At 51.3% G+C, this 57,671-nt stretch carries 49 protein-coding genes (2 of these 49 cut by a window edge); 28 read left to right on the top strand and 21 right to left on the bottom strand.

The window, feature by feature from the left end:
* The 5 genes from PY990_RS08910 to prpB all read right to left on the bottom strand — a co-directional run.
* On the bottom strand, window positions 1–1,055 hold the beginning of the coding sequence (locus PY990_RS08910; protein WP_275271309.1) for a phosphoenolpyruvate carboxylase. The gene continues 1,681 nt to the left of window position 1, outside the view; the window shows 1,055 of its 2,736 coding nt (coding positions 1–1,055); the start codon lies at window positions 1,053–1,055; its stop codon lies beyond the left edge, outside the window.
* A 215-nt stretch (window positions 1,056–1,270) separates the two neighbouring features.
* Window positions 1,271–2,470, bottom strand: coding sequence for a 2-methylaconitate cis-trans isomerase PrpF (gene prpF, locus PY990_RS08905; protein WP_275271308.1), 1,200 nt, complete (start codon window positions 2,468–2,470; stop codon window positions 1,271–1,273).
* Window positions 2,467–5,085, bottom strand: a complete 2,619-nt coding sequence (gene acnD, locus PY990_RS08900; protein WP_275271307.1) for a Fe/S-dependent 2-methylisocitrate dehydratase AcnD — start codon at window positions 5,083–5,085, stop codon at window positions 2,467–2,469. The genes prpF and acnD overlap by 4 nt, the downstream gene beginning before the upstream one ends.
* Before the next feature lie 3 nt (window positions 5,086–5,088).
* On the bottom strand, window positions 5,089–6,249 hold the full coding sequence (gene prpC, locus PY990_RS08895; protein ID WP_275271306.1) for a bifunctional 2-methylcitrate synthase/citrate synthase: 1,161 nt from the start codon (window positions 6,247–6,249) through the stop codon (window positions 5,089–5,091).
* A 59-nt stretch (window positions 6,250–6,308) separates the two neighbouring features.
* Window positions 6,309–7,190 (bottom strand): methylisocitrate lyase, encoded by an 882-nt coding sequence (prpB, locus tag PY990_RS08890; protein ID WP_105029899.1) that lies wholly within the window; start codon window positions 7,188–7,190, stop codon window positions 6,309–6,311.
* Between the two features lie 195 nt (window positions 7,191–7,385).
* On the opposite strand from prpB, the gene prpR reads away from it, so the two are divergent.
* From prpR to PY990_RS08870, 4 genes are all read left to right on the top strand, one after another.
* A complete protein-coding gene (prpR, locus tag PY990_RS08885; protein ID WP_275271305.1) occupies window positions 7,386–8,981 on the top strand; it encodes a propionate catabolism operon regulatory protein PrpR in 1,596 nt (531 codons plus the stop codon).
* Between the two features lie 4 nt (window positions 8,982–8,985).
* Complete coding sequence (gene arfB / locus PY990_RS08880) at window positions 8,986–9,393, top strand: alternative ribosome rescue aminoacyl-tRNA hydrolase ArfB (RefSeq protein ID WP_275271304.1); 408 nt, start codon at window positions 8,986–8,988, stop codon at window positions 9,391–9,393.
* Between the two features lie 118 nt (window positions 9,394–9,511).
* The gene (locus PY990_RS08875; RefSeq protein ID WP_171099549.1) at window positions 9,512–9,670 is read left to right on the top strand and encodes a YqaE/Pmp3 family membrane protein; all 159 of its coding nucleotides are present in this window, start codon (window positions 9,512–9,514) and stop codon (window positions 9,668–9,670) included.
* A 121-nt stretch (window positions 9,671–9,791) separates the two neighbouring features.
* Window positions 9,792–10,013 carry a hypothetical protein gene (locus PY990_RS08870; RefSeq protein ID WP_008248518.1) on the top strand — a complete coding sequence of 74 codons (222 nt, stop codon included), beginning with the start codon at window positions 9,792–9,794 and terminating at the stop codon, window positions 10,011–10,013.
* Window positions 10,014–10,029: 16 nt separating this feature from the next.
* Here the strand turns inward: PY990_RS08870 and rlmF are convergent, their stop codons facing one another.
* Window positions 10,030–10,938, bottom strand: a complete 909-nt coding sequence (gene rlmF / locus PY990_RS08865) for a 23S rRNA (adenine(1618)-N(6))-methyltransferase RlmF (RefSeq protein ID WP_275271303.1) — start codon at window positions 10,936–10,938, stop codon at window positions 10,030–10,032.
* Entirely contained in the window at window positions 10,935–12,947 is a 2,013-nt protein-coding gene (locus PY990_RS08860; protein WP_275271302.1) for an AsmA family protein, read from the bottom strand. Before PY990_RS08860 ends, rlmF begins: the two co-directional genes overlap by 4 nt.
* Before the next feature lie 159 nt (window positions 12,948–13,106).
* On the opposite strand from PY990_RS08860, the gene PY990_RS08855 reads away from it, so the two are divergent.
* Both PY990_RS08855 and PY990_RS08850 read left to right on the top strand, forming a co-directional pair.
* A complete protein-coding gene (locus PY990_RS08855; RefSeq protein ID WP_168427000.1) occupies window positions 13,107–13,253 on the top strand; it encodes a hypothetical protein in 147 nt (48 codons plus the stop codon).
* Window positions 13,254–13,268: 15 nt separating this feature from the next.
* Entirely contained in the window at window positions 13,269–13,553 is a 285-nt protein-coding gene (locus PY990_RS08850) for a DUF1330 domain-containing protein (RefSeq protein ID WP_275271301.1), read from the top strand.
* 12 nt (window positions 13,554–13,565) lie between these two features.
* On the opposite strand, the gene PY990_RS08845 is transcribed toward PY990_RS08850, so the two are convergent.
* Together PY990_RS08845 and PY990_RS08840 are read right to left on the bottom strand one after the other, a co-directional pair.
* Window positions 13,566–14,543, bottom strand: a complete 978-nt coding sequence (locus PY990_RS08845; protein WP_105029337.1) for an HpcH/HpaI aldolase/citrate lyase family protein — start codon at window positions 14,541–14,543, stop codon at window positions 13,566–13,568.
* Between the two features lie 87 nt (window positions 14,544–14,630).
* Window positions 14,631–15,617, bottom strand: a complete 987-nt coding sequence (locus PY990_RS08840; RefSeq protein ID WP_171099536.1) for a malate dehydrogenase — start codon at window positions 15,615–15,617, stop codon at window positions 14,631–14,633.
* Between the two features lie 160 nt (window positions 15,618–15,777).
* Between PY990_RS08840 and PY990_RS08835 the strand changes: the two genes are divergently transcribed.
* From PY990_RS08835 to zapE, 11 genes are all read left to right on the top strand, one after another.
* Window positions 15,778–16,506: a GntR family transcriptional regulator gene (locus PY990_RS08835; protein ID WP_171099534.1), complete on the top strand. Its 729-nt coding sequence runs from the start codon at window positions 15,778–15,780 to the stop codon at window positions 16,504–16,506.
* 195 nt (window positions 16,507–16,701) lie between these two features.
* A complete protein-coding gene (gene sdhC, locus PY990_RS08830; RefSeq protein ID WP_105029335.1) occupies window positions 16,702–17,115 on the top strand; it encodes a succinate dehydrogenase, cytochrome b556 subunit in 414 nt (137 codons plus the stop codon).
* On the top strand, window positions 17,115–17,495 hold the full coding sequence (gene sdhD / locus PY990_RS08825; RefSeq protein WP_168427069.1) for a succinate dehydrogenase, hydrophobic membrane anchor protein: 381 nt from the start codon (window positions 17,115–17,117) through the stop codon (window positions 17,493–17,495). The genes sdhC and sdhD overlap by 1 nt, the downstream gene beginning before the upstream one ends.
* A gap of 2 nt (window positions 17,496–17,497) precedes the next feature.
* On the top strand, window positions 17,498–19,279 hold the full coding sequence (gene sdhA / locus PY990_RS08820) for a succinate dehydrogenase flavoprotein subunit (RefSeq protein ID WP_275271300.1): 1,782 nt from the start codon (window positions 17,498–17,500) through the stop codon (window positions 19,277–19,279).
* A gap of 22 nt (window positions 19,280–19,301) precedes the next feature.
* On the top strand, window positions 19,302–20,018 hold the full coding sequence (locus tag PY990_RS08815; RefSeq protein ID WP_105029332.1) for a succinate dehydrogenase iron-sulfur subunit: 717 nt from the start codon (window positions 19,302–19,304) through the stop codon (window positions 20,016–20,018).
* Between the two features lie 72 nt (window positions 20,019–20,090).
* Window positions 20,091–20,363, top strand: coding sequence for an FAD assembly factor SdhE (locus PY990_RS08810; RefSeq protein WP_105029331.1), 273 nt, complete (start codon window positions 20,091–20,093; stop codon window positions 20,361–20,363).
* 26 nt (window positions 20,364–20,389) lie between these two features.
* On the top strand, window positions 20,390–21,697 hold the full coding sequence (locus PY990_RS08805) for a citrate synthase (RefSeq protein WP_275271299.1): 1,308 nt from the start codon (window positions 20,390–20,392) through the stop codon (window positions 21,695–21,697).
* 307 nt (window positions 21,698–22,004) lie between these two features.
* Entirely contained in the window at window positions 22,005–24,863 is a 2,859-nt protein-coding gene (locus tag PY990_RS08800) for a 2-oxoglutarate dehydrogenase E1 component (RefSeq protein WP_105029896.1), read from the top strand.
* Window positions 24,864–24,931: 68 nt separating this feature from the next.
* Window positions 24,932–26,218 carry a 2-oxoglutarate dehydrogenase complex dihydrolipoyllysine-residue succinyltransferase gene (gene odhB / locus PY990_RS08795; protein WP_275271298.1) on the top strand — a complete coding sequence of 429 codons (1,287 nt, stop codon included), beginning with the start codon at window positions 24,932–24,934 and terminating at the stop codon, window positions 26,216–26,218.
* Between the two features lie 11 nt (window positions 26,219–26,229).
* On the top strand, window positions 26,230–27,666 hold the full coding sequence (gene lpdA / locus PY990_RS08790; protein ID WP_275271297.1) for a dihydrolipoyl dehydrogenase: 1,437 nt from the start codon (window positions 26,230–26,232) through the stop codon (window positions 27,664–27,666).
* A gap of 82 nt (window positions 27,667–27,748) precedes the next feature.
* The gene (zapE, locus tag PY990_RS08785) at window positions 27,749–28,840 is read left to right on the top strand and encodes a cell division protein ZapE (protein ID WP_275271329.1); all 1,092 of its coding nucleotides are present in this window, start codon (window positions 27,749–27,751) and stop codon (window positions 28,838–28,840) included.
* Between the two features lie 7 nt (window positions 28,841–28,847).
* Here zapE and PY990_RS08780 read toward each other — a convergent pair whose 3' ends face one another.
* Window positions 28,848–31,223: a Tex family protein gene (locus PY990_RS08780; RefSeq protein ID WP_275271296.1), complete on the bottom strand. Its 2,376-nt coding sequence runs from the start codon at window positions 31,221–31,223 to the stop codon at window positions 28,848–28,850.
* Between the two features lie 12 nt (window positions 31,224–31,235).
* On the opposite strand from PY990_RS08780, the gene PY990_RS08775 reads away from it, so the two are divergent.
* The 3 genes from PY990_RS08775 (at window position 31,236) to PY990_RS08765 (ending at window position 33,957) form a co-directional block, all read left to right on the top strand.
* The gene (locus PY990_RS08775; protein ID WP_275271295.1) at window positions 31,236–31,634 is read left to right on the top strand and encodes a hypothetical protein; all 399 of its coding nucleotides are present in this window, start codon (window positions 31,236–31,238) and stop codon (window positions 31,632–31,634) included.
* 112 nt (window positions 31,635–31,746) lie between these two features.
* Window positions 31,747–31,962 carry a YdcH family protein gene (locus PY990_RS08770; RefSeq protein WP_171099505.1) on the top strand — a complete coding sequence of 72 codons (216 nt, stop codon included), beginning with the start codon at window positions 31,747–31,749 and terminating at the stop codon, window positions 31,960–31,962.
* Between the two features lie 30 nt (window positions 31,963–31,992).
* Window positions 31,993–33,957, top strand: coding sequence for an ATP-dependent DNA helicase (locus PY990_RS08765; RefSeq protein WP_275271294.1), 1,965 nt, complete (start codon window positions 31,993–31,995; stop codon window positions 33,955–33,957).
* A gap of 71 nt (window positions 33,958–34,028) precedes the next feature.
* On the opposite strand, the gene PY990_RS08760 is transcribed toward PY990_RS08765, so the two are convergent.
* Complete coding sequence (locus tag PY990_RS08760; RefSeq protein WP_275271293.1) at window positions 34,029–34,877, bottom strand: outer membrane protein assembly factor BamD; 849 nt, start codon at window positions 34,875–34,877, stop codon at window positions 34,029–34,031.
* 115 nt (window positions 34,878–34,992) lie between these two features.
* Here PY990_RS08760 and PY990_RS08755 point away from each other — a divergent pair, with 115 nt between their 5' ends.
* The 8 genes from PY990_RS08755 to bktB all read left to right on the top strand — a co-directional run bounded on the left by PY990_RS08755 (window position 34,993) and on the right by bktB (window position 44,541).
* Complete coding sequence (locus PY990_RS08755; RefSeq protein ID WP_275271292.1) at window positions 34,993–36,159, top strand: RluA family pseudouridine synthase; 1,167 nt, start codon at window positions 34,993–34,995, stop codon at window positions 36,157–36,159.
* Window positions 36,128–36,961 (top strand): peptidoglycan editing factor PgeF, encoded by an 834-nt coding sequence (gene pgeF, locus PY990_RS08750; RefSeq protein WP_275271291.1) that lies wholly within the window; start codon window positions 36,128–36,130, stop codon window positions 36,959–36,961. Before PY990_RS08755 ends, pgeF begins: the two co-directional genes overlap by 32 nt.
* A 391-nt stretch (window positions 36,962–37,352) precedes the next feature.
* Window positions 37,353–39,128 (top strand): PHA/PHB synthase family protein, encoded by a 1,776-nt coding sequence (locus tag PY990_RS08740; protein ID WP_413789516.1) that lies wholly within the window; start codon window positions 37,353–37,355, stop codon window positions 39,126–39,128.
* Window positions 39,129–39,149: 21 nt separating this feature from the next.
* Complete coding sequence (locus PY990_RS08735; protein ID WP_275271288.1) at window positions 39,150–40,328, top strand: acetyl-CoA C-acetyltransferase; 1,179 nt, start codon at window positions 39,150–39,152, stop codon at window positions 40,326–40,328.
* A 46-nt stretch (window positions 40,329–40,374) separates the two neighbouring features.
* Window positions 40,375–41,118 (top strand): acetoacetyl-CoA reductase, encoded by a 744-nt coding sequence (gene phbB / locus PY990_RS08730; RefSeq protein WP_008248461.1) that lies wholly within the window; start codon window positions 40,375–40,377, stop codon window positions 41,116–41,118.
* A 205-nt stretch (window positions 41,119–41,323) separates the two neighbouring features.
* The gene (gene phaR, locus PY990_RS08725; RefSeq protein WP_275271287.1) at window positions 41,324–41,941 is read left to right on the top strand and encodes a polyhydroxyalkanoate synthesis repressor PhaR; all 618 of its coding nucleotides are present in this window, start codon (window positions 41,324–41,326) and stop codon (window positions 41,939–41,941) included.
* Window positions 41,942–41,950: 9 nt separating this feature from the next.
* Window positions 41,951–43,312, top strand: a complete 1,362-nt coding sequence (gene rimO / locus PY990_RS08720; RefSeq protein WP_275271286.1) for a 30S ribosomal protein S12 methylthiotransferase RimO — start codon at window positions 41,951–41,953, stop codon at window positions 43,310–43,312.
* Between the two features lie 47 nt (window positions 43,313–43,359).
* Window positions 43,360–44,541, top strand: a complete 1,182-nt coding sequence (gene bktB / locus PY990_RS08715; RefSeq protein ID WP_275271285.1) for a beta-ketothiolase BktB — start codon at window positions 43,360–43,362, stop codon at window positions 44,539–44,541.
* Window positions 44,542–44,618: 77 nt separating this feature from the next.
* Here bktB and PY990_RS08710 read toward each other — a convergent pair whose 3' ends face one another.
* The 10 genes from PY990_RS08710 to PY990_RS08665 all read right to left on the bottom strand — a co-directional run.
* Window positions 44,619–49,364, bottom strand: a complete 4,746-nt coding sequence (locus PY990_RS08710) for a calcium-binding protein (RefSeq protein WP_275271284.1) — start codon at window positions 49,362–49,364, stop codon at window positions 44,619–44,621.
* Window positions 49,365–49,660: 296 nt separating this feature from the next.
* On the bottom strand, window positions 49,661–50,230 hold the full coding sequence (locus PY990_RS08705) for a hypothetical protein (RefSeq protein WP_275271283.1): 570 nt from the start codon (window positions 50,228–50,230) through the stop codon (window positions 49,661–49,663).
* Window positions 50,231–50,417: 187 nt separating this feature from the next.
* Window positions 50,418–50,729 carry a hypothetical protein gene (locus tag PY990_RS08700; RefSeq protein ID WP_275271282.1) on the bottom strand — a complete coding sequence of 104 codons (312 nt, stop codon included), beginning with the start codon at window positions 50,727–50,729 and terminating at the stop codon, window positions 50,418–50,420.
* Window positions 50,730–50,732: 3 nt separating this feature from the next.
* The gene (locus PY990_RS08695; RefSeq protein WP_275271281.1) at window positions 50,733–50,957 is read right to left on the bottom strand and encodes a hypothetical protein; all 225 of its coding nucleotides are present in this window, start codon (window positions 50,955–50,957) and stop codon (window positions 50,733–50,735) included.
* Window positions 50,958–51,039: 82 nt separating this feature from the next.
* On the bottom strand, window positions 51,040–51,207 hold the full coding sequence (locus PY990_RS08690; protein WP_275271280.1) for a hypothetical protein: 168 nt from the start codon (window positions 51,205–51,207) through the stop codon (window positions 51,040–51,042).
* A gap of 161 nt (window positions 51,208–51,368) precedes the next feature.
* On the bottom strand, window positions 51,369–52,475 hold the full coding sequence (locus tag PY990_RS08685; RefSeq protein ID WP_275271279.1) for a hypothetical protein: 1,107 nt from the start codon (window positions 52,473–52,475) through the stop codon (window positions 51,369–51,371).
* The gene (locus PY990_RS08680) at window positions 52,468–53,067 is read right to left on the bottom strand and encodes a hypothetical protein (protein ID WP_275271278.1); all 600 of its coding nucleotides are present in this window, start codon (window positions 53,065–53,067) and stop codon (window positions 52,468–52,470) included. The genes PY990_RS08685 and PY990_RS08680 overlap by 8 nt, the downstream gene beginning before the upstream one ends.
* 289 nt (window positions 53,068–53,356) lie before the next feature.
* A complete protein-coding gene (locus PY990_RS08675) occupies window positions 53,357–54,664 on the bottom strand; it encodes a TolC family protein (RefSeq protein ID WP_275271277.1) in 1,308 nt (435 codons plus the stop codon).
* Window positions 54,665–54,689: 25 nt separating this feature from the next.
* Entirely contained in the window at window positions 54,690–55,982 is a 1,293-nt protein-coding gene (locus tag PY990_RS08670) for an HlyD family type I secretion periplasmic adaptor subunit (RefSeq protein WP_275271276.1), read from the bottom strand.
* Window positions 55,975–57,671, bottom strand: partial view of a type I secretion system permease/ATPase gene (locus tag PY990_RS08665; protein WP_275271275.1) — the 3' portion only. It continues 22 nt past the right edge of the window; 1,697 of the gene's 1,719 nt are visible here — the last part of the coding sequence; the start codon falls outside the window, past its right edge — the gene reads right to left on this strand; the stop codon is at window positions 55,975–55,977. Before PY990_RS08665 ends, PY990_RS08670 begins: the two co-directional genes overlap by 8 nt.

Below are 57,671 nucleotides of genomic sequence, written 5' to 3'. Positions count from 1 at the left end.
TTCAGGTACAAATCGCCTTGAATTGGCAATGGGCTGTTGCCCACCAAATGTGTTCGGGTTCGCGCCAGTTTTTCCCGAATCAGACCAAGTGATTCCGAATGCCCAGATTTGCAAAGCAGGTTACACAGGCTGCCTGTTTGGGTATTGTTCTCTTTGCCAATTTCTTGTTCAAAGTACTCAAACGCTGCCGTGCTCAGGGTTTTGACCACGTCCTTTAGCACGGTTGCATCAATATTCGGGTTGCCATCCCGATCACCTCCAACCCAGTTACCCGCTTCAACCAAGGGTTTCGACAGTTTCAAATTATTGGGCAGTCCCGAGAGCTGTTGGTTGATCTGTTCGTGAATGGTGCGGCCAGAACTGTGCAGGTGCCTGATATTGGCAGAGAACTGATTGGCCTCGTCTTGCACGGTAGGTTTCAATTCTCGTACCCCTTGAATTTCCCATAGCTCTTGGCAGACTTTTGCATTGCCTCGGGGGCTAGCAATATTTTCAAGTTGAGAAAGAACAATTTCACTGGCCTGAGGTTTGTTGAAATTGGTAGGGTGGGCAGTAAATACCGGAGAAATTTTGGTATTCGACAGTCTTTGAATAATAGATTCTCCCCGGCTTGCCGAGTTGTCGATCAAGGTTTTCAGCCCTCGCATCAGCGATTGTGTCGTCTGGGCATCTTGGGCCTTCATCTGCCTTTCCGCAGTACTCAATATCATGAGTTGGCTATTCAAATATTTCAGTGCACTGACTATTGCCTCGGGGTCATTCTTGTTACGTTGAACAAATTCCTCTACACGGGCATGAAGTTGGTTGAAATCAGGTTCAGCAGTTTCAATCTGTTCAGCCAATTCGCTGGCCTGTTCAAACTTCAGCGGGGGCAAGCTTTTCTGCAACTGGAGCTTCAAATTCGCATGGGTATTTTGCCGAATGTCTTTGAGCTTGCTGGCCAGGGGGCCAATTATCTTGGTGGATGCTGAGCCTGAGCCGCTTCTTCCCAAGGCATTGCTGCCTGCTGACATGGCGATTTGAGCACTGCTGTGGCTTGCAACTGCGCGAAACATGGTGGGGACTCCGTTCTATTTTTTTGGAGCCACGAGGATAATTTGGGCGGAGTTACGTAATCAGAAAGAGGGGTGGGGGGACGTGAGTACTTGCTCACTCTTTTGCCCATAGCTACAGTTTCAGGGATTGTAAAATTGCACTTCAGATTTTGGCATTGCACCAAAAAAAACTGAAGTGCATGTAGTGGCAAGCTTTATCAGCTTGGTTCCATTACTTAAAACGTATCGTTGGGTATGCGAACCCAACCTTCCATCAATACGCGCGCGCTGCGGCTCATAATTGCCTTTTTCACCGCCCACTGGCCGTTTTCAAGTACTGCCTGTGCACCCACACGCAAGGTACCGCTTGGGTGGCCAAAGCGAACGGCTTCTCTTTCACTGCCACCCGCCGCCAAATTCACCAAGGTGCCCGGCACTGCGGCCGCTGTGCCAATGGCCACGGCAGCAGTACCCATCATCGCATGGTGCAATTTGCCCATGCTCATGGCGCGCACCAGCAGGTCGATGCCCTCGGCTTGAACTACTTTGCCACTTGAACTGGTGTAGGTTTTCGGTGGTGCAACAAAGGCCACTTTGGGTGTGTGTTGGCGTTTGGCCGCCTCATCCACGTGTTTGATCAAGCCCATTTTCACCGCACCGTGGGCACGGATGGTTTCGAACATGGCCAGTGCCTTGGGGTCGCTGTTGATGTCGTCCTGCAGCTCGCAGCCGGTGTAGCCAATGCTGTCGGCATTTACAAAAATGGTTGGAATGCCCGCATTGATCAAAGTGGCTTTCAGTGTGCCGACGCCCGGTACTTCCAGGTCGTCCACCAGGTTGCCAGTGGGGAACATGCTGCCGCCAGCACCATCTTCGCCTTCATCGGCCGGGTCCAGGAACTCCAGTTGAACTTCAGCCGCGGGGAAAGTAACCCCATCCAGTTCAAAGTCGCCAGTTTCCTGAACAAGTCCGTCGGTGATTGGCACATGCGCAATGATGGTTTTACCAATGTTGGCTTGCCAAATGCGCACTACACAAGTGCCGTTTTGTGGAACGCGTGCGGGCTCTACCAGACCGCTGGCCACGGCGAAAGAACCTACCGCGGAGGACAAATTGCCGCAATTGCCGCTCCAGTCCACAAAGGCTTTGTCGATTGAAACCTGTCCAAACAGGTAATCCACATCGTGATCGGGTTTGCTGCTTCTGCTCAGAATCACGGTTTTGCTGGTGCTTGATGTAGCACCACCCATGCCGTCAATTTGCTTGCCATAGGGGTCGGGGCTGCCGATGACACGCATCAGCAGCTTGTCGCGTGCCTCGCCCGGTTTCTGGCAGGCTGCCGGCAAATCCTGCAATCTGAAAAACACACCTTTGCTGGTGCCGCCACGCATGTACGTGGCGGGTACTTTCAGTTGCTGTGAGTTTTTGTTGCTCATGCAGCTGTTCCTTCAAGGAAGTCTTGCGCGAAACGCTGTAAAACTCCGCCAGCCTCGTAAATCGAAACCTCTTCAGCAGTGTCCAAACGGCAAGTCACAGGGAATTCAACGCGTTCACCATTCTTGCGGGTCATCACCACAGTCAGGGTTGCGCGTGGGCTGCGTTCACCCACCACTTCAAACACTTCCGTGCCATCAATGTTGTAGGTGTGGCGTGTGTCGCCTGCCTTGAATTCCAGGGGCAGGGTGCCCATACCAATCAGGTTGGTGCGGTGAATGCGCTCAAAGCCTTCGGCAATAATTGCTTCCACGCCAGCCAGGCGAACTCCTTTGGCAGCCCAGTCACGTGATGACCCTTGACCGTAATCTGCACCTGCAATAATGATCAAAGGTTGGCCACGGTCCATGTAGGTTTCAATCGCTTCCCACATGCGCGTTACCTTGCCTTCAGGTTCGATGCGGGCCAGTGAGCCTTTTTTCACTTTGCCGTCTGCATCGCGAACCATTTCGTTTTGCAGGGTAGGGTTGGCGAAGGTGGCACGTTGCGCGGTCAAATGGTCACCACGGTGCGTGGCATAGCTGTTGAAGTCTTCTTCCGGCAAACCCATTTTGTGCAGGTACTCACCAGCAGCGCTGTTCATCATGATCGCGTTGGATGGGCTCAGGTGGTCGGTCGTAATATTGTCACCGAGCACCGCCAGCGGGCGCATGTTTTTCAAGGTGCGTGGTCTTGCTGCCAATGCACCTTGACCCTCGGTGTCCCAGTAGGGTGGGCGGCGAATGTAGGTGCTTTGTGGGCGCCAGTCGTACAGCGGGCTTTTTGCTTCTTCAATGGCACCCAAGTCGAACATCGGAATGTAGATTTCGCGGAACTGGGAAGGTTTTACGAATTCATTCACAATCGCATCAATTTCTTCGTCGCTTGGCCACAGGTCTTTCAGGCGAATTTCTTTCCCGTTAACCACACCTAGCACATCGCGTTCAATGTCAAAGCGAATGGTGCCAGCAATCGCGTAGGCCACCACCAGCGGTGGGCTGGCCAGGAATGCCTGCTTGGCATACGGGTGAATTCGTCCATCGAAGTTGCGGTTGCCGGAAAGCACGGCCGTGGCGTACAAATCGCGGTCGATGATTTCCTGTTGAATTTTCGGGTCAAGCGCGCCACTCATGCCGTTGCAGGTGGTGCAGGCAAACGCTACGATGCCAAAGCCCAGCTTTTCCAGTTCAGGCAACAGGCCTGAATCTTTCAAATACAACTCGGCCACTTTGGAGCCTGGGGCGAAAGATGACTTTACCCAAGGTTTGCGCACCAAGCCCAACTCATTGGCTTTGCGGGCCAACAAAGCTGCAGCAACGACGTTGCGCGGATTGCTGGTGTTGGTGCAGCTGGTAATGGCAGCAATAATTACAGCGCCATCTGGCATCAGGCCTTCAGCTTCCTGTGCGCGTGCCGCGTCCAGGTTGCCTGCAATGCCTTTGGCTGCCAAATCCGTGGTGGCCACGCGGGCATGCGGGTTCGACGGGCCAGCCATGCTGCGCACAACTTTACTCAAATCGAAGGTCAACACGCGCTCGTATTCGGCACCAGTCATTTTGCTGGCCCACAAGCCAGTGTGCTTGGCGTAGTGTTCAACCAGCTTTACCTGCTCGTCTTCACGGCCGGTCAGCTTCAGGTAGTCGATGGTTTGTTCGTCGATGTAGAACATTGCGGCGGTGGCGCCGTATTCCGGGGTCATGTTGGAAATGGTCGCCCGGTCGCCAATCGTCAGGCTGTTGGCGCCTTCACCGAAGAATTCGATGTACGCACCCACCACGCGCTCTTTGCGCAAAAACGCAGTCAGTTCTAGCACGATGTCGGTTGCGGTAATGCCGGGCTGGCGCTTGCCAGTCAATTCAACACCCACAATGTCGGGCAGGCGCATCATCGATGCACGACCCAGCATCACGGTTTCAGCTTCCAGACCACCCACACCAATCGAGATTACGCCCAGCGCATCCACGTGCGGCGTGTGGCTGTCTGTGCCCACGCAGGTGTCGGGGAAAGCTACGCCGTCGCGAACCTGCACCACTGGCGACATTTTTTCCAGGTTGATCTGGTGCATGATGCCGTTGCCCGCTGGAATGACGTCCACATTCTTGAATGCAGTCTTGGTCCAGTTGATGAAGTGGAAACGGTCTTCGTTGCGGCGTTCTTCAATGTCGCGGTTTTTCTGGAATGCGTCGGGATCAAAGCCGCCACATTCCACAGCCAGTGAATGGTCCACAATCAATTGTGTGGGCACAACCGGGTTCACCAGCGATGGGTCACCACCCTGGTCTGCAATCGCATTGCGAAGGCCTGCCAAATCCACCAAAGCGGTCTGGCCCAGAATGTCGTGGCACACCACGCGCGCTGGGTACCAGGGAAAATCCAGGTCGCGCTTGCGATATATCAGTTGTTTCAAGCTGTCAGTTAGCGAAGAGGGTTCGCAGCGGCGCACCAGCTGCTCGGCCAGCACCTTGCTGGTGTAGGGCAGTTTGTCCCACGCGCCTGGCTCGATTGCATCCACAGCCGCTTGGGTGTCGAAGAAATCAAGCTTGGTGCCGGGCAGGTTCTTTCTAAATTGTGCGTTCATAAATTATTTGCGATCCTTGATGGCTACAAATTTCTGGTCTTCAGGGCCTGTGTAGTTGGCGCTAGGGCGAATAATCTTGCCGTCGATGCGTTGCTCAATCACGTGGGCGCTCCAGCCGGAAGTACGGGCAATCACGAACAGGGGGGTGAACATGGCAGTGGGCACGCCCATCATGTGGTAGCTCACGGCGCTGAACCAGTCCAGGTTCGGGAACATTTTCTTGATTTCCCACATCACGCTTTCAAGTCTTTCCGCGATGTTGTACATCTTCATGTTGTTCTGTTCTTTGGACAAGTCTTCCGCTACTTTCTTGATCACCACGTTGCGGGGGTCGCTGACGGTGTACACGGGGTGGCCGAAACCGATCACCACTTCCTTGCGTTCAACGCGGGCGCGAATATCGGCCTCTGCTTCATCCGGGTTGTCGTAACGCTTTTGAATCTCGAACGCCACTTCATTAGCGCCACCATGCTTGGGACCACGCAAGGCACCAATGCCACCGCAAATGGCGGAATACATGTCGGAACCGGTTCCAGCCACAACGCGGCTGGTGAATGTGGATGCATTGAATTCGTGTTCTGCATACAGAATCAACGAGGTGTGCATGGCACTGACCCAACTGTCACGTGGCTTTTCGCCATGCAGCAAATGCAGGAAGTGGCCACCGATAGAATCATCATCAGTTTCCACTTCAATGCGCTTGCCGTTGTGGCTGTAGTGATACCAGTACAGCAGCATGCTGCCCAGGCTGGCCATCAGTTTGTCCGCGATGTCGCGGGCGCCGGGGTGGTTGTGGTCGTCCTTTTCAGGCTGAAGGCAGCCCAACACGGAAACACCAGTGCGCATCACGTCCATGGGGTGGGCGGATGGGGGCAGGGCTTCCAGCGCTTGCTTCACGCCTGCAGGAATGCCGCGCAAGGCTTTCAGTTTCAGTTTGTAGCCGGCCAGTTCAGCCACGGTGGGCAGCTTGCCGTGTACAAGCAAATAAGCAATTTCTTCGAACTCGGTCGTGGTGGCCAAGTCCAGAATGTCGTAACCACGGTAAGCCAGGTCGTTGCCGGTACGGCCCACTGTACACAATGCTGTGTTGCCAGCGGCGGTGCCTGAAAGGGCTACAGATTTCTTTGGCTTGAAGCCTGGGGTTGTTGTTTGTTGCTCAGACATTGCTGTCTCCTGTCAAAAATAATGTTTTTATAACAAATGTTTATTGTGTTTTCTTGAAGTTATTTCTGCTGAAAAAGGGCATCCAGTTTCTGCTCGAAGTCGTGGTAGCCAATGCTGTCATACAGCTCCATGCGGGTTTGCATGGTGTCCAGCACGTTCTTCTGGGTACCGTCGCGGCGAACAGCTTCATATACGTTTTGCGCGGCCTTGTTCATGGCACGGAAAGCGCTCAGGGGATATAGCACCAGGCCCACGCCAACACCTTTCAGTTCTTCGGTGGTGAACAAGGGCGTTGAGCCAAATTCAGTGATGTTGGCCAACACAGGTACTTTCACCGCGTCTACAAATTGCTGGTACATGCTCAGTTCAGTCATTGCTTCGGGGAAAATCATGTCGGCCCCGGCTTCCACGCAGGCGCAGGCGCGGTCGATTGCAGACTGCAATCCCTCAACGGCCAGCGCATCCGTGCGGGCCATGATTACGAAATCGTCTGAACCACGCGCGTCCACGGCGGCCTTGATGCGGTCTACCATTTCAGCCTGAGTCACAATTGCCTTGCCGGGGCGGTGGCCGCAGCGTTTGGCGCCCACCTGGTCTTCAATGTGCATTGCGGCAGCACCGGCTTTCATCATCGCCTTGGTGGTGCGGGCGATATTGAAGGCTGATGAGCCAAAGCCAGTGTCGACATCCACCAGCAAGGGGGTGTCACATACATCGGTAATTCGACGCACGTCAGTCAGTACGTCATCCAGTCCAGAAATGCCCAGGTCGGGCAAACCCAGCGAACCGGCCGCCACGCCGCCGCCGCTCAGGTAAATGGCTTTGAAGCCGGCACGCTTGGCCAGCAATGCGTGATTGGCATTGATTGCGCCAATCACTTGCAAAGGTTGTTCTTCTTTCACTGCTTGGCGAAAACGGGCGCCTGCGGAATGTTGGGTCATGGTGTTCTCCTTGTTGTATGCTCCATGTAGTGCAGGGTTCGTGCCAGTCAAAAAAAATAATGGAATATTCAAATAAGATCAATAAGTTGTCGCGCTAATATCAAGTAATTGCAAGAATAATTTGATGGTGTTTTGAAACATATTTGTGTAAAATGAAACGGTTTTATGTTTCAAATGAAACTCAAGGTGTTTTGAATGAAACCCAGAATTGTGGTGTTCAGCATCAGTGCATTGGCTGGTACATTGAGGGAGATCGCCCGCGATTACAGTGGTTCAGCCAATATTGAATTGGTGCCCAAGGCCTATGAAGATGCCTTGGCCTACGCACGCAACCGTTACTACACCGACACGGCCGATGTATTCATCGCCGCAGGTTCAAACGGCGCATTCTTGCAGAACCAGCTTGAGGCGCCGCTGGTCATTATTCGTACGGACGGTTTTGATGTAATGCAAGCCTTGGCATCTGCCAGAAAAGCGTCTGCCGCAGTGGGCTTGGTCAGTTACGAACATTCGTTTGATGAGCTCGAGCAGTTTGCCCGAGCGTTTGATGTGCCCTTGAGTACCCGAACCTATCGCACACCGGAGGACGCGCGTCGCGCTGTGCGGGAATTGGCCCAGTTGGGCGTGAAGGTGGTGGTGGGGTCGGGCTTGGTCACTGAAATTGCTCAGGAAATGGGACTGGAAGCCATTCTGATTTATTCCCGGCAAGGTGTTGTAAAAGCTTTTGAGGAAGCCATACGGCTAGCCAGTGCCAAGGCCACTGGCGGAGTGCGCCGAAACAGCCAGGCTTACACGTACCACACCGAACAAGACCTTATCGGCAATAGCCGGGCAGTTGAAAAGCTGCGCAATACGATCCGCCTGTGTGGCAGTATCGATTTTTCCGTGCTAATTCAGGGTGAAACCGGCGTGGGCAAGGAGTTGGTGGCCCAATCCATCCACAGCGCCAGCCCACGTGCGGGCAAACCTTTCGTCGCAATCAATTGTGCATCGCTCACCGAAAGCCTTTTGGAAAGCGAGCTGTTTGGTTATGAAGAGGGTGCATTTTCAGGGGCCGTGAAAGGTGGGCGCGCGGGCATGTTTGAAAGCGCGCAGGGTGGCACAGTGTTTCTCGATGAAATTGGTGACATGCCCTTGGCTTTTCAAACGCGTTTGTTGCGTATTCTGGAGGACAACACAGTGCGCCGAATTGGGTCAGCCTCCTCCCGCAAGGTTGATTTCCGGCTGCTGGCCGCCAGCAACGTGAATTTGCAGCAAGCCGTTGAAGAAGGGCGTTTTCGGGAAGATCTTTATTTTCGCTTGAATGAAATGCTGATTCATATCCCGCCATTGCGAGAGCGTGCCGAAGACATTGGCGAATTGGCCGGGTACTTTTTGAGGACTACGCCAGTGCGTGTCAGCAAATCCAAATTTGATGGGTTTCTTCAACTGGCTTTGCCGGTTCTTCAATCTTTGCCTTGGCCCGGCAATATTCGTCAACTGAAGAATGTGTGTCGCAGGGCGGCGGTGTTGATGTTGCAAGAAAGTGATCTGTCGTCCTGGCGCACCTGGTTTCCAGACTTGCTCGTGGGCCTGGAAAATTCGACCACGCCACATTTGCAGCAAAACAATACACCCGATACGATGAATGATATGAACGCCTTGGCCTTGGCCTATAGCAGGGCACCTATGTCTGAGCGTTCAAGCATTGTCCGTCAGGCATTAAGCCTGGTCGGTGGCGAGGTCAATAAGGTGGCTGAAGGTTTGGGTATTAGCAGGTCTACGGTTTGGCGTTTAAATAAAGGCAGCTAGCAACATGTCATACACGCCACCCACCCTGACCGAATCGGATGTCGAATTCACTGCCATTCGCGCCCAAGGCGCGGGTGGTCAAAATGTCAACAAAGTGTCCAGTGCGATTCACTTGCGTTTTGATATTCGTTCATCTTCTTTGCCTGAATTCATCAAGGAAAAATTACTGGCTCTGCAAGACCAACGTTTGACCAAAGACGGCGTTATTGTCATCAAGGCTCAAACCACGCGCAGCCAAGAGCAAAATCGAATTGATGCGCTAGCGCGCTTGAACGAGTTGATAGCCGAGGTGGCCAAACCTGTCAAGATTCGCCGTGAAACCCGCCCAACCCTGGGTTCAAAACGTCGCAGGCTAGAAGGCAAAAGTATTCGGGGGCAGGTCAAGGCGTTGCGTGGAAAGGTTCAGGATTAATCTTTGCCTGGAACAGAACGCAAGCTGTGGTGCACGACCCAAGGCCACAAACATTTGTCTTTATCTTGTATAAAAAACACTTACAATTTTTGTTTATAACTATTTTTCCGGAGAATCAATGGACCTTATTCGCATACTGATCGCCATCTTGTTGCCTCCACTGGGCGTGTTTCTTCAAGAAGGGCTAGGCAAGCACTTCTGGATCAACATCATTTTGACTTTGCTTGGCTATATTCCCGGCATTGTTCACGCCGTGTATATCATTGCCAAAAAGTAGCCGCTTGCTGCTCGCGCAGGAAGATTGTCCATCGAGTGTTCCGTTTTACAAATTATTTTGTATACCGTTCTTGTTTGCAGTCCGTTAATACTCTCTCATTCACAACATTCAGGAAAACAAGATGCAAGCCACCAAACTGATCGGAATTCTGTTGATTGTTGCCGGCACCTTGGGACTGGTCTACGGGGGCTTTAGCTACACCGAAGAGTCAACCGCAGCAAAAATTGGTTCACTCGAGATCACGGTGGATCAGGAAAAAGAGGTCAACGTTCCCATGTGGGCAGGTGTGGGTGCAATTGTCGCCGGTGCTTTCCTGCTGCTGGTGGGGGGTCGCCGCCGCTAGTTTGTCCAGCGCTCAACTATGCAAATGACCACGCCACAATGCGCGTGGTCTTGTTGCCTTGTTCCATTTCAACTTCAAGAATATCCCGTGCACCCGCATTGCGCATATGCCATTTTGCTTGAGGTACATTTTCGGCCTTTGACACCAGCGTGGTAAACCATCTGCATTGTTTACCAAATTGCGCGCTCTCGTTGATCATGGTTTGCAGAAAACCAATTTCCCCACCCTCGCACCACAATTCATTCTTCTGCCCACCAAAATTCAAGCCCGCAGGTGCTTTTGAACCTGGTTTTTCTCCACGATTAAAAGCCAGGCTATTCACTTTTCGTTGATTGCTTTTTATGGCTTCTTTTTGTGAGGCGTGAAACGGCGGGTTGCACACGCTTAGGTCAAATTTCTCACCTGCCTTGATCACACCTTCCAATATTTTCCGTTTGTCCCGCTGCAGGCGCAGATCAATCAGGCGCTTCAGATCGTCGTTTTTATCCAGCACCGAGGCAAGATTTTTCAAGCCAACCGGGTCAATTTCACTGCCAGTGCAGTGCCAGCCGTATACTTTTGCTGCCAGCAATGAATAAATGCCGTTGGCCCCTGTGCCGATGTCCAACATTTTTACCTGCCTTGAATCTGATGCCTTAATCCCGCAGCTTGACAGCAAATCTGCCGCGTAATGAATGTAATCCACCCTGCCGGGGATCGGAGGGCACAGGTAGCCCTCTGGCACGTTCCACTCCGAGATGCCGTAGTGGTGTTTCAGCAGTGCGCAATTCAAAGCTTTCACGGCAGCAGGCGAGGCGAAATCGATGGAGTTTCGGCCATGGTTATTGGGCTTAACAAATTTTTTCAGGGCAGGGGAAGTCAACACCAAGGCATCGAAATCGTAACCGTCTTTGTGCGCGTTATTGGGGTGAAGTGTTTTGGTCAATTTTTCTCTCGCTGGACCTTGCTGCGCGCCGCCAAATCATAGCAACCGGTTTTGTTGGCATTCTCGGCAGAATCGGGCGCACCTGTGTCCACAAATGGAATCAATGCGGCAAACGGGTTTAGCAGCGACAGCAACACCGCGCCAGCCACTTTGCCCGCAATTGGACCTTTTTCAAGGGATACATCGGGTGAGCCCATGGTGCCGGTGATCAATAAAGGCGTACGCAAGCTAACCGGACTGAAGTCTTTGGGTGTTACAACCACCCTCAAATTCAAGGCTTCTGTTTTCATCGAAATACTGCCATTGACCCACATCGCAGAGTCTTGAGTATCAATCACAAATACCCTGGGTTGCAGTACGCCATTGTTTGCATCCAGATCGGCAAACGCACAGGTCATTTGCAACACGTCATCACCCCGAAACCAAACACCGAGCGCCTCGGCAGCGTCCAGGCCAGCAGCCTCAACGATCAAATGCGACATGGTGCCATTGCGCACCTGTGTTCGTACATTGCCAGCCAGGCTACCCAGTATTTCAGCAGTCGAGCGGCCTTGCCCACTCAGTTTGGCAGCACCATTCATGGTGCCGGTTACATAAGGCGGCTCATTGTCTGGCCTTGGTATGTTCAGCCATTGCTCAAGCTGCACATTGGCCCAGTTCAGGTCCACATTCCAAATAGCGATATCTTCTCGCCCATCCAATTGCACCGAGCCAGCAAGTTCGCCCTTTGCTGTTTTTGCTTGAATGTCCGAAATGGTCAAGACACCCTCAGTGACAGCCAAATGTGCCCGCAAGGGTCGAAGTGGCTTCAATATCTCGCTGCCCAAATCCAGATTGTCGATGTCAATTTTTACATCAGCATCCATTGCCCTCAGGGAAGGAAGATCGAAGGGTTTGTCCGGTAACACTCTGCCTTTGCTTGTGGCCGCCGCAACTTGTTTTTCAGCCGGTGCACCTACGGTAGGGCCCAGGTCAGCCAGTACCAGCGATGGTCCTTTCAGTTCTCCGGTCAGAAGGGGTTGTGTTTTGCCACCTTTATAAACAAAGCGCCCGTTCAAACGACTGCTGCCGATTGTTGCGTTGTCGATGTTGACCTGCCAGTTGTCTGCGTCGCGCACCAAGTTACCTTCGGTGCGAAAGGCCGGCGTGTTCGGCAAAGTGACTCCCAGCGCCTGGCCTGCCGCGGCCAGGGATGAGCCACTTACTGCAAATTGTCCAGACAGTTGCTGCATACCCAGCGCATCGGCGGCGTTCCCCTTAAAGTCCAATCGGGCTCGCCCCAAAGACACGTTCAACTCCACCGGAATTGGCTTGCCTTGCTTGGCCACCCAAGGCAGTACACCGGTTGATTTCAGTTGTATATCAAGCTTTTTACCTTGATACGAACCCAGTGCCATCACAGTTAGCGCATCAGCTCCAATCTCTCCTTCCTGTAGGCTCAGTGTTGCATCCAGTTCAAGATCAAGGGGCTCATCCCGATAGGTGATTTGGCCTTTCTGAATGGCCAACAAACCAAACTCCGGGGCAGGGGCAGGCCCTGTGTCTGGTTCGTTTTTGGCAAATTGCCAGGAGGCGCGCCCGTCTTTCAGGCGCTCGAAATTGCCGTTCAGCAATGTTGCTGTCAGCGACTTGATTCTCAGGGCAGACTCCGGCGTGTTGGCCCACTTGATCAGATCAACATAGCGCAATCCAACAGACACGTTTTCCGCTCGAACCATAAAAGGCGACTGGCTCCAGGCAGGTGAGTCCACCTCAAAATGATTCAAGCTCAATCGAATGCCACCAATCAAGCGCAGTTTAAACCGAGGGTCACTTTCATCCGGTTTCGTCAGTTGAATATCTCTTTCAAGTGTTTTACTCAGCCATTGCTCGGCTGGTTTGGCCAAAAAGGGCCATCCCATTAGTTCAAATATGCCCACAGCCAAAACAAGCAAGGCCAGTGTCGCCCAAGCCATTATTCGAAAAGGCTTTTGCTGGTAAAGCTTTAAGGTAATCGGTGTTCTTTTCAAGTGTTGTCCTGATTCTCTGGTGCAAGAATTCGGTTGTGGTCTCGCACTTCTTGCTGTGCTTAACGCATACTGGCAAGAAGCAGTCAACCTAAGTGTGTTGTACCCGTTATACGGAATATCTCAATTCGATTGATTTCTTTTATTCAGGAAGTATGAAACATGAAAACATTGTTTTCCATGATGGCATTGATGTTTGCTTTGAGCAGTTGTGCAGTGTACACCCCTGCGGGTTCAGTTGTGGTTGATCCAGGTGGCCATGGCGGCGGTCATTGCCCACCCGGGCAAGCCAAAAAAGGCAACTGCTAAAACGGTTTGCCTGTTATGAGTGCTTACGTGGTTGGTCAAATCAACATCATCGATCCACTCAAGTGGCAAGAGTATCGGGACCAAGTGCCCGGCACTCTTGCTGCCTGGAATGCAGAATTGGTTTTCAGGGGTGTTAAGGCCGCAGATTTGGCACTCCAAAATGCCTTCAGCGACATCGTAGTGATACGTTTCCCAACGCTGGATGCAGCCCACGGCTGGTTCAAATCAGACACTTATCAGGCGCTGATACCGCTGCGAGAGGAGGCTGCAAAGGTGTTGCTCACTTCCTTCAAGGCTTGAGTTTTTATCTTTTTAACCGCCGCGATTTGATCGCGCATTGAGCACTTCAAAAAAGTATCTGTAACTAGCACGGTCGTGCAGTTCACCCTTGATCTGAATCGGCCCCCATTCAGCTTTCTGCGCCTCGGTCAATACCAGCACGGCTTCATCCACCTCGGAATCGGTGGGCAGCATGGCCGATACAATGTGAACAATCTGATCCGGATGAATGCTCCACATTCGTGTGAAGCCGAAATCGCGTTTCGCACGAGTCGCATCCTCGGCCGCCATTTCTGGCTGACGAATATTGCGGGTCACGTTGTGCGAAGGCACTTTGCCAAATCGATGGCAGGCTGCTGAAATTTCAAGTTTAGCCCTGCGCACCAGCGGGTTTTCGAATTGACCCGGCGAATTCAAAGCGGTTTTGGGAATTGCACTCCGGTGGCTCGAAATGAAATCCATTATTCCGAACGAAAGTGACTCAACTTCTTCAAGGCCAGCAATTTGATGCACAGCCGCCAGGGCTCCGTGGGTTTCAATCAACACGTGCATGGGTGGCGCTTCAACGCCCGCCTTGGCGCATTGTTCACGAATACGGCCAATCGCCAGTTTGACGTCGTCAAAGTTTTCAGGCTTCGGTAGCATCAAGTAAGCGGGTAAAGGTACGCCTTCGCGCAACACAATTGGCAACTCCTGTTCAAACGCAGGGTCTTGCACCGGGTGCAGTCGAACGCCCGGTCTGCGTGTTTCGCCGCCATACCGTGCTGAAAAATCGACCAGGCTTTGTGCAGCCCATGTTGCAATTTCGGTCACATGGCCCACTACAGCACCATCTTCCAAGTCCAGCGTAATATCGAAGCAGGCTCCAATTTCGGCGCGAATCTGCAAAGCCTTCTCAAAATACTTGGGGCGGCCTGTGTAGTGGTCACACACCGGCAGGTTCACCTGTGCGTGGTCTTCGCTGTACAAAATTGTGGAAATGTTTGCCAAATCCAGGTTGTGCTTCTTCACGCGGTAGTCCTTCGCAGTGTTCTTTCAAATGCAAATAAAAAAGGCCAGCATCTCTGCTGGCCCTTTTTATCACGAAATGCTCGTAAATTACTTGCCCAGCAAGTGCTTCACGCCTTCGCGTTCTTCCATCAGTTCGTTCAGGGTAATGTTGATGCGCTCCTGGCTGAATGCATCAATTTCCAGGCCCTTCACGATTTCAAACTTACCGTTGGCACAGGTCACAGGGAAGCCGAACTGGGTTTTTTCAGGAATGCCGTAAGAACCGTCAGAAGGAATACCCATGGTTACCCACTTGCCATTGGTGCCCAGAACCCAGTCACGAACGTGGTCGATCGCAGCATTGGCAGCAGAGGCAGCAGAAGACAAGCCACGCGCCTCAATAATGGCGGCACCGCGCTTGCCCACTGTTGGCAAGAAAGTGTTGGCGTTCCATTCCTGGTCATTGATCATGTCTTTTACAGATGCACCGTCAATGGTTGCAAAGCGGTAGTCGGCATACATCGTGGGAGAGTGGTTGCCCCACACTGCCAGCTTCTCGATTGACGCTACTGGCTTGCCGGTTTTGGCGGCTACTTGGCTCAACGCACGGTTGTGGTCCAGGCGCAGCATGGAGGTGAAGCAGTTCGGGTCCAGATCAGGGGCAGACTGTTGTGCAATGTAGGCGTTGGTATTTGCTGGGTTGCCCACAACCAGTACTTTCACGCTACGCTTGGCGTTATCGTTCAGTGCTTTACCCTGAACTGTGAAAATTGCGCCGTTGGCTTCGAGCAGGTCTTTGCGCTCCATGCCTTTGCTGCGTGGGCGTGCGCCAACCAGCAGTGCTACGTCTACGTCTTTGAAAGCGGTTGCGGGGTCATCTGTAATTACCACGCCTTGCAGCAACGGGAATGCACAGTCTTCCAGTTCCATGACCACACCCTTCACTGCGGGCAGGGCGGGGGTAATGTCCAGCAACTGCAAAATTACGGGCTGGTCTTTGCCCAGCATGTCGCCATTGGCGATACGGAACAACAAGCTGTAGCCAATTTGGCCGGCAGCGCCTGTAACGGCAACTCGCATTGCGGGTTTGGTCATGTCAAACACTCCAAAGGATTAAAAATCGAAGGCCATAGTTTAGCGCCAAACGCTGACACCTTGTTGACTAACTTGGTGGTTTAGAGGGGATTAACTTCTAAAAGTCATCTATAAGATATAAGATACACAATAATCCGAAAAAACAAGACCGAGACACAATTTGCAACCCGTCAATCCAACGTTCAGCCCGCTTTATCAGCAAATCAAAGGTTTGCTGCTCAAAAGCCTTCAAGACGGCGAATGGAAGCCGGGTGAGCTTATTCCGTCTGAAACCGAGCTTGCTGCCCGTTATGGTGTCAGTCAGGGCACGGTGCGCAAAGCAATTGACGAGCTTGCCGCTGAAAACCTGGTCGATCGCAAGCAGGGGCGGGGTACTTTTGTTGCCACGCACAACGAGGCCAAGTCAGAATATCGGTTCCTGCGTCTTGCCGCCGACGAAGAGCCTGGCGTAAAGCCCAAATCCACCTATTTGTCTGTAGAGCGGGTTCGTGCAAGTTCGCAAATTGCCAAATTGCTCGACATCAAACCCAGTGACTCTGTGTTTGTGGTCAAGCGTGTCATGCGCTTCGATGGTGTACCCCGTATTTTTGATGAAATCTGGTTGCCGGCTTCCCAATACAAAGGCCTTACTCTTGAGCGTCTTCAGCAGTGGAATTCCACCCTGTATGGTTTCCTTGAAAGCAGCTTTAATGTACGCATGTTGAGGGCCAACGAGCACATCAAGGCGGTCAGTGCACAGCAGGAGCATGCTGACATTTTGCAGGTTGGGGTAGGTACCCCCTTGCTGCTGGTCGAGCGCCTTTCAATGACGTATGCTGATAAGCCGGTAGAGCTTCGCCGTGGCTGGTACTTGACCGACAAATTTTCATACAGGAATGAATTGTATTGAATTGATACAAGTCTTTAGCGGGCAAAAGAATGCATTTGCGTCATTTGGTGCTCAAAATCAAAAACTTCCCGCTTTAAGGCTTTGCTGATTTGGTTCAAAATATATCGTTGTCCGATATTGGTTTTTTTAAAGGATTCAGGCCGGAAGGCCTAGGGTAAAAGCCCGTTTTCCAATCACTTTTATAAGAACACGAGCATGTCAAACACTGTTGCGAAGAAACGTCCGGAATACCGGAACATCCATGTCACACAAATCCTGAAGTACAGGCTACCCTTGGCGGGCAAGCTGTCCATTTTGCACCGCGTCAGTGGCGCTGTGCTGTTCCTGGCGCTTCCAGTCATTCTCCTGCCGCTTTTCGACAAAAGCATCACTTCCGAACTCACCTTCCTTGAAATGCAATCCCTGGTCAGCAGCCCGCTGGTCAAAATTGTATTGCTCGGCCTGATCTGGTCGTATCTGCATCACTTTGCCGCGGGCATTCGTTACCTGGTGCTCGACATGCATGTGGGCACTGAAAAGTACGCAGCCAGCAAAAGTGCGGGTATTGTGTTTGCTGTCAGTTTGAGCCTGACCGCTTTGTTCGGCCTGAAACTGTTCGGAGTGTTTTAATTATGGGCAATAACATTGGTTCCAAGCGCCTGGTGGTTGGCGCACACTACGGCCTGAAAGAATGGGTCGCACAGCGTATTACAGCGGTCATCATGGCGGTGTACACAATCGGTCTGTTCCTGGCCGTGCTGTTTACCCCCGATCTTGATTACGTGAAGTGGGTCGGTTTTTTCAACTTCACCGTGCTGTCTTTCCCATTGGGCAAAATTCTCGCACTGCTGGCGATCTTGTCACTGTGCTATCACGCCTACATTGGTATTCGCGACATCTGGATGGACTACGTCAAGCCCACTGGCATTCGCCTTACATTGCAAGTTTTTACGGCGTTGTGGTTGCTTGGTGCAGCCGGTTACGCTGCTGACATTCTCTGGAGGGTCTAAAAGTGACTGCAGTTAAAACTTCCCTTCCTCGTCGCAAATTCGACGCGGTGATCGTAGGTGCGGGTGGCGCGGGTATGCGCTGTTCGCTCCAGTTGGCAGAGGCTGGTCTGAATGTAGCCGTGCTGTCCAAAGTATTTCCTACGCGCTCACATACCGTGGCCGCACAGGGTGGTATCGGTGCGTCGCTGGGCAATATGTCCGACGACAGCTGGTACTGGCACATGTTCGACACCGTGAAAGGTTCTGACTACTTGGGCGACCAGGATGCAATTGAATTCATGTGTCGTGAAGCCCCCAAAGTGGTTTACGAGCTTGAACACTTTGGCATGCCCTTTGACCGCAACCCAGATGGCACGATTTATCAGCGTCCCTTCGGTGGCCACACAGCCAACTTCGGTGAAAAGCCGGTTCAGCGCGCTTGTGCGGCTGCCGACCGCACAGGTCATGCCCTGTTGCACACCCTGTACCAGCGCAACGTGCGCGCGCGCACCCAGTTCTTCGTAGAGTGGATGGCACTTGACATTATTCGTGACGCCGATGGTGATGTGGTAGGTGTAACCGCCCTGGAAATGGAAACCGGCGAGATGATGGTGCTGGAAGCCAAAACCACCGTGTTTGCCACCGGTGGTGCAGGCCGCATCTGGGATGCATCCACCAACGCCTTTATCAACACCGGCGACGGAATGGGCATGGCAGCCCGCGCTGGCATTCCTCTGGAAGACATGGAGTTCTGGCAGTTCCACCCAACTGGTGTGGCTGGTGCAGGTGTTCTGGTGACTGAGGGTGTTCGCGGCGAAGGCGGTATTTTGCTCAACAGCGAAGGCGAGCGTTTCATGGAACGTTACGCTCCAACCTTGAAAGACTTGGCTCCACGCGACTTTGTGTCACGTTCCATGGACCAGGAAATCAAGGAAGGCCGCGGTTGTGGTCCCAACAAAGATTATGTGTTGTTGAAGCTCGATCACCTGGGTGCCGACACCATCATGAAGCGTTTGCCTTCGATTCGCGAAATCGCGATCAAGTTCGCCAACGTAGACCCGATCAAAGAACCAATTCCTGTGGTACCAACCATTCACTACCAAATGGGCGGCATTCCAACCAATGTGTACGGCCAGGTTGTGGCTCCCAAAGTACCGGGCGGCCCCAGCGAAATCATCAATGGCATGTACGCCATTGGCGAATGCGCCTGCGTATCCGTTCACGGTGCAAACCGTTTGGGTACCAACTCCTTGCTCGATTTGATCGTATTTGGTCGTGCAGCAGGTAACCACATTGTGAACAGCAACCTGAAAGCCCGCAGCCACAAGGAATTGCCAGCCGATGGCACTGACCTGACCATGGCGCGCGTTGACAAGCTGATGACATCGATCAGCGGCGAGAACACCCGAGTTGTGGCCGATGCGATTCGCAAGGGCATGCAGTACCACTGTGGCGTGTTCCGCACCACCGAGTTGATGGAAGCGGGCGTGAGCAAGATCAACGATCTGGCCGCACAAGCCGAGCACATTCATTTGAAAGACAAGTCCAAAGTGTTCAACACTGCGTTGGTAGAAGCATTGGAACTGGCCAACTTGCAGGAAACTGCGAAGGCCACCATGGTGTCCGCCGCAGCGCGTGAAGAAAGCCGTGGTGCGCATGCTCACCGCGATTTCCCTGAACGCGATGATGACAAGTGGATGCGTCACAGCCTGTGGTACTCCGAGGGCAATCGCCTGGACTACAAGCCAGTGAACCTGAAGCCAATGACAGTTGAAACCTTCCAGCCCAAAAAGCGGACGTTCTAATCAAGGTTAAGAGGTACAGAAAATGAGCGAAAAGAGAATCGTACGTTTTGAAATTTATCGCTACGACCCGGATACCGGCGAAGCGCCAAAAATGCAAAAGCTGGAAGTTGAGCTGGAGCCAACCGACAAAATGTTGCTCGACGCGCTGATGCGCATCAAGAGCGACGTGGATGAATCACTGGCCTATCGCCGTTCATGCCGAGAAGGCGTGTGCGGTTCTGATGCCATGAACATCAACGGCAAAAACGGTTTGGCTTGTATTACCAACCTGCGCGACCTGAAGCAGCCCATCGTGCTCAAACCGCTTCCAGGTTTGCCCGTAGTGCGCGACTTGATCGTCGACATGACCCAGTTTTTCAAGCAGTACCACTCCATCAAGCCTTACCTGGTGAACGACACACCCCCTCCTGAAAAGGAGCGTTTGCAGTCACCCGAAGAGCGCGAAGAACTGGATGGTCTGTACGAATGTATTTTGTGCGCATGCTGTTCAACCAGCTGCCCATCGTTCTGGTGGAACCCTGACAAGTTCGTGGGTCCAGCTGGCCTGTTGCAAGCCTACCGTTTCATTGCAGACAGCCGTGATCAAACCACCGGCGAGCGTCTGGATAACCTGGAAGATCCATACCGCTTGTTCCGCTGCCACACCATCATGAACTGCGTAGACGTGTGTCCGAAGGGCTTGAACCCCACCAAGGCAATTGGCAAGATCAAGGAATTGATGGTGCGTCGCGCCGTCTAGAACCCTTGTTCGGATTTTTTTATTCAAATCGGGGTTGTGCACTGCAAAACCCCGTTTTTTTTGTTGTAGTTTATGTCTAATCAGAGTCATCAGGCGGATCCAACTCAACGTGCCCGTTTACGCTGGCGCGCCAGGCGAGGTCTATTGGAAAACGACCTGATTATCGAACGATTTTTCGACAAGCATGAAATGGAATTGACCAACGACGACGTGCAGGCCTTGACTGTGCTGTTTGAAGAGGTTGACAACGTGTTGCTTGACCTATTCCTGGGCCGAAAAGAGCCGGAAGGGGATCTGGATACACCTGGTGTGCGCAAGGTGATCCAGATGATGCGAGAACTTTAATTTCAATCCCATTAGAAGGAAATCCGATGAGCACAGAACACAAGGCCACGCTGTCTTTTTCAGACGGCACCCCTTCGGTAGAATTTCCCATTCACAAAGGTACCATTGGTCCCGATGTGATCGACATCCGAAAGCTGTACGGATCCACTGGCAAATTCACCTACGACCCAGGCTTCCTGTCCACAGCCTCCTGCAATTCATCCATTACCTATATTGACGGTGACAAGGGTGAGCTGCTGTATCGCGGCTATCCCATTGAGCAACTGGCGCAGCACTGCGACTTCATGGACGTGTGCTACTTGCTGTTGAACGGTGAGTTGCCCAATGCCGCTGAAAAGAAAACATTTGACGACCTGGTGACCAAGCACACCATGGTCAACGAGCAGATGAACTTCTTCCTGCGAGGTTTCCGCCGCGACGCGCACCCCATGGCGGTGATGACTGGTCTGGTGGGCGGTATGTCTGCTTTCTACCCAGATTCCATGAACTTGCTGGACAAAAACCAGCGTGATATTTCCGCAATCCGACTGATCGCGAAAATGCCAACCCTGGTGGCCATGGCCTACAAATATGGCATTGGCGCACCCAATATTTACCCCAAGAATGAACTCAGCTACACCGCCAACTTCATGCGCATGATGTTCGGTAATCCGTGCGAAGAGTACCAGGTCAACGACGTGCTGGTGCGCGCGATGGACCGCATCTTCATTTTGCATGCAGATCATGAGCAAAACGCATCGACTTCCACAGTTCGCCTGTGCGCATCATCTGGTACGAATCCTTTTGCTGCGATTGCGGCCGGCGTAGCATGTCTGTGGGGCCCGTCACATGGTGGCGCCAACGAGGCCTGCTTGAATATGTTGACTGAAATTCAGGCCAACGGCGGCGTTGAGAAAATTGGCGATTTCATTGCCAAGGTAAAAGACAAGGATTCAGGCGTTCGCTTGATGGGCTTTGGCCACCGCGTGTACAAGAATTACGACCCACGCGCCAAGCTGATGCGTGAAACCTGTCACGAAGTGTTGAACGAGCTGGGCTTGCATGACGACCCATTGTTCAAGATTGCCATGGCCCTGGAAAAAATTGCGCTGGAAGACGAATACTTTGTAAAGCGCAAGCTGTACCCGAACGTGGATTTTTATTCCGGTATCGTTCAAAAGGCGATCGGTATTCCTGTGCCACTGTTTACAGCGATTTTCGCGTTGGCCCGCACCGTGGGCTGGATCGCCCAGTTGAACGAAATGATTGCAGACCCCGAATACAAAATCGGTCGTCCACGCCAGTTGTTCAACGGTGCAGCGCACCGCAACGTAAAGCCAATCGACCAGCGTTGATTGACACTGCAGTTGGAACAGAAAGCCACCTTCGGGTGGCTTTTTTCATTTTCACCACATTTTTCACATTCATCCTCGTTAGGGCTTTAGTGCGCTTTCTCTAATCTGATATCCTTTGGGCTTAACTCTTAAAGCAGTCTTTTTTTGGCTGCTTTTTGCTATCTGGTTAGGGGCAGGGGCTCCACAAACCAGACGGGGAGTGCGGTTTAACCCACGTGTGTAGGGATTCGGTCCGATGGCAATAGCCAAGGTCGAGTCCGAACCCCACATCTTTGAAACGAGAAACTCGGAAAAAGGTGAAGCGCAAATGATGCGATCATTTCAACAAAACTCGTATTTGTTCGGGGGCAATGCGCCCTATGTCGAAGAAATGTACGAGGCCTACCTGGACAACCCAGGCTCCGTGCCAGACAAATGGCGCGCCTACTTTGACCAAATGCAAATGGTGCCTTCTGCTCACGGCGACGTGAACGAGAAAGATGTAGCCCATGCGCCAGTGGTTCAATCCTTTGCTCAACGCGCGAAAAAAGGCTTCTTGCAGCCGCAGATTCAGTCTGCTGACCTGGAAGTGGCCAAAAAACAGGTGCATGTTCAGTCAATTGTGGCTGCGTATCGCTTCCTGGGCTCACGTTTTGCAGACCTTGATCCGCTCAAGCGTCAGGAACGCCCAAATATTCCGGAGCTTGATCCAGCCTTTTATGGCCTGACCGAAGCGGACATGGACATCACGTTCTCCGCCACCAACACCTATTTTGGTCAAGATCAAATGACCCTTCGCGACATCGTGAAGGCGTTGCGCGACACTTACTGCCGTTCAATTGGTATTGAGTACATGCACATCAGCGACCCCGCTCAAAAGCGCTGGTTGCAAGAACGCATGGAGACCAGCCTGGGCACTGCCCAGCTGTCGACTGAAGAAAAATTGCACATTCTGGAGCGCCTAACCGCAGCCGAAGGCCTTGAGCGTTATTTGCACACCCGGTACGTGGGTCAGAAGCGTTTCTCGCTGGAAGGTGGTGAATCTTTTATCGCCTCGCTTGATCATGTGATTCAGCGTGGTGGCGCCAATGGTGTGCAAGAAACCATCATTGGCATGGCTCACCGCGGTCGTTTGAACGTGCTGGTCAACATTCTGGGCAAAAGCCCTAGCCAATTGTTTGAAGAATTCGAAGGCAAGCATGCCGATGATCTGCCTGCTGGTGACGTGAAGTATCACCAGGGCTTTTCATCGGATGTAACCACCCCAGGTGGTCCCATGCACTTGTCCCTGGCGTTTAACCCCTCGCACCTTGAAATTGTGAACCCTGTAGTTGAAGGGTCGGTGAAGGCTCGCCAGGAACGTCGTGGTGACAAGGAAGGCAAGCAGGTGTTGCCGGTGCTGGTGCACGGTGATGCCGCTTTTGCAGGCCAGGGAGTGGTCATGGAAACATTGAACCTGGTGCACACCCGCGGCTACGGCACGGGCGGTACGGTTCACATCGTGATCAATAACCAAATCGGCTTCACCACTTCTGATCCGCGCGATAGCCGCTCGACGCTGTACTGTTCAGACGTGGTCAAGATGATTGAGGCACCCGTGTTTCACGTGAATGGCGACGATCCCGAAGCTGTCATTTTCGTGACCCAGTTGGCCTTGGACTTCCGCATGGAATTCCAGCAAGACGTGGTGATCGACATTGTCTGTTTCCGCAAATTGGGTCACAACGAGCAAGACACGCCTGCCGTAACCCAACCTTTGATGTACAAGAAAATTGGTCAGCACCCAGGTACGCGCGCTTTGTATGCCGAGCGTTTGGTGATGCAGGGCATTTTGAAAGAAGACGGTGCCGAGAAACTGGTTGCTGATTTCCGTGCAGCCATGGACGAAGGCAAGCACAACCGTGCTGACCCCGTGTTGACCAATTACAAGAGCAAGTTTGCCGTTGATTGGTCACCGTACCTGAACAAGAAATGGACGGATGCAGCCGATACTTCGGTGCCGATTTCCGAAATCAAGCGTTTGTCAGAGCGCATTACCACCGTACCTGAGAACTTCAAGGTTCACCCATTGGTACAAAAGGTGATTGCCGACCGTGCAGCCATGGGCCAGGGCGAAACCTTGCTCGACTGGGGTATGGGCGAACACCTGGCATTTGCATCGCTGGTTTCCTCTGGTTACGCGGTTCGCATCACCGGACAGGATTGCGGGCGTGGCACGTTCACGCACCGTCATGCCGTGTTGCACCACCAGGGCCGTGAAAAGTGGAACGAAGGCACCTATATTCCGCTGGAAAATATCTCTGAAAACCAGGCCCCGTTTACCGTCATCGACTCTGTGTTGTCTGAAGAGGCAGTACTCGGTTTTGAATATGGTTACTCCACTGCTGAGCCCAACACCTTGGTGATTTGGGAAGCACAATTTGGCGACTTCGCCAACGGTGCTCAAGTGGTAATTGACCAGTTCATTTCTTCCGGTGAAGTGAAGTGGGGTCGTGCATCCGGCCTGGTCATGATGTTGCCGCATGGTTACGAAGGGCAGGGGCCAGAGCACTCATCTGCGCGTATCGAGCGTTACTTGCAACTGTGCGCCGAAAACAATATGCAGGTTTGCCAGCCTACAACGCCGGCACAGATTTTCCACCTGTTGCGTCGCCAAATGATCCGCTTGTTCCGCAAGCCGCTGATCATCATGACGCCGAAATCTTTGTTGCGTCACAAAGAAGCCACTTCTTCTTTGCAAGACTTGTCCAAAGGCCATTTCCAGACTGTGATTGGTGATCAGGGCGACCTGGATGCCAGCAAAGTCAAGCGAGTGGTTCTTTGTTCCGGTCGCGTGTACTACGACCTGGTCGCAGCTCGTCGCGAGCGCAACATCAAAGATGTTGCGATCGCGCGAGTCGAGCAGCTGTATCCATTCCCGCACAAGTCATTGAGCGCAGAACTGCGCAAATACCCCAACTTGGCTGATGTGGTGTGGTGTCAGGATGAACCACAAAACCAGGGTCCCTGGTTCCAGATCCAGCACAACGTGCTGGAAAACCTGTCGGAAGGGCAGCGTCTGGGTTACGCGGGGCGTCCGGCTTCAGCTTCTCCGGCCGTGGGCTACTACGCCAAGCACAACGAACAGCAAAAAGCGCTGATCGATGCGGCATTTGGCAAGCTCAAGGGTTTCGTGGTTACGAAATAAATACAGGACGCGGGCTGGTCATGGTGACCGCCCGCACTTGAACAAAGAATTCAAAAGGAAAATATTCCATGGCAATCGTAGAAGTGGTCGTACCACAACTGTCCGAATCTGTCGCCGAAGCAACGCTGTTGAATTGGTACAAAAAACCTGGTGACGCGGTAAAGCGTGACGAAAACCTGATCGACGTGGAGACCGACAAGGTGGTGCTGGAAGTGCCCGCACCTTCGGCTGGCGTGATCGTTGAAATTCTCTGCGAAGACGGTGCAACCGTTGTAGCGGGACAGGTCTTGGCAAAAATTGACACGGAAGCAAGTGCCTCCGCAAGCGTACCCGCAGCAGCACCTGCCCCGGCAGCAGCGCCTGCTCCGGCCGCTGCACCAGCAGCAGCCCCAGCTCCTTCATCCAGCGTAGATGGCTCTGTGGCCATGCCGGCTGCGGCCAAAATGATGGCAGAGAACAAGCTAAGTGCTGATCAAATTGCAGGTTCAGGCAAAGACGGCCGCATCACCAAAGGCGATGTGATCGGTACCTTGAATGCACCCGCCGCAGCGCCTGCCCCCGCAGCGAAGCCCGCAGCTGCTCCAGCCGCCGCCAAGCCAGTTAGCTTGCTGCCTGAAGTGAAGGCCCCGCTAGATCCCTCAACCTTGATTGAAGGTCGCCCTGAGCAGCGCGTGCCCATGAGCCGCTTGCGTGCCCGCGTTGCAGAACGCTTGGTACAGTCGCAGCAAACCAACGCTATTTTGACCACATTCAACGAAGTGAACATGAAGCCGGTCATGGACTTGCGCAACAAGTACAAGGACAAGTTCGAAAAAGAACATGGTGCCAAGCTGGGCTTCATGGGCTTCTTCGTGAAGGCCGCGGTTGCCGCCTTGAAAAAGTACCCAGTACTGAATGCTTCTGTTGATGGCAATGACATCGTGTACCACGGCTATTTCGACATCGGTATTGCAGTGGGTTCTCCCCGTGGTTTGGTGGTGCCAATCATCCGCAATGCCGATCAAATGAGCATTGCTGACATCGAAATGAAGATTGCCGAATTTGGCCAGAAAGCAAAGGACGGCAAGCTCAGCCTGGACGACCTCACCGGTGGTACATTCTCGATTTCCAACGGTGGTGTATTCGGTTCCATGTTGTCCACGCCAATTATCAACCCGCCCCAGTCTGCAATTTTGGGTATTCACGCCACGAAAGAGCGTGCAGTGGTTGAAAACGGTGAAATCGTGATTCGCCCCATGAATTACCTCGCGATGAGTTACGACCACCGCATTATTGACGGACGCGAAGCAGTACTTGGCCTGGTTGCAATGAAAGAAGCCCTGGAAGACCCAGCACGCTTGCTGCTGGAACTATAAAGGGGATATTCATGAGCACACAATATGACGTAGTGGTGATAGGCGCAGGCCCCGGCGGTTACATTGCCGCGATCCGTGCCGGTCAGTTGGGTATGAAAGTCGCCTGTATCGAAGGCAATGCTTACGACGATCCCAAGGGTGAGCCTCGCTTGGGTGGTACTTGTTTGAATGTGGGTTGTATTCCATCAAAGGCCCTGTTGGCCTCTTCGGAAGAGTTCGAGAAGATTGCCCACCATGCCGAAGATCACGGTATTTCCGTGACTGGCGCGAAAATGGATGTGGCCAAGATGATCAAACGCAAGGATGACATCGTCGCCAAAATGACTGGGGGTATTCAATACCTGTTCAAGAAAAACAAGGTCACGCCCATCAAGGGTTGGGCCAGTTTTTCCGGCAAGGTCGATGGTGGTTTCGAGCTGACTGTGAAAAGTGCAGCCGGTGAAGAGAAAGTAACAGCCAAAAAGGTCATTGTTGCGACAGGTTCCAAGGCACGCCATTTGCCCGGTATCACCGTCGACAATGAAATCGTTTGCGACAACGAAGGTGCTCTGAAATTTGGCGCTGTTCCCAAGAAACTGGGCGTGATTGGCGCAGGCGTGATTGGTCTTGAGTTGGGTTCAGTGTGGCGCCGTCTGGGTTCCGATGTAACCGTGCTTGAAGCCATGCCCAATTTTCTGGCTGCAGCCGATGAAGGCGTGGCCAAAGAAATGCAGAAAATCTTCACCAAGCAAGGGTTGAAGATGAACATGGGTGTAAAAATCGGTGAAGTGAAAGCCAGCAAAAAGGGCGTTTCAGTCGCTTACACCGATGCCGATGGTGCTGCCCAGATGCTAGATTGCGACAAGCTGATTGTGTCGGTGGGCCGAGTACCCAACACCGATGGCTTGAACCTTGAAGCGGTCGGCCTCAAAACCAATGATCGCGGCCAGATTGACGTAGATGCGCACTGCCAAACCCTGGTGGCTGGCATTTACGCGATTGGCGATGTGATTCGCGGTGCCATGCTGGCGCACAAAGCTGAAGAAGAAGGTGTGATGGTTGCCGAAATCATGGCTGGACAAGCTGGCCACTGCAATTACGACACCATTCCTTGGGTTATTTACACTTCGCCTGAAGTGGCTTGGGTTGGTAAAACCGAGCAGCAGTTGAAGCAGGAAGGACGAAAATACAAAGCTGGTCAGTTCCCGTTCATGGCCAATGGCCGTGCGCTGGGGCAGGGCGATTCACAAGGTTTTGTGAAAGTGTTGGCCGATGCCACCACCGATGAAGTCCTGGGTGTACACATCATCAACAGCCATGCATCTGATTTGATTGCTGAAGCCGTGATGGCCATGGAGTTCAAGGCTTCTTCCGAGGACATCGGTCGCATTTGCCATGCGCACCCCAGTTTGTCTGAAGTGATGAAAGAAGCGGCTTTGGCCTGCGACAAGCGTCAACTGAACGGTTAAAATTCTGTTCGGTATCGACCCCCAACGGCTGGTGAATTGCTTCATCGGCCGTTTTTAATTCTATTGATTGAAATTCATCATCGTGAACGTTCAGGAACACTACAAACAAACTTTGGCCGAACGTGGATACCAGTCGGATGCTGCTCAGCAAAAGGCGGTAGACCGCATGCAGCTTTTCTACGATGAGTTTGTTGAATACAAAAAAGCACGCAGCAGTGTAATCAAAAAATTCCTGAATCGACCTGCTGTACCCAAGGGCTTGTACCTGTGGGGTGGGGTAGGTCGCGGGAAAAGTTTTTTGATGGATTGCTTTTACAACTCTGTCACCGTGCAGCGAAAGGTGCGTTTGCATTTTCATGAGTTCATGCGGGGTGTGCATGCCGAACTCGATGACCTCAAGGGAGTTCAGGATCCGCTTGACGAAGTGGCAGCGCGAATCGCCAAACGTTATCGTTTGATTTGTTTTGACGAGTTTCATGTGTCAGATATTGCGGACGCCATGATTCTCTATCGCCTGCTCGATGGCTTGTTCGCCAACGGCGTTACTTTCCTGATGACGTCCAACTACAAACCAGATGATCTCTACCCAGATGGTCTGCACCGTGACCGCCTGTTACCCGCCATTGCCCTGCTCAACAAGCAACTGGATGTGATTAACGTGGATGTGGGAGTAGATTACCGCCGCCGCACATTGGAGCAACTAAACACCTACCTCATGCCGCTTGATGAAAGCGCGGACAAACAGTTGACCGAAGATTTCAAGCGCTTGGCTGAGGTGGCTGATGAGCCTGCAGAGTTACAAATTGAATCGCGTGTCATCAAGGCTGTTCGGCGCGCAGGCTCGGTAGTTTGGTTCGATTTTCCAACCCTGTGCGGTGGCCCGCGTTCACAAAACGACTACCTTGAAATTGCCAGCCAGTTTCAAACTGTGATTCTCAGTGGCGTACCCAAGATGGGCGCTGGTATGGCCTCAGAGGCCCGCAGGTTCACCTGGCTGATTGATGTACTTTACGATCACAAAGTCAAGCTGATTATGTCGGCGGCTGTTGAACCGGAAGAACTGTACACTGAAGGTGCGATGGCACATGAGTTTTTCCGCACGGTGAGCCGCATTGTTGAAATGCAGTCCAAGGAGTACCTGGATTCGCCGAAGCGAAACGCCGTGCGGCTTTGACTCTTCCTTATTTGCTTCCCTTTGCTTTTGCGAATGCGGCAGCAAATGCATTGTTGGCAAAACCTGCGCCTTGTTGTGAATTCGAACCAGTGCTTCCACCACTTCGTTCACCGCGTGAATTTCCTCGTGAATCGCCTGCACGGTTGGCTTGAACTTGTCGGCCAGCGTTCTGCCCGGGTGCGGCTTTCGGCACATCGTCGCCCATTTTCATGGTCAGTGAAATTCGTTTGCGAGGAATATCGACTTCCAGCACTTTTACTTTCACAATTTGCCCGGTTTTCACCACGCTGTGCGGGTCTTTCACAAAGGTGTTGGACAAGGCAGAAACATGCACCAACCCGTCCTGATGCACACCTATGTCTACAAAAGCGCCAAAGTTTGCCACGTTGGTGACCACACCTTCCAGCGTCATACCGGGTTTCAAGTCGGCCATGGTATGTACTTTGTCATCAAACTTTGCGGTCTTGAAACTGGGGCGTGGGTCACGGCCAGGTTTTTCAAGTTCTACCAAAATATCCTGAACCGTGGGCAAGCCAAAACGATCGTCCACAAACTCGGCGGGTTTCAATTCTTTCAGAATTTCACGATTACCCACTAGGCTGCCCACCGGCTTCTTCACCTTGGCTGCCATTTTCTCGACCACAATGTAGGCCTCAGGATGAACTGAAGAAGCATCGAGCGGGTTTTCAGCACCATGAATACGCAAAAAACCCGCGGCTTGTTCAAATGTTTTGTCACCAAGCCTTGGTACTTTGCGCAAGTCTTCACGGCTTTTGAATTTGCCATTGGTGTTTCGGAAAGAAACCAAGGCTTTGGCCACAGAAGCATTGAGTCCTGATACGCGGGACAGCAGTTGCTCCGATGCCGTGTTCACTTCGACACCCACTGCGTTCACGCAATCTTCAACCACCGCATCCAGGCGACCGCTCAATTGACGCTGATCCACGTCATGTTGATATTGACCCACACCGATTGATTTCGGATCGATTTTTACCAGTTCAGCCAGGGGATCTTGCAGGCGGCGAGCGATGGACACCGCACCGCGAATGCTGACGTCAAGGTCTGGCAATTCTGCTGAAGCCAAAGCGCTGGCGGAGTAAACCGAGGCGCCTGCCTCGCTCACCATAACCCGTGTGGCTTTCAGGTCTTTGTGTTGTGCAAGCAAGTCGGCTGCCAGTTGATCGGTTTCCCGGCTGGCCGTGCCGTTGCCAATGGCGATCAACTCCACATTGTGTTTCATGCAAAGCGCGGCTAGCAGGGCGATGGATTCATTCCATTGTCGGCGAGGCTCGTGTGGGTAAATGGTGGCGTGTTCAACCACCTGGCCTGTGCTGTCAATTACCGCCACTTTTACACCAGTGCGAATACCTGGGTCCAGACCCATGGTGGCTTTGCCTCCCGCCGGGGCTGATAACAACAAGTCTTTCAGGTTTTTACCAAACACGGTGATAGCCTCAGCCTGTGCCGCATCGCGCAGCGTGCCGATCACCTCACTTTCTAGGGTGCTGGCCAGTTTGATTTTCCATGTCCAACGGCATGTTTCATTCAAGAATTTGCCCCGTGGGCTTTCGTCGCGTTCAATGCCATGCAGGCGGGCAATTTCCGATTCAAAAGGATGGGGTGCGCGGGGGTTCTCTGCTTCCCACACCTCCGGCAGGTCTACCTTCAGTGTCAAGAATCCTTGTTCCCGGCCACGAAGCATGGCCAACATGCGGTGCGAAGCTGTGCTGCCCAAGGGTTCTTGATGTTCAAAGTAATCTTGAAACTTGATGGCTTCACTGGCTTTTTCAGGCACCACAGCTGCTCTAATGGCACCCTCGCCTTTCAAACGGTTTCTTAGAAGTGCCAGCAAGGCTGCATTTTCAGAAAACTGTTCGGCCAAAATGTCGCGGGCACCATCCAGTGCTGCTTTGGTGTCGTTGATTTGGTGTTCTGTGTTCAGGTAAGCCGCAGCCAGTGTTTCAGGCACGGCTTGTTTGTTCTGAAGAATTTCATCTGCCAGTGGTTGCAGGCCTGCCTCACGCGCTATTTGTGCGCGTGTGCGGCGCTTGGGTTTGTAGGGCAGGTAAAGGTCTTCCAGCGTTTGTTTGTTCTCCGCCTTTTCAATCGCTGCTTTCAGTTCAGGGGTCAACTTGCCCTGGCTTTCAATCGATTCAAGAATACTGCTGCGCCTGTCTTCCAGTTCGCGCAAATACACCAGGCGCTCTTGAAGGTCACGAAGCACCGCATCGTCTAACCCACCTGTGGCCTCTTTGCGGTAACGGGCGATGAAGGGCACTGTAGCACCTTCGTCCAACAAATCGACTGCTGCCTTGATTTGTGATTGTGCGGCACCCAATTCTTGAGCCAACTGGGCGATAATTCGATTTTGAACAAGCGACATGGATTCTGATCTATGAGTTTTCAAAGTAAGCAGGGCATTGTGCCACAGCTTCGGAAGTCGATCGGGGTGAGGGTGCAGCGCCTGTTCACCCTCATCTTGCCGGTTTCAGCCTTGGTACTGGCTGCCTGTAGTACTGTTCAACTGCAGGCCGCTAAACCCCAGGCGCCAAACACGCTTGAGCAGGCGCGTGCCTATGTGGCTGAACGAGAAAAACAACTTGAGTTTCTCGAGTATGAATTGAACGAGCAGTCGCGGGCTTGTTACAACAAGTTTTTCGTGTCCAGTTGTCTGGATGATGTACGTTTGCAAGGTGCACAAATTCGCCGTGCACACCTGGAGGTTCAAGGCAAGGCTGACGACATGATTCGCCTGGACGAGTATGCGAATCGGCGAGCCCGAACGCCTAACTGAAGCGCCTAACTAAAGCGAGCTGCAGAACGGGTGATCCACTTCGGGTAGATTGTTTCCAGCCTTGGTTCACTTGCGGCTACAATGTTGTCAACACCGAGCTGGTTCAACCTGAATGCCCATGGTCCATACTGAAGACATCGAATCGATCAAGCGACGAATTGTAGAATTGCAGGTTGAACACCGCGATCTGGATCAGATCATTGCCATGTTGACAGCACAAACTGGTTTTGATCAGTTGCAGGTTCGCAGATTGAAAAAGCGCAAGTTGCAGATCAAAGACTCGATTACGCTGTTGCAAATTCAGCTTGAACCCGACATTCCTGCCTAACTTTCACGCTCAAATTTACCTGTACCCCGCATGTTTGATTTCTCTGAACCCTTGAATGAGGCTTTCGCCCCTGGTGGTGCTTTGGCCCGCCGACTACCCGGGTTCAGTGCACGCGAATCGCAAATTGAAATGGCACAGGCGGTTGGCAATGCGATTGAAACTCAAAGTGCTTTGGTGGTGGAAGCAGGCACTGGCACGGGGAAAACCTTTGCCTACGTGGTGCCCGCTTTGCTTTCAGGGCGAAGGGTTTTGTTGTCTACAGCCACCAAAACTTTGCAGGATCAACTTTTTAACAAAGACCTGCCGCTGGTTCGCGAGGCCTTGGGTGTGCCTGTCAATGTGGCGTTGTTGAAAGGCCGCCAAAATTATGTGTGCCATTTTCACTTGGAGCGTGCGCTCAAAGAGGCGCGTTTGCCCTCGCCCCGTGAAGTGGATCATCTTCAAAAAGTAAAAATATTTGCTGGCCGCACCCACACTGGCGACCGGGCTGATTGCGCCGGTGTACCCGAAGATTCAGCCGTGTGGAGCTGGGTCACTTCCAACAAAGACAACTGCCTGGGCGGCGAATGCCCCAACGCGTCTGAATGCTTTGTGAACAAAGCCCGCCGCGATGCGCTTGATGCCGAGGTGGTTGTGGTGAATCATCACTTGTTCTTGGCCGATCTTGCACTGAAAGAAGAAGGAATCGCAGAGTTGCTTCCGGCTTGCGATGTGATCGTTTTCGATGAAGCGCACCAGTTGCCCGACATTGCAACCAGCTTGCTAGGGCAGGCCATATCGACGGCTCAGTGTCAGGAGTTTTTGCGTGACGTGCTGATTGAGGGTCGAACTTCCAGCGCAGATGCCGGCGATTGGGATGCCGTGCTTCGCCCAATGGAATTGGCGCTCAAGGAAATTCGACGCATTGTAGGCACCGAAATTGATTCCGCTCGTTTTACGCATGCCCAGTTTTTGGCCTTGAATGGCGTTGCCGCAGTTTGCACAGACTTCGAAAACCGCCTGGAAGGCTTGATAGAAATGATCAGCCCCCTGTCGGTTCGCAACGAATCGTGGGTGAAGCTAATGGGGCGCGCGAGTGAGTTGTGCCTGCGCTGGCAAGACTGGTTTTCTCCGGCCACGGCGCAAGCCGATGAACAGTCGGTGCGTTGGGTGAGTGTTTCGACCAACGTAGTGCAATTCTGTGATTCGCCGCTGGATGTGTCGAATGCATTTGCCAAGCTTTACGCAGAGCAGCCCAAGGCGTGGGTTTTTACCAGTGCAACCTTGAGTATTAAAGAAAGCTTGCAGCACTTTACCTTGCAGGTGGGGCTCGATGATTGCCAGCAGTTGTTGTTGCCAAGCCCATTCGATTATGAATCGCAAGCGTTGCTGTGTGTACCCGACAATTTGCCTTTTCCCAATGAACCACAATTCAGCAAAAAACTGTGTGATGCGGTGTGGCCGCTGTTACAAGCCAGTCAGGGGGGAGTATTTTTCCTGTGTACCAGCCACCGTGCGGTGAAGCAGGTTGGCGAGTACCTGCGAGAGCGTATTGAGAAAGACGAACTGGATTGGAGTTTGTTGGTGCAGGGCGAGGCCTCCAGGGCTGAATTGCTGGATCAGTTCAGGGTATTGAACAATCCGGTTTTGGTGGGTGCAGCCAGTTTTTGGGAAGGTGTGGATATTCGGGGTGATGGGCTGCGCTTGGTTATTATTGACAAGCTGCCGTTTGCGCCACCCGATGACCCGGTTTTTCAAGCCAAAAGCGAGTTGATTAAAAACCGTGGTGGCAATGCGTTCCAGGATTTGTCCCTGCCAGATGCAGCGATTGCCCTGAAGCAAGGTGCAGGCCGTTTGATCCGGGATGAAACAGATTGGGGCGTGTTGCTGATCGGAGACCGGCGCTTGGTTGAAAAAGGCTACGGGAAGCTTCTGTGGCGAAGTTTGCCGCCTTTCAAGCGCACGCGAGAATTGAGGGTGGCAATTGAGTTTATGCGGGAGAAGCGCTTGAAATAGTGATTCAAGACAATCATCAGAAACAAAAAAGGATCCTTGAAGGATCCTTTTTTATTCGACTGCCAAACACTTTAGTCTTTCCAGACCTGCCACCATTTGGCTTCCGCTTTTTCCTTCTCGGGAAGATCCATATTCCAATAGGGGCTGTCTTTGAAGTTCAGGTTGATCACACGTTTGGTGTCTGCCGCCAGGGCGGTCATGTTCAGTTTCTCATAGCTGCGCAGGCTGATAAACAGTGCTTCTTCAATGGAGGGAGTCTGTTCGAACCGACGTACTACTTCTTGAGCTCGATTCACTGCTGCCAGGTACGCGCCACGCTTGTAGTAGTAACGGGCCACATGCAATTCGTTTTGTGCAAGTGCATTCACGAGGTACTGCAAGCGTGATTTGCTGTCGTCGTAATATTTGCTGTCGGGAAAGCGGCTTACCACTTCCTTGAAAGCATCAAATGCAGCGCGGGTGCCTTTGGGGTCACGGGCGCTTTGATCTTCACCCGACAACAATGCAAAAATGCCTTTGTCTTCGTTGAAACTGATCAAGCCGCGCAAGTAGTACACGTAATCAAGATTCTGGTGGTTTGGGTACAGCTTGATAAAGCGATCCGTTGCCGCCAGTGCCTGGGCATTGTCACCCGCCTTGTAGTAAGCAAACGCCGTATCAATTTGCGCCTGCTGTGCAAAACGCCCGTATGGGTAGCGTGCTTCCAGCTTTTCAAGCAATTCAATACCGCGCTCGTAATTGCCAACGTCGATTTCAGCCTTGGCTTCTTCGTACAGGCGGGCAGGGCTCCAGCCCTCGGTTTCATCGAATTGTTTTGCCGAGCCGCATGCGGCCAGCGCGAAAATCAACGCGGGGATCAGGAATAACTGCGATAATGTGCGCAGCCAAGTTGTGCGCGGGGCCAATGTGGTTTTGTTCATGTGATTTCGAAACCCGAAGTGTCCCTGTTTGATCATCAATGGTTTTCCATTATATCGGGCAAAGCCCGTGCCGCCCACCGGCGGCATACTCAATTGAAAGATTCGATTTTAATTTATGACGTCCCAAATTCAAGCCGACGCGGAAAACGCACAACCCGATCAACCGTTACAAGCCAGAGTGCCCATGGAATTGGGAGGCTCTCGGTTGGACAAAGTGATTGCCGAGTTGTTCCCGCAGTACTCGCGTTCCCGCCTGCAGGGTTGGTTGAAAGAGGAACGGGTACTGGTCAACGGCGTGGCCGCAGCCAAGGGCAATCAGAAAGTACAGGGCATGGACCGGATTGAGTTGAGCCCTGGGGTTTTGGCCCACATGCAGGCTTTGATACCCGAGGACATGAACCTGGACATTGTGGCCCGCACCAATGAATACACGGTGGTCAACAAACAGGCCGGCCTGGTGGTTCATCCCGCACCTGGGCACTGGACCGGTACTTTGATGAATGGCCTGTATCACCTGGACCCGGGTTTGATCCATGTGCCCCGTGCTGGGATTGTGCACCGCCTGGACGCAGACACCACCGGTTTGATGGTCGTGGCCCGCACCGCGGAAACTCAGGTAAAACTGGTTCAAATGTTGCAAGCCCGCATTGTAAAGCGGGTTTACCTGGCCATGGTGTGGGGCCGAATTGCGAACCCTTTGACTGTGAATAATCCCCTGGGCCGCGACCCGCGCAATCGCCTGCGGATGGCGGTGGTCGATCATGGCAAGCCCGCGGTAACCCACTTTACCCCGGTTGCTTTTGGTGAGCTTCTTGAAGTGCCTGTCACCTTGATGGTGTGCCGTCTTGAAACCGGGCGTACCCATCAAATTCGTGTGCATGCCCAGCATGCCGGTTTTGCTTTGGTGGCCGACCCGGTTTACAAAATCAAAGGCGCTGGCAGTCACTCTGCCTTGCGACTTTCCTCGATTGAACTGCCCAATGGCGAGAAGTTCGAGCGCCAAGCCCTGCATGCAACACACCTAAGCTTCCCCGATCCGACTTATTTTCATGTGCAAGGAGCTGATGAGGCGGCTGAGGATTGGGACGAAAGCCTGAGTAATCATGAATGGCCCGAGTATGTCGCAAAGGCCCCCGAGGATTTGCGCTTGTTGGGTGAAATGGCCGGCATCGATTTCCACAGCGACGATGTTGAAGAGGCGGTATTGGAGGAAGCACACCAACACAAGGCCTCGGTGCTGGTGCGTTTTGATGCTGACGATGACCTTGAAGAAATTGAATAAAGAAATTCCTGTCTCCCAGCTTGGCCCAGATTGGGATGGTGTCAAGGTACTGGTCACAGAAACCGGATTTGATGCTCTAAAGCGTGACGCCGACCCTTACGGTTTCAATTTGGGTACGCATGTCGGGGATAGCCTTACCCATGTTCAAGCTCGGCGCAGTTTAGTTGAAAAGGAAATGGGTGCTCCGGTTGTGTGGTTAAACCAGGTACATGGTTGCGAGGTTTTCGAGGCGAGGCTTGCAAGCGATGCGATGTCATCTGGCACAACACCACCGGTGGCAGATGCTTCAATCAGTGTCAGTTGCAACCTGGCCTTGGCGATCATGACCGCAGACTGTTTGCCCGTCGTTTTTGTGGCCTTCAGCAACTCCGGCAAAGCACTGGGGGTTGCGGCAGCCCATGCTGGCTGGCGAGGCTTGCATGCAGGTGTTTTACTGGCAAGCGCGAAGGCATTAAGCCAGGCCTGCGAGGTTCCTCTAATGCAAATCAAGGCCTGGATGGGACCTGCGATTGGCCCACACTCCTTTGAAGTTGGGGCGGAGGTGTTCAATGCCTTTGTTCAGCAGAATCCCAATACCATTGAGTGCTTCAAGCCAGGCGACAAATCCGGGAAATACTTGGCCGACCTGTATGCACTGGCCCGGCATGCGCTGCGCGAATTGGGTAATTCCAACATTGAAGGCGGCGGCTGGGACACGGTCACCGATCCGCGCTGGTTTTCTCATCGGCGGGGGCAACAGCAGGGGGTTCAGTCTGGGCGTTTCGCAACGCTAATTCGGCTTCTTCCTGAGCACGGCGCTTAATTCGCCTCGACTTGGTTCCCATCAAATAGGCCAGCACGGCACAGGGCAGTGCCCCATAAAACAGGAATGTGACAATTCCCGCCACGAAGTTTGTCTCTGTAGCCGCCATCAGGGTGACCACATACATCCAGCCAATAATAACGATGTACATCTTTATGCACTCAAGGGTGAAGCGAATACACTGGAGATGGTGCATTAAATTGGGCTGATCAGCAAACAGTAAGGGTCAGAGGCATACAATTATTTGACAAGTCAAAATGTTGCGGTGCACAATATCGAAAAGGCCGACGAGCCAAGGGAGCATATTGCCCCCACAAAGGAGAGGAAGGTGAACAAACAAATACCAGACTTCAACGAAGTCTTCGGTCAGCTATTGCCTGTTGCTGAACAAATGCAGCAGCAAATGCAGGCCCAGTTTCAACAAGCCATGGGCGCCTTTGGTCAATTGGGGCCGTTGCCTGGCCTGCAGGCCGCTGCACCTCTACAAAACGCCACCATGGGTGCAATTCAGCCTTTCATGAATTCCATCATGGGGGCTTGTCAGGCAGCGCTTACTCAAATTCCGGTTCACTCGCTGGGGCAAATTCAAGCCGAGTATGCAGCCGAGTTGTCGGCATTGATGGCCTCTGCCTTTTCCAGTTTGCCCAATGCCGATTCCAAAACAAAGCAGCCAGTTCCGCTGGACAGCTGGATTCAAGGCGACAAGCGTTTTGCTTCAGCCGATTGGCACGACCATGGCGTCTATGAGTTTACCGCTGCCATGTATTCGCTAAATGCCCGCTTTACGAAACGAATTGTTGAGTTGGTGCCTGACAGCAGCCCTGAAAAACGAAAGGTGGAGTATGCGGTTGAGCAATTTGTAGATGCACTTAGCCCATCCAATTTTTTTGTGACCAATCCCGAAGCACAAAAGAAACTGTTGGAAACCAAGGGTGAAAGCCTGACGCAGGCCATTCAAAACCTGATGGCAGACATGCAGAAAGGCCGCATTTCCCAAACTGACGAAAGTGCTTTTGAAGTGGGTGTGAATGTGGCCACCACGCCGGGCGATGTGGTGTTTGAATGCGAATACTTTCAGCTTTTGCAATACAAGCCCACCACTGAAAAAGTGGGCAAACAGCCCATGTTGTTTGTCCCCCCGTGCATCAACAAGTACTACATTCTCGATCTTCAGCCTAGCAATTCACTGGTGAATTTTGTGGTGGAGCAAGGCCACACCTTGTTCCTGGTGTCGTGGAAAAACCCCACGGAAGCGGACGGGCATTTTACTTGGGATGGCTATGTTGACGATGGCGTGATCAAAGCCATCGACGTGGTCAAGGCCATTTCCAAACAGCCCAAGCTGAATGTATTGGGGTTCTGCGTGGGTGGCACGCTTCTCGCAACCGCACTTTCTACCTTGGCCAATCGTGGTGACGATAGTGTGAACAGTGTCACTTTTTTGACCACCTTGCTTGATTTCACTGACACAGGTGCCTTGGGTGTGTTCGTGGATGAAGAACAGGTTAAAGCACGAGAAGAGAGTATTGGCCAAGGTGGCGTGATGCCGGGCAAAGACCTCTCGGGTGCATTTTCGTCTCTGCGTCCGAATGATTTGATTTGGAACTATGTGGTGAACAATTACCTGAAAGGTGAAAAACCACCTGTGTTCGATTTGTTGTACTGGAACAGTGACAGCACCAATTTGCCTGGTCCCATGTTTGCTTGGTACCTGCGCAACACTTACCTGGAAAACAAGGTGTGCCAACCCGGAAAGGCAATGGTGTGTGGCCTGCCTGTTGATTTGGGTTTGATCGACGTGCCTGTTTACATTTTGGCAACTCGGGAAGACCACATTGTGCCGTGGACCAGTGCATTTCAAACCAGTCATTTGGTCAGTGGTGAATCCCGTTTCGTATTGGGTGCCAGCGGGCATATTGCGGGTGTCATTAACCCGGCCAACAAGAACAAGCGCAATTACTGGGTGTGTGAAAGCGAAATCCCTGAAACACCTGAACAGTGGTTCAAGAAAGCAAAAGAAGTACCTGGCAGCTGGTGGAATGATTGGGCGCAGTGGCTTGAGCCCATGAAAGGGGGCGAAGTAAAAGCGCCCGCCAAGCCTGGCAATGCGAAATACAAACCGATTGAGCCCGCACCTGGACGATACGTCAAACAGCGGGCCGTATAAAAACCTGTAAGGAGAGTTGACATGACTGAAGTGGTAATTGTGGCTGCGGGCCGAACCGCACTGGGCAAGTTTGGTGGATCACTGGCAAAAATTTCTGCGCCAGAATTGGGTGCCCATGTGATTAAAGGTTTGCTTGATAAAACAGGCGTGAAAGGCGAGCAAATTTCCGAAGTGATTTTGGGCCAGGTGCTTACAGCAGGCTCGGGTCAAAACCCGGCGCGCCAAGCGGTGATCAAGGCAGGCTTGCCGGTGAGTGTTCCCGCCTTGACCATCAACAAAGTGTGTGGTTCTGGCCTGAAGGCTGTGATGTTGGGCGCACAGGCGATTGCCTGCGGCGATGCTGAAATCGTGATTGCCGGTGGACAGGAAAACATGAGCGCTGCGCCCCATGTGATGATGGGTAGCCGCGATGGCTTCCGCATGGGCGACGCCAAGTTGGTAGACAGCATGATTGTGGATGGCCTGTGGGACGTGTACAACCAATACCACATGGGTATTACTGCCGAGAACGTGGCCGAGAAGTATGGCATTAACCGTGCCGAGCAAGACGAGTTCGCGGTGAAAAGCCAGAACAAGGCCGAGGCTGCGATTAAGGCTGGCCGTTTCAAGGACGAAATTTTCCCGCTGAGTATTCCCCAGCGCAAAGGCGACCCTTTGGTGTTTGACACCGACGAGTTTCCGCGTTTGGGTGCCACCTTGGACAATATGACATCGCTCAAGCCAGCTTTCAAAAAGGATGGCAGCGTGACCGCCGCCAACGCCTCTGGTTTGAACGATGGCGCCGCCGCCGTAATGCTGATGAGCGCCGCGAAGGCTAAAGAATTGGGTTTGCCCGTGTTGGCCAAAATTCAGGCATACGCGAGCGCGGGTCTGGACCCCACCATCATGGGCATGGGGCCTGTTCCTGCTTCCAAAAAATGTCTGGAAAAAGCGGGTTGGACAGCGGCCGACCTGGACCTGATGGAAATCAATGAAGCCTTTGCTGCACAGGCCTGTGCAGTGAACAAGGAAATGGGCTGGGATACTGCCAAGATCAACGTGAACGGCGGTGCGATTGCCTTGGGCCACCCCATTGGTGCGTCAGGTTGCCGTGTGCTTGTCAGCTTGATTCACGAAATGAACAAGCGCGATGCCAAGAAAGGTTTGGCTTCTTTGTGCATCGGCGGCGGCATGGGTGTGGCGTTGGCCGTGTCCAGATAAGGTCAGGTAAATTCAAATTAATATAAACAGAGAAGGGATGTGAATCATGAGTGAACCAAAAGTAGCGTACGTAACAGGTGGTATGGGCGGCATAGGAACGGCCATTTGCAAGAAACTGTGTGAGCAGGGCTACCGTGTGATTGCAGGTTGTGGCCCCAATTCGCCCCGCAAGGAAAAATGGTTGGGTGAAATGCGCAGTGCCGGTTATGAAGTGTATGCCAGTGAAGGCAACGTGGCCGATTGGGACAGCACTGTAACTGCGTTTGAAAAAGTGCGTGCTGAGCACGGCACCGTGTCGATCTTGGTGAACAACGCCGGTATTACCCGCGACGGCACTTTTGTGAAAATGAGCCGCGATGATTGGTCTGCCGTGATCGACACCAATTTGAATTCGCTGTTCAACGTGACCAAGCAGGTGATTGGTGGCATGGTTGAACAGGGTTTCGGCCGCATCATCAATATTTCGTCAGTGAATGGCCAGAAGGGGCAGTTTGGTCAAACCAACTATTCCACAGCCAAGGCCGGTTTGCGCGGCTTTACTATGGCGCTGGCCCAAGAAGTCGCGTCCAAGGGCGTCACCGTGAACACCGTTTCTCCCGGTTACATTGGTACAGACATGGTTCGCGCCATTCGCCCCGATGTGCTCGAAAAAATCGTGAACACCATTCCAGTCAAGCGTTTGGGTACCCCTGAAGAAATCGCATCGATTTGTGCCTGGCTGGCCTCTGAAGACTCTGGTTTCTCAACTGGCGCAGACTTTTCTCTGAATGGTGGCTTGCACATGGGTTAATGCTTGTTGCATTTTCGGCAACCAAGTGCCAAAAAGGCGGTATGATGTTGCACTGCACGTTGAAAAGCGTGCAGTGCTTTGTTTTTTGTAAGTGCTTGTTTGTGCTGGGTTGTTTGGCAACCTGTAACACCGGGGCACTGGCATCCAGACCACCCACCCACGCAGGTGCGGCGGCGTATAACACCACAAGAAAGAGATGAGAGGCATGGCTGAAGCAACACGACTGATTAAGAAGTATCCGAACCGACGCTTGTACGACACACAAACCAGCAGTTACATCACGCTAGGTGATGTAAAGCTTTTGGTGCTGGAAAACGAAGGCTTTCAAGTCGTGGATGCGAAAAGTGGCGAAGACTTAACCCGAAGTATTTTGCTCCAGATCATTCTGGAAGAAGAAACAGCGGGTGTTCCCATTTTCACTTCACCCATGCTGTCGCAGATCATTCGGTTTTATGGCAATGCAATGCAGGGGATTATGGGCACCTTCCTTGAAAAGAACCTGCAAGCATTTATGGATATTCAGAACAGCTTTACCGACCAAGGCAAGAATGTTGCGGACGGCAGCCAATTTGCCAACCCGGAATTGTGGTCACAGTTCATGAGTGTGCAAACGCCCGTCATTCAAAGCATGATGAGCAACTACATTGAACAAAGCAAAAACATGTTTGTGCAAATGCAGGACCAGTTTCAAAACCAGACCCGCAGCATGTTCACAAACTTTGGATTTCCCAACCCGGGCGAGTTTCCCGGCATGAGCGGAATGCCAGGCATGCCTGGTATGCCTGGTGCCACCAAAGCAAAGCCGGACCCTACAAAAAAGTAAAACCTGATCATGCAAGACGACACCTTCTCTGCCAAGCGCCCACCGAGTGTGGGCTTTGTTTCTTTGGGTTGCCCAAAGGCCCTCGTGGATTCCGAACGAATTCTGACCCAACTGAAAGTAGAGGGGTACAACGTGTCCGCGTCCTATGAAGGTGCAGACCTGATCGTTGTGAACACCTGCGGTTTTATTGACAGCGCTGTGCAGGAAAGCCTCGATGCAATTGGCGAAGCCATGCACGCCAATGGCAAGGTGATTGTGACAGGTTGCCTGGGTGCCAAGAACGGAAACGAAGGCAAGGAACTGATCACCAGCCTGCACCCCAAGGTGTTGGCTGTTACGGGCCCGCATGCCACTGAAGAGGTGATGCAGGCAGTGCATATACACCTGCCAAAGCCACATGACCCGTTCATCGACCTGGTGCCCGACCATGGCGTGAAATTAACTCCAAAGCACTATGCCTATCTGAAAATTTCAGAGGGCTGTAATCACCGTTGTACCTTCTGCATTATCCCAAGCATGCGAGGCGATTTGGTGTCACGCCCAATCGGTGAAGTAATTCGTGAAGCGGAAAGCCTGAAAAAAGCGGGTGTGAAAGAACTGCTGGTGGTGAGCCAGGACACCTCCGCTTATGGCGTGGATTTGAAGTACCGGACCGACTTTGTGAATGGTCGCCCCGTAAAAACACAGTTTCAGCAACTGGCTGAAGAGTTGGGTGAACTGGGCATTTGGGTGCGCATGCATTACGTGTATCCGTACCCCCATGTGGACCGCGTGGTGCCGCTCATGGCTGAAGGTAAAATTTTGCCGTATCTGGATATTCCATTCCAGCATTCACACCCCGATGTATTAAAGCGCATGAAGCGCCCAGCCAGCGGGGAGCGCAATATCGAGCGCATTCGTGCCTGGCGTGAAACCTGCCCCGATATCACCTTGCGCAGCACCTTTATTACTGGCTTTCCAGGTGAAACGGAAGATGAGTTCAAGCACCTGCTCGACTTCATCGAAGAGGCTCAACTGGACCGTGTGGGCGTGTTTGCTTATTCACCTGTGGATGGTGCGGTTGCGAATGCCCTGGATAACCCAGTGCCTGAAGAAGTGAAAGAGGAGCGCCGTGCGCGTTTGATGGAATTGCAGGAAAAAATTTCACTGAGCCGGAACGAAGCCAAGCTGGGTAAAGTGATGCAAGTGTTGGTTGATGAAACCGACGAAGAGGGCATTGTGGCGCGCTGCAAAGCCGATGCCCCTGAAATTGATGGCAATGTGTTTATACCCATGCCAGAAGACAAGGCGCGGCAACCCAAGCCGGGCGACTTTATTAATGTGCTGATCGATGACTGTGATGAACACGACCTTTGGGGCAGAATCGCATAACTGAATCATTTAGCTGAATCGTTTAATAAAAAAATGGAGATAGAGCAATGACGCGTGAAGTGGTAGTGGTAGCCGGTGTACGCACCGCAGTGGGCGACTTTGGTGGAAGTTTGAAAGACTTTTCCCCAACGCAGTTGGGCGCCATGGTGGTGAAGGAAGTGGTTGCGCGCGCAGGTGTAAGCGCTGACCAGGTTGGCCATGTGGTGTTTGGGCATGTGGTGAATTCTGAGCCGCGTGACATGTATTTGTCGCGTGTTGCTGCCATTGAAGGTGGTCTGGACAAATCCACGCCAGCGCTCACGCTGAACCGGCTGTGTGGTTCTGGCCTGCAAGCCATTGTGACTGCGGCTCAAAGCATTATGCTGGGTGACGCCGATGTGGCCATTGGTGGCGGTGCTGAAAGCATGAGCAAAGCCCCTTACATTTTGCCCGCCGCCCGTTGGGGTGCACGCATGGGCGACATGAAAGGCATCGACATGATGGTGGGCGCTTTGCACGACCCCTTCCATGTAATTCACATGGGCGTGACTGCGGAAAACGTGGCCAAGGAATTCAATGTAAGCCGTGAAGACCAGGACGCTTTGGCAGTTGAAAGCCACAAGCGTGCAGCCAATGCGATTGCCAATGGTTATTTCAAAGAGCAGATTTTGCCGATTGAAATCAAGAGCAAAAAAGGCCCGGTGATGTTTGACACCGACGAGCATGTTCGTGGTGACGCCACTGTAGAAGGCATGGCCAAACTGCGCGCCGTTTTCCAGAAAGATGGCACCGTCACTGCTGGAAACGCCTCTGGTTTGAACGACGGTGCAGGCGCAGTGCTATTGATGGAACGCAGCGCGGCTGAAAAAGCGGGCAAGAAGCCCATGGCCCGTTTGGTGGCGTATGCCAACACCGGTGTAGAGCCGACCATTATGGGTATTGGCCCAGTGTCAGCAACCAAAAAAGCCTTGGCCAAAGCGGGCTTGAAAATTGAAGACATGGACGTGATCGAAGCCAACGAGGCTTTTTCGGCGCAGGCTTGTGCCGTGACCAAAGAATTGGGCATGGACCCAGCCAAGGTCAACCCAAATGGTTCAGGTATTTCAATTGGTCACCCCATTGGCGCAACAGGCGCAATCATTACCGTGAAAGCCCTGTATGAATTGCAGCGTACTCAAGGTCGTTATGCACTGGTGACCATGTGTATTGGTGGTGGTCAGGGTATTGCTGCGATATTTGAGCGGATGTAACTTGTTGATTTAGTTTGATGATGTAGTTCACAAAAAAGGCATTTGAAATTCAAATGCCTTTTTCATTGTTGATTTGTTCAAACCGAATCTGGATCTACTGGCGCATTCACGCTCATCGCGTTTATGGTTGCAGTGTCCCAAGCCAGCCCATCGGCAAAAATAATTTTGTCCAACGCATTTGCTCCTCCAGCAAAATGACTGACGATCTGAACATGGTCGCTGATTGAGTTTTTCTGCTGCACATACAAAGAGCCGTTGTAACGCAGCAAGTTAACCTCTGTACTATTCATGTTGCCGAGAATCAATGTTTCTGTTGCGTTGCCGCCAAAGGCCTCGTTGACGTACGCCATATCTCGGCCATCCCCTTTGTTGAACGTAAACGTGTCGTTTCCGTTGCCACCATAAAGTAAGTCGTTGCCAGTGCCGCCCGAAATGCGATCACTTCCATCACCTCCGTAAATAGTATCTGAGCCAGCATCACCAAACAGTTGATCATTTCCGGCTTTTCCATCAATTAAATCATTTCCGCTCAAGCCACGAACCACGTCAGCGCTTGAGAAGGCAATGATGGTGTCCGAACCATTGCTGGCCTTAAGTGACATGGTGCGAATGGTACTGGCATTCCATTGCACCCCATCCGAAGTTTTGATCAAGTCGAGTGAATCTGTATTAAAACCTTCATCGACGAAATGACCGGAAACCCGAACCTCATCCGTAGAGTTTACTGAATTGGTAATTACCAAATCATCATAGACTCGTCGCAAAGTCAGCTGCGCGGATGATAGATCAGTAAAGCTCAGGGTGTCGAAATCTTCTGGATTCGTAGAGTAAGAGGTCGCGATAATTGCATCTTTTCCATCACCAGCTTTTACGATGAAAGTGTCTGAGCCTTCCCCACCAGTCATGATGTCTGTGCCAGTTCCACCCTGAATCGTGTCGTTGCCTTCGTTGCCGTCCAAGGTGTCTGCACCTGCGTTGCCCCAAATAAAATCGTCACCTTCATTACCATACACAAAGTCATTGCCAATGCCACCAAAAATGGTGTCATTGCCGAAGTTGCCAGAAATTGAATCATTACCAGCACCACCAGTCAGCTGGTCATTGTCATACCCACCATAAATTTGGTCGTTTCCATCGCCGGCATCTATGGTGTTGGGTGTATCAAACCCTTCAATCAAATCATTGTTCACCGTTCCTTTCAGTGCTTCTGCATTTATTCTCTCCGTGTTCCAAATTGAACCATCCGCGAATTGAATTCGGTCCAGCGAGTAATTCGAGACCATGTCGCCGTAGTAAAAATGATTCTCCACGGTGATTTGATCACCGGAATTATTCTTGAACTGAATACTCAAGTTGCCGTATTCCCGGCGAAGCACAATATCATTCTGGTTAATGTTGACCAGTCGAAGTGTGTTAATACCTGACGTATCGCCATTGGCAATTACATCGTGCCCATGGTTTTGGTAGTACAGGTAAGTGTTGTTACCTTCCTCTCCCATCAAGCGATCGTCGCCTGCAGAACCTTCCAGCACGTCGTTGCCAAGCCCGCCGTACAGCGTGTCATTGCCAGCATCGCCACGCAAGGTGTCGTCTCCATCGCCGCCATGGAGTTCATCATGGTGCTCGCCACCGTACAGTTTGTCGTTGCCGCTTCCACCATCCAGATAGTCGTTGCCGTTTTCTCCATGGAGCGTGTCTAAGCCACTATTACCAGTAATTTGGTCGTTGCCATCACCACCGTATAGAGTGTCGTTTGTTGAGTAACCTTGAATATTGTCGTTGCTTGTTGTTTTCACATTCACCTTGCCGCGAATGGTGCTTGCATTCCAGGTAATGCCATCGGCGAAAACGATTGAATCAATTGCGGCGGCACCCGAATCTACTTGCTCAAAATGACCTAGCACGGTTACCAAATCATTCGGACTGCTTTTGATGTAAACCAGCAAATCATTCAGGTCATTTCTAACCAACAGAACATCGGTTGAATTTGTATCAATCAGATGCAGGGTTTCAATTTCTGACAAACCTGTGCTTGATCCGCCCAAAACATGAATGATGTCGCGTCCGTGGCCCTTCCTGAACACATAGGTGTCATTGCCTGCCTCGCCAGCCAAGTAATCGTCACCCACACCACCCGTTAATTTGTCATTGCCTGCGCCTGCATAAATCATGTCATTTTGGTTGTTGCCTGAAAGCGCCTCGGCGGCATTTGTTCCATTCACGGTTCGCGTGTTGTCCGTGTATTGGGTTGCCATACTGCTGAAGGTGCTGCTGGGCATAATGCTGGTATCGGCAAACTGAATGCGGTCAAGGTAATGTTGACCCGCTCCAAACGCATCGAAATGCCCACTGATGCGAATAACATCATTGCTGGATCCTGAAACCTGAATAAGAAGGTCGTTGTACTCTCTGAAAAATTTGACTTGTGAAGGTAGCAGGTCAAGAAGCTTCAGTGTTTCAGTGTTGTTAGTTTCGTTGTAATTTTTGCTAATCACATCTCGGCCATCGCCATTTTGGTAAACGAAAGTGTCATTGCCATTGCCACCCTCAAGATAGTCATCGCCGTGCCCACCCTGCAAGGTGTCATTACCGTTGTCGCCATAAAGTGAATCTGTACCCGCTTCACCGTACAGCATGTCGTCACCAGTGCCACCATGCAGTTGATCGTGGTCGGTACCGCCATACAGGCTATCGTTGCCACCATCGCCATTCAGAATGTCGTTGCCTGTCAGGCCGCGCAGTGTGTCATTGCCTTCACCACCGCTGATTGTGTCGTCGCCCGCGTTGCCAGCAATGGTGTTTGCAGCCTTTGTGCCGATCAGTGTGTCGTTTCCGGCAGTGGGTGCAAGCACCTTGCTTGCAATGGTCGCTTTGGTCCACACAACACCGTCAGAAAATTCGATTTTACCTAACTCGTAGTTTTGTGAATTCCAGTGATTGAAGTGGTTCTCAATCGTGATTGAACCGCTGTCCGTTCCCTTGAATGTAATTACCAAATTCAGCAGTGATTGCTGTAGCACAACATCGGTGGATTTGATGTTTTTTAGCACCAAGGTGTCATTGGCGGTGCTGCCCGTGTTGCCCACGTGGATGACATCACGACCATCACCTTTAAAGTACCAATAGGTGTCTGCACCGTCCTGGCCTTCAAGTGTGTCGTTGCCTTTCCCTCCAATCAATAGATCATTGGCTGTGCCTGCAATCAGTTTGTCATCGCCATCGCCGCCACCCAGAGTAGCTGGACGCGATTGGAAGGCCTGAAGGGTGTCATTGCCTTCACCACCATTTTGCAGCAAAGGCTGCGCCTGGAAGCTTGGGTGATCAAAGTTGTAGACGGTATCGGATGAATCAGAGCCCACAAGCAGATAGCCCACAGGCGCAGCGTTCCAAATATCTTTGAACTGGGGGTCGTTTGAGTAAATTTGCGCCAAGCCAGTTGAAAGCGTGTTCTCTGGGGTGGCTACCGACAAACCAAGTGCTTTCTTGAACAGGGCAACCCATGTAATTTGATCAATTGCCTCGGCGTTAGCAACAAGCTGCCTCAACACCGCGGCAGTCTGGGTCAAATCAAATTCAATCTGGCTCGAAGTTTCATTGAACTTCAGATTGATTGAATCGAACACTGGCTTGAAGGTGGTTTGCTTCAAAATGTCGTTGGTCACTTGCTGTTGCAGCAGGTTAAAGGCCGCAGACAAATTCTGTACGCTCACATTGCCCGGGCGCACTGTGGCCTTGAATGATTCTTCTGGTGTTACCCCCAAGACTTTTTCAATCAAGGTAAGTTCGCGGGTATCCAGCGTTTCCATGTAATCATCGCCGGGCAGGTGGTCTACACCAGCCCATTTAAACATCAAGGTGCGGGTGTTGGCATACAATTCCGCTGGTGTCAGTGGGGCTGTGTTTTGTGGTGCAAACAATTTGGCTTCCAATTGTTCAACCCACTGTTTCAGCCCGCCCGTGGTGTCCATCACCATGGCGTTGTGCAGGCTGGGCAGCGTGCCCATGCCTTGCAGGTTGATCATGGAAAGAATATTGTCGGGCACTTCAATTTGAGCCAGTTGAACGGAATCGCTGCGGTTGGTGGCAAACCACACGTCGTGCGCCTCGCGAACCTGCCCATCGGTGGTGGTGTAGCTCGAGGTTTGCAGGTGGTCGTTGTCGGCTTCGTTGTCGTTCGGTGACCAGAAGTTGTAATCTAGATTAATTGAGGCCACCTTGGCCTGTGTCAGGGTCAGCATTTCACCGCTGTCTACGCTGCCATTTGAATTGCTGTCTTTCCACACATTCACGGTGTTCCATGCGGTATCGGCGCTGCTGAATTTGCCGTCTTTGTTGTTGTCCAGCGCTTTAAGCGCTTCAAAGCCGTTGGCCGCACGCACGCCGTTGACCAGTGTGTTGTCACCAAACAGTTCGCCACCGTTGTCAATTTGACCGTTGCCGTTCAAATCGCGCACCAGTATTCCATCGTCTGCACCAGCCCAACCGGTGCGCTGGGCAAAGCCATCGTTGTTGTGATCAAAGTAAACGGAGGTGTCGGCCATGTTCAGTGTTTCTACACCATCGCCATCCAGGTCCAGAATAATAGGGCAGCTGGATTCGTCGTCGGAGTCTTGGTAGATGGATTGGATGAAATGTAAAACATCAAGAACCTCGTCGCTGTGGTCATCAATCAACGGTATGTTCAACGGCTCCAGAGAGCCGGAAATAGCGCGCCCAATCGTAGAGGCTTGATTAAATGCGTCCTCATAAATCAGTCCCGCGTAGTAACCTGCGATTCCACTTAATGCAATTGCACCACCTGTATTTGCCAAAGTTGCTGCCAATGCTCCGGCGCCTGCGAACGGGAGCGAAGAAATAATTATTGGCAATGCTGCTGCCGTTGCCACACCAAAAGCAACTGCTCCGACAACTTTAGCAGCATCCCAACCTTGGCCTCTTGTTAAGTTTTGTGTAAAGTCGATCAAGCTATCTGAGTTTTGCCAAACATCCGCCACGCGGGCCGCATCATCGGCGATTTGACGAGTAATTTGGCTTAATGCGTTATATGCGCCGACTGTTGAGCTGTACTCTATTGCGATGATTCCTTGTTGAGTAATGATAAAACCGTGTTTTATTAGGCTCATCTTGCTTCCCTTTTTAGTAAATAGGATGAAATTGAATATGATGTCGGCGCCCAAAAAATAAATGTAATGAGAATAATTATTAAATAGGACATTACGTCATGGAAAAAAGGTGATTTTAAATAATATCTTTCATAATAAATTCCATCAATGCCATAAATCAAAACGGAAAAAACAATTATTAACAAAATTGGTATCAGTGATGATCTATCATCAGACAATACTAGTATTGCAGAAACAATATCTTTCTTCTCAAGCGAACGGAATTTATATTCAGAAAACTCTGGGTCTTTAAAATGAGGTCTTATAAAAAAATTTATTAATGAAGAGGTTTTTTTTGAGAATTTATTTAAAAAATCTGTTGCCTCTTTAAGTGATTGCACTGGACGATTTATTTTTAAATATATTCCTTTCCAGTAAAATGCATTTATTATTGCGCTTGAAAAAAAGGTCAGAAGTCCTATCTTTTCAAGATTTAAATTATTTATCTTGTAAGACATTAAGAATAAAAAAATAGTTAGAAAAAAAAGAAGAGATACAGAAAACTCAACATATTTTTTATGTTTCATATCAAACCTTTTTTATTTGATTTTTTCTGCAATACAGAAGAACCATTTTTGATCTCGAAAGTATCGGGCCAAATAGAGTTAGTGGTGGTTAATTCGCTTTGAGTTCAAAAATGTATGATGAATATAAGCATAAAAAATGGCTAGGGTAACGCTGTCACCCACCAGAATTATTGTTCTGGTTTGGTAGTCAGGCTGCTTGGGCATATCGCAATTTGTCATAGATGGTATTAGCTAGCCGCATACTGCTCACAAGAGCATTGTTTGGGGTACCAACTTGTTCTTGCCGCACATCAAAAGCGGAAGACAAATTCTGTACGTTGACATTATGCAGACCACTGCTCGTTGGGTCGCTGTAGGCCAGTGTTGTAGCCCCCGGGCTGTTGGTGGCATTAAGTTGTTCTGTTAAGGCCAACAGGGCTTGCCGATTGGCCGGGTTGGTGTAAAAGGCGAAGTTGTTTGCCAGTTCCTGATAAGCAGCTTGCAAGGTGAGTGTGCTCATGTTTTATACCCCTTGGCCCAGTTCCAGAATGCTGATGTATTCACAGCTTTCTGTATTGAGTACACCCGACCCACGTCTTGCAGTGAATGCGTCCTTCAGAAAGGCCAGTGTTTCACCGTTGTCGGATTCAATGTCGTGTTTGAAGAAATGCCCGGTTTCATCCATTTCACTGAACAGGTCGATTCGTTCTGTTGTAATTCGGGGCTGACCCACTTTGTCGCCGCCCACGGTATCGAGCAGCCAGGTTTCAATGTAAAACGTTCGCCCGGCATTGTAAAAAATATAAGCCCTGAAACAACGACGATCAATATCACCCCCCCCCTTTGATTTTGGTCAGGAATAGGTCCCGCTCCCGGTCAATCGTCCAGCTTCGGGCGCGACTATGTCCCACACAGCTGGTGCGTTTGATTACCGCGTTTTCAATCGCTTCGTAGCGTGGTTTGTCGGCTTCCGGAATGTATTCATTGACGAAGGGCATGGCGTTGTTTCCTGTGCGTGTATTTGCAAAAGTGTCGTGCTGGCTGGGTTCAAATCAGGCAAATCTGCGTTGATTGTCAAGAATAGTTGAATCAACAACAAGTGCAAAAATGGTTGGGTTAACGCCGCCACTCGCTAGAGGTATTTGTTTTGATGTTTAGGTTACGCTGCTTTGGCGTACTCTGTAGTCAACGCGGTAATCAGCGGCACCGTGGTGTCCATCACCATGGCGTTGTGCAGGCTGGGCAGCGTGCCCATGCCTTGCAGGTTGATCATGGCCAGAATGTTGTCGGGCACTTCAATTTGAGCCAGTTGAACGGAATCGCTGCGGTTGGTGGCAAACCACACGTCGTGCGCCTCGCGAACTTGCCCATCGGTGGTGGTGTAGCTTGAGGTTTGCAGGTGGTCGTTGTCTGTTTGCCCTTTGCCATTCAGGTCGCGCACCAGTATTCCATCGTCTGCACCAGCCCAACCGGTGCGCTGGGCAAAGCCATCGTTGTTGTGATCAAAGTAAACGGAGGTGTCGGCCATGTTCAGTGTTTCTACACCATCGCCATCCAGGTCCAGAATAATAGGGCAGCTGGATTCGTCGTCGGAGTCTTGGTAGATATCAAGTATTTGAGCCAACTCATTTGCTCGAATCAAGCTGGCTTGATAGGACTCGTGAAGTACATTCCCGATAAACTTGCCCGAGGACACTGCTACGGCGGTATTAAAAGCGTAATTGTTGGCAATCAATACTTTCGCTAAGTTCGCCAAGTATTCAAAAGTTGAAGCACCACCCACCTCAACGACGTTTTGACCAAGACCGAACAAAAATATTGGAAATCCATCGCCAAATGTACCAGCCCAGCCCCATCTGGGTAATTCAAGATCTTTAATAGCAACCTGAACATCTTGCTCTATAATAAAAGTAAAATTTGCTTTATTAGTAAGAAAGCTATTAAAAACATTCGTTGCTAGTTCATCTGAAGCCGCTTGAAATCTCTCGCGAGTTATAGGCGCACCCTTTTCCAACAAAGAAAAGTTATTGGTGGCGTTGTAAACAAATTCACTAACGAATGAACCATCATTTGAATTGATTGATGCAGCACTATCTAACCAGTTTGATAGCTTGTTTAGCTGATCAAGATTGCTCTCGTCTGTTTCGGTTGTAATTTTTCCGTCAATAACTGACTTCAGATATCGATATCCTTCTGGAAAATTACCATCTTCAAGATATTTTCTAAGGATTGATTTTTCTTCGTTTGAGATGAGAACATTATTCATTTGTATTTTTTACCTTCATGGAGTCTAGTTTTCTGTTAATTTCTTTGTTAATCATTGTCGCATCTGAAAAAAATTCTGATGGTACGAAGTACAACAAATTAATGTCCTTCTCTATTTTTTGCTCTGTTGCAATAGTAAAAGTGTTGTTGCGAAGAACAATTTTTCTTTGATTGTCGGTATAAAAATATTGATATTTGTTTTTGTAAAACTTATCTATAACATCGGATTCTTTAACGATATATGGAGTTTTGTCTTTATCGCTTTCAACATAGTTTTCTGGATAGCTTAAATAGATTTTTCTGTTTATGAATATGGGAATTAATTCTTCTTTAAAAGGAAATTCTAGGGTTACTACTGGATATTTATCACTCGGTGATAGCACTCTTGGTTTTAGTTCTTTTGGGAAACGATATGTGCATCCTTCTTCACAAAAATTAGCAGTAACGTCTTTGTATTGTTGTTGTTGCTGCTCGACGGTTTTTTTTGCAGCAAAAAGGATTGAAATAATCATAAAAACAAATAACGCGAATACCAAAAATTTCCTGGAATAAAAAAATTTATTGATGTCTTTTTTAAAAATATGATTTTTCATTTAAAAATCCATTATTTCAGTAAGATAAGTGGCGAACAAAAGCACTTTTATTTTTCAACTAAATCGTTGATCGCTTTAATTGACCAGTTTTCTGATTGCGAATTGCTGTGATGTGCTGGACTTGTGCTTTGGTTGCGGTTTGCTTGACAGCCTAGGCGAGTCGGTCTTGGGCATTGGATGTTCGTCCTTTAAAAAAGCGCATAGTTGCACGCCTGAGTAGAGTATCGGTTTGTTCAGTAAACTCAAAAGTGGTCAAGTTAACCCCATTCTTCCGGGTTACACATCACCTCTATTCCCGCTTTGATAAGCGCTCCAAAGCACTTTCAATATCCAATTTCCCGGTCAACTCATGAACCAGCAAGTAAGCCTTGTTGGCTGCCAGTAGGTGTTCCATTTTTTTCATTTGAAGTTCAGTCAGTTTTTCTTTGGCTTTAGCCAAATCAAGCGGTGTGGCCAGCTGGTGCTTAATGGCGGTTTCAATGGCCAGTTGTTGTTGTGTGGCCGCATGGTCTGCCTGTGTATAGGCTTTCCACAAATGGGTGGCACTGTTCAGTTGCCTGTGGGCGGCCTGGGTATCGCGCAACACCTGGGCGGTGGTTTTGTTGTAGTCAGCATGCTGCTGGTTCAGGCTGGCTGCTGCCTTTTCAGTTTGTGCCTGGGTAGCAAAACCGTTGAACAAAGGAATGTCCATTTGAATGGCTAGCACGTTTTGTTCAACCCTGTTGCCCAGGGTGCTGACTGTTTCTGATTGGCTTTGCGAATATTGGGCCACCAGTTTCAGGGTGGGGTGGTGTTGCCCATTTGCTTTGTTAATTTCCAGAGTAGCGGCTTGCTTGTACAACTGCTGAATTTTCAAGCCCAGGTTGTTCTGAAGCACTTCCTGTTCAAGTTCCTTTTCGTTGTGCCGGGTAGGGGGCATGTTGAATTCAATATCATCAACCCATGCCGGAACCACTTCTTGCCCGGTTAGCTGCGAGAGTTCCCACAAGCGCTGCTTCACCGCCTGCTCGGCCTGCACATGCTCGGCCTGGCGCAGGGCAGCCTCTGATTCTGCGCTGGCAAGTTCCAGTGCGCTGTTTTCACCGTTCATCAAACCTTGTTCTACATGTTCTTTTTGAAGCAGGGCTGTTTGTTGTTTGTGTTCGGTCAGGTTCAGCAAAGCCTTGCTTTGTTTGTAGTCCATTAGCTTGGCCAGCCAGTTCTGAATGGTGGCTTGAACAACCAAAGTATGGCGCAACTCGGCTTCTTGAACGGTGAGTTGAGTTTGCTCAATTTGAATGGAAGCGGGTTTGTTGTAAATACTCTGTTGAAGGGAGATGCTGTTGTTCTGAATGGTTTCGTTCGCATTGCGCTGGTTGGCAAACGGGTTGGATTGCTTGGTATCGCCTACGCCGTTGTATAGCCGCGCGCTGGCTTGGGGAAGCCAGGCGGCTTCGCTTATTTTCAGGTCAGCTTGTGCAACCTGCATTTGAGCCTTGGCCGTGGCTACCTCGGGAGATGTTTCAATGGCGTATTGCAGCAATTGTTCAACACTTTTTGCGTGTGCTGAAGGCGAAAGTGCCCACCAGCAGCACACAGCTGCAAATAGTTTCAACATGTTTTTCAGCTTGAGTGCCATGGTGTTAATGCTCCCGCATGGCACTAAATAGCCTGTCTGTAATCGGTTTGAACAGGTACTGCATTAGCGTTTGCTCGCCAGTTACAATCAATAACTCAACCGGCACACCTGCCTGTATACGGTGTTGTGCAATTTCTTCTAACGCCTTTTGTGTCAGGCGAACATTCACGGGGATGTAGGGCATGCCTGTGGTGGGGTTGCTTAACTGGTCTGCGCCTACGCGATTTAAAACACCTTCAACTTCCAGCGTTTGTGCTGTTTTAAGGGCACTGAAACGAATGGTAACTGGCTGTTCGGCTTTTACCTGATCAACCATTGCAGGTTCAAGTTCTGCGCTAATTTCAAGTTCGCTGCCATTCGGTGCAATGTCCATGATCGGTGTGTTCGCTGGCATGGCGCTGCCCTGCGTAAATAGCTTTAATCCCAATACCTGGCCAGCCACCGGGCTTTGAATGTTGGTGTGTTGAACAACAAACGCGATGCGCTGAATTTGCTCATCCAGCGCGGCCAGTTCGGCTTGCACATCGGCCAGTACGGTTTGGCTTTCTGTTTGCAGCTGGTTGTGAAGTTGCTGCTTTTTCAGTTTTGCGTTGCGTATGGTGGCATTCAGTTGGCTGATTTGAATTTCATCTTGAGCCAGTGCCACTTCCAGCGCGCTGATTTGGCCTTGCAGTTCTACAAGCCGGTTGGCAGGCATGTAGCCTTTGGCCACCATGTCTGCCATGCCAAGGTGTTGTTGTTTCAACCTTTCCAACTGTTGTTGTTTGCTGCGTTGTGAATTGTTTTGCGCAGTCATGTTGTTTTGGGCGGTGCCGCTTTCCAGTTCAAGCATGCGAATGTCGTTTTGCAAGGCACGTTGGCGGCTCGCGTACAGCATTGCTTCTGCTTCGTGTTGCCGGGTTTGAAACGGGTCAGCGGCTTTGCCCGTGGTTTCAGGCTTTATGGTGGTTTCGAGGTTGTTGCCCGTTTCTTTTTGAAGCCGTTCCATCTTTGCCAACAGTGCTTTGCGTTGAACCTGAAGCGCGTTCAGCTGGGTTTGGCTGTCAGTGTTGTTCAGGCTGATCAGTGTTTGGCCCTGTTGTACCAGTTGCCCTTCGGTAATCCATATTTTTTCAACCACGCCGCCGTGGGGGTGCACAATGGTTTTGCGTTCCCCATGAAAGGTGAGTGTGCCGTTTACCACCACGCCTCTGTCCATGGCCACAAGGCTGCCCCACACCACGAAGCCGATGAAACCGACAATCAGAGTAACAAGGCCTCTGCGGGACACTTTTTTGATGTCGAGTTCGTTATGCATTTTTTACTCTTGTCAGCTGTGTAGGGGGTTGTTGTTGAAGATGTGTGAGTACTTCGTGGGTGTTTCCGTACACGGATACTTCACCGTCGCGAAGAACCAGCAATTTGTTGCACACGCGCAGAATCGATTTTTTGTGGGTTACTACAATGGCAGTGTTGCCGTGTTGTTGATGCTGCACCAGTGCGTTGGCCAAAGCGGCTTCACCTGCTTCATCAAGATGAGCGTTGGGTTCGTCGAGCAGCAACAGTTGTGGCTTTTTGTACAGGGCCCGAGCAAGCCCTATTCGTTGACGCATGCCACCCGATAAGCCTTCGCCCTGTGCACCCAGTGGTGTGTTGTAGCCTTTGGGTAGTTTCAATACAAGTTCGTGTACGCCTGCTGCCATAGCGGCTTGTACGATGTGTTCGTCGTTGTTGTGTTCAAAGCGACCAATATTTTGTGCAACTGTGCCTTCAAACAGTTCAACATGCTGGGCCAGGTAACCTGTCCATGCACCCAGTTGACTGCGGGGGTATTGTGCAATGTCGGCACCATCAATTTCCAGGCAGCCCTGGGAAATTGGCAGAATGCCTGCCAGTGCATGAAGCAGGCTGGTTTTACCCGACCCACTGGGGCCGATTATACCCACGGTACTTCCCGCAGGTATTTGTAAGAGAATGTTTTTTAAAAGCCATAGGCCTGACAAAGGCGCTGCCAGGTACATGTTGCGGCATTCAATCACAGGTTTGGGTGTGGGCAATTCGGTTAATTCGCGGGTCTGCGGGCTGCTGTTGAGCAATTTATTCAGGCGTTCATACGCCTGGCGTGTACCGGTTAATGCTTTGGCGGCACTGCTTAATATGTCGACCGGGGCAAGTGCCTTGCCCATTAAAATCGAAGCGGCAATCATCATCCCGCCGCTGAGTGATTGATTCAATACCAAATAAGCACCAAGCCCAAGGGCTGCGCTTTGCACAAACATGCGGAAGTATTTGCCGCTGTTCGTCCACACCGAGGAAGCATCGGCAGACCCGGTGTGGTGGTTGGTTTGCTCGTTTTGAATACTCAGCCATTCGGTTTGAACGGTGGGTAGCATTCCCATGGCCTGAATGGAGTTGGCGTTTTGAAGGGTCGAGTTCATGGTGTTCGCACTGAGAATGCCCAGTGCGTTGGTTTGTTCCTCGAAAGGGCGTGTGCTTCGAAGGTGAAGCCAGCTTAATGTGATCGAGATTGCTACGCAGCAAAGTGCCATCAATCCAAACAAGGGGTGAAATGCGAACAGCAATGTGATGTAGAACAACACCCACGGAGTATCGAACAGGGCAATGGCACCCTGGCTGGTCATGAATTGACGAATTGCGGAGAAATCGCGAATGGCTTGCCCGGTGTTGTCTTTTCCCTGCGTTTTTAGGGCACGTTGAAACGCCGCAGTGTGCAGCCTGGCGCCGAATTCCTGTTCAAGAGCATTTCCAATTCGGGTCAGGGTGGCGACGCGGTGGTGTTCCAGCATGCCTGCAAGGATGTAAAGCCCAACAACCAAGGCAGTGAGTGCCAGTAGTGTGGATTGGCTTTGGCTGCTTAATACCCTGTCGTACACCTGCATCATGTAAATGCTGGGTGTAAGTGCCAAAAGGTTAATTGCGGCGCTGAAAGCGATTAAAACTTTTAGCCAGCGCCTATGGCCTTGCAGCGCGGTTTTTAGAAGGGACG

The sequence above is a fragment of the Limnobacter olei genome, assembly GCF_029087225.1.
GTDB classification, from domain to species: Bacteria; Pseudomonadota; Gammaproteobacteria; order Burkholderiales; family Burkholderiaceae_B; genus Limnobacter; species Limnobacter olei.
This window is presented reverse-complemented; position numbering and strand designations above follow the sequence as displayed.

Coding starts and splice junctions, on each gene's coding strand:
- prpF (WP_275271308.1), bottom strand. CDS start 2,470: ATGAGCAACAAAAACTCACAGCAACTGAAAGTACCCGCCACGTACATG.
- acnD (WP_275271307.1), bottom strand. CDS start 5,085: ATGAACGCACAATTTAGAAAGAACCTGCCCGGCACCAAGCTTGATTTC.
- prpC (WP_275271306.1), bottom strand. CDS start 6,249: ATGTCTGAGCAACAAACAACAACCCCAGGCTTCAAGCCAAAGAAATCT.
- prpB (WP_105029899.1), bottom strand. CDS start 7,190: ATGACCCAACATTCCGCAGGCGCCCGTTTTCGCCAAGCAGTGAAAGAA.
- prpR (WP_275271305.1), top strand. CDS start 7,386: ATGAAACCCAGAATTGTGGTGTTCAGCATCAGTGCATTGGCTGGTACA.
- arfB (WP_275271304.1), top strand. CDS start 8,986: ATGTCATACACGCCACCCACCCTGACCGAATCGGATGTCGAATTCACT.
- PY990_RS08875 (WP_171099549.1), top strand. CDS start 9,512: ATGGACCTTATTCGCATACTGATCGCCATCTTGTTGCCTCCACTGGGC.
- PY990_RS08870 (WP_008248518.1), top strand. CDS start 9,792: ATGCAAGCCACCAAACTGATCGGAATTCTGTTGATTGTTGCCGGCACC.
- PY990_RS08855 (WP_168427000.1), top strand. CDS start 13,107: ATGAAAACATTGTTTTCCATGATGGCATTGATGTTTGCTTTGAGCAGT.
- PY990_RS08850 (WP_275271301.1), top strand. CDS start 13,269: ATGAGTGCTTACGTGGTTGGTCAAATCAACATCATCGATCCACTCAAG.
- PY990_RS08840 (WP_171099536.1), bottom strand. CDS start 15,617: ATGACCAAACCCGCAATGCGAGTTGCCGTTACAGGCGCTGCCGGCCAA.
- sdhC (WP_105029335.1), top strand. CDS start 16,702: ATGTCAAACACTGTTGCGAAGAAACGTCCGGAATACCGGAACATCCAT.
- PY990_RS08815 (WP_105029332.1), top strand. CDS start 19,302: ATGAGCGAAAAGAGAATCGTACGTTTTGAAATTTATCGCTACGACCCG.
- PY990_RS08810 (WP_105029331.1), top strand. CDS start 20,091: ATGTCTAATCAGAGTCATCAGGCGGATCCAACTCAACGTGCCCGTTTA.
- PY990_RS08805 (WP_275271299.1), top strand. CDS start 20,390: ATGAGCACAGAACACAAGGCCACGCTGTCTTTTTCAGACGGCACCCCT.
- PY990_RS08800 (WP_105029896.1), top strand. CDS start 22,005: ATGATGCGATCATTTCAACAAAACTCGTATTTGTTCGGGGGCAATGCG.
- odhB (WP_275271298.1), top strand. CDS start 24,932: ATGGCAATCGTAGAAGTGGTCGTACCACAACTGTCCGAATCTGTCGCC.
- lpdA (WP_275271297.1), top strand. CDS start 26,230: ATGAGCACACAATATGACGTAGTGGTGATAGGCGCAGGCCCCGGCGGT.
- PY990_RS08780 (WP_275271296.1), bottom strand. CDS start 31,223: ATGTCGCTTGTTCAAAATCGAATTATCGCCCAGTTGGCTCAAGAATTG.
- PY990_RS08775 (WP_275271295.1), top strand. CDS start 31,236: ATGAGTTTTCAAAGTAAGCAGGGCATTGTGCCACAGCTTCGGAAGTCG.
- PY990_RS08770 (WP_171099505.1), top strand. CDS start 31,747: ATGCCCATGGTCCATACTGAAGACATCGAATCGATCAAGCGACGAATT.
- PY990_RS08765 (WP_275271294.1), top strand. CDS start 31,993: ATGTTTGATTTCTCTGAACCCTTGAATGAGGCTTTCGCCCCTGGTGGT.
- PY990_RS08760 (WP_275271293.1), bottom strand. CDS start 34,877: ATGAACAAAACCACATTGGCCCCGCGCACAACTTGGCTGCGCACATTA.
- PY990_RS08755 (WP_275271292.1), top strand. CDS start 34,993: ATGACGTCCCAAATTCAAGCCGACGCGGAAAACGCACAACCCGATCAA.
- pgeF (WP_275271291.1), top strand. CDS start 36,128: ATGCTGACGATGACCTTGAAGAAATTGAATAAAGAAATTCCTGTCTCC.
- PY990_RS08740 (WP_413789516.1), top strand. CDS start 37,353: ATGCAGCAGCAAATGCAGGCCCAGTTTCAACAAGCCATGGGCGCCTTT.
- PY990_RS08735 (WP_275271288.1), top strand. CDS start 39,150: ATGACTGAAGTGGTAATTGTGGCTGCGGGCCGAACCGCACTGGGCAAG.
- phbB (WP_008248461.1), top strand. CDS start 40,375: ATGAGTGAACCAAAAGTAGCGTACGTAACAGGTGGTATGGGCGGCATA.
- phaR (WP_275271287.1), top strand. CDS start 41,324: ATGGCTGAAGCAACACGACTGATTAAGAAGTATCCGAACCGACGCTTG.
- rimO (WP_275271286.1), top strand. CDS start 41,951: ATGCAAGACGACACCTTCTCTGCCAAGCGCCCACCGAGTGTGGGCTTT.
- bktB (WP_275271285.1), top strand. CDS start 43,360: ATGACGCGTGAAGTGGTAGTGGTAGCCGGTGTACGCACCGCAGTGGGC.
- PY990_RS08705 (WP_275271283.1), bottom strand. CDS start 50,230: ATGAAACATAAAAAATATGTTGAGTTTTCTGTATCTCTTCTTTTTTTT.
- PY990_RS08700 (WP_275271282.1), bottom strand. CDS start 50,729: ATGAGCACACTCACCTTGCAAGCTGCTTATCAGGAACTGGCAAACAAC.
- PY990_RS08690 (WP_275271280.1), bottom strand. CDS start 51,207: ATGCCCTTCGTCAATGAATACATTCCGGAAGCCGACAAACCACGCTAC.
- PY990_RS08685 (WP_275271279.1), bottom strand. CDS start 52,475: ATGAATAATGTTCTCATCTCAAACGAAGAAAAATCAATCCTTAGAAAA.
- PY990_RS08680 (WP_275271278.1), bottom strand. CDS start 53,067: ATGAAAAATCATATTTTTAAAAAAGACATCAATAAATTTTTTTATTCC.
- PY990_RS08675 (WP_275271277.1), bottom strand. CDS start 54,664: ATGTTGAAACTATTTGCAGCTGTGTGCTGCTGGTGGGCACTTTCGCCT.
- PY990_RS08670 (WP_275271276.1), bottom strand. CDS start 55,982: ATGCATAACGAACTCGACATCAAAAAAGTGTCCCGCAGAGGCCTTGTT.